Below are 57,671 nucleotides of genomic sequence, written 5' to 3'. Positions count from 1 at the left end.
AGGGCTGGCGGACGAACTCGACTACCCGATCCTCTTCTCCCAGCGCGGTGTGCTGAACCTCGCCCACAGCCTGCAGGACGTCCGCGACAGCGTGCGCCGTGTCGAGGCCAACCGGCTCAACGGCGTCGACGCCGAATGGCTGGACCCGCAGCAGGTCAAGGACGTCTGCCCCATCGTCAACATCTCGCCCGACGTGCGGTATCCGGTGATGGGCGGCACCTACCAGCCGCGGGCCGGCATCGCCAAGCACGATCACGTCGCCTGGGGGCTGGCGCGGTCCGCCGATACAGCCGGCGTCGACATCATCCAGAACTGCGAAGTCACCGGCATCGACATCGTCGGCGGTCGGGTCGTCGGCGTGCAGACCACGCTCGGCCCCATCGCCGCCGGCAAGGTGGCGCTCTGCTCGGCCGGTCACACCTCGGTGCTGGCCACGATGGCCGGCTTCGAAGTGCCGGTGCAGAGCCACCCGCTGCAAGCCCTGGTCTCCGAGCTCCTTGAGCCGGTGCACCCCACGGTCGTGATGTCCAACGCGGTGCATGTGTACGTCAGCCAGGCCCACAAGGGCGAACTGGTGATGGGTGCGGGCATCGACGCGTACAACGCCTACACCCAGCGCGGCGCCTTCCACATCATCGAGCACCAGATGTCGGCCGCCCTGGAACTCTTCCCGATCTTCGCCCGCGCCCATGTGCTGCGTACCTGGGGCGGCATCGTCGACGTCAGCCCCGACGCCTCGCCGATCATCGGGCTCACCCCGGTCGACAACCTCTACCTCAACTGCGGCTGGGGGACCGGCGGTTTCAAGGCCACCCCGGGCGTCGGCTCGGTCTACGCCCACACCATCGCCCACGACACCCCCCACCCGCTCAACGCCCCCTTCTCGCTCGACCGATTCACCACCGGCGCGCTCGTCGACGAGCACGGCGCGGCCGCGGTGGCCCACTGAGGAGCTTGAATCGATGCTGCTCATCCCATGCCCCTGGTGCGGGCCCCGTGACGAGGCCGAATTCCACTACGGCGGTCAGGCACACGTGCCCTATCCCGAGGACCCCGCCGCCCTGACCGACAAGGAGTGGGCGCGCTACCTCTTCTTCCGCGACAACCCCAAGGGCCCGTTCGCGGAGCGCTGGAGCCACGCGGCCGGATGTCGTCGCTGGTTCAACGCTGTGCGCAATACGGCGACGAACGAGATCCTGGCGGTGTACCGAGCGGGCGAGCCGAAGCCGGACCCGGCGGCCTCCCCTTCAGCCGGCAGGGTCGGCGGACAGGCTGCGCCGCACAATCCAGCCCCTGAGGCGTTTGAGGAGCGGGGTCCAGGGGCGGAGCCTCTGGTTACGGGAAAGGGCGGGGTGGGGGAGTCAACCTCCGCCCCCGCCATCGGCACCGGCACTCAGCCGTTCCGCCTCACCACGGGCGGTCGCGTGGCCCGGGCCGAACGGCTCACGTTCACCTTTGACGGCACCACATACGAAGGCTTCCGCGGCGACACCCTTGCCTCCGCCCTCCTCGCCAACGGCATCATTCAGGCCGGCACCAGCATCAAGCTCGGCCGCCCGCGCGGCATCTTCTCCGCCGGAGTCGAGGAGCCCAACGCGGTCGTCCAGATCGAGGAACCGTTCCCCGAGCCGATGCTGCCCGCGACGGCCGTGGAGCTGTACGACGGGCTCGTCGCGAGCAGCCTCCCCGGTCAGGGACGGCTCGCGACCGAGCCCGACCCCGCCCGCTACGACGCCGTCCACGCCCACTGCGACCTGCTCGTCGTCGGCGCGGGACCGGCCGGACTCGCGGCCGCGTCCGCCGCCGCCCGCAGCGGGGCGCGCGTCATCCTCGCCGACGACCAGCCCGAGTTGGGCGGCAGCCTCCTCGGCACAGGCCAACTCCTGGACTGGGCGGCCGGGACCGAGGCGCTGCTCGAAGCCGCACCGGAAACCCGCATCCTCCGCCGCACCACCGTCTTCGGCTACTACGACGACAACCACGTACTCGCCGTCGAGCGCCGCACCAACCACCTCGGCGGCGATGCCCCCGAGCATGTCTCCCGCGAGCGGGTCTGGCGCATCCGTGCCCGCCGTGTCGTCCTGGCCACCGGGGCCCATGAGCGCTCGCTGGCCTTCGCCGACAACGACCGTCCCGGCGTCATGCTGGCGGCGTCGGCCCGTACGTACGCCAACCGTTACGGCGTTCTGCCCGGCCGCCACGCCGTCGTCTTCACCACCAACGACAGCGCCTACGCGGCCGCGCTCGACCTGGCGGCGGCGGGCGTGCACATCGCGGCCGTCGTCGACACCCGCCCCGAACCGGGGGAATGGGCGCGCCGCGCCCAGGACGCCGGGATCGAGGTGCTGGCCGGGCATGCCGTGGTCGGAACCGAGGGCGAGCAGCGGCTGTCGGCGGTCACCGTCGCCCCGTACGGAGAGTCGGCGGGGCGCCGTGAGTTCGCCGCCGACCTGCTGCTGGTCTCCGGCGGCTGGAACCCCGTCGCGCATCTGTTCAGCCAGGCGGGCGGAAAGCTCCGCTACGACGACACGCTGGGCACGTTCGTCCCCGACGCCTGCGGTCAGGCGGTCGAGGTCGCCGGCTCCGCAGCCGGCGTCTTCGATCTGGCCGGAGTCCTCGCCGGGGGTGCCGACGCCGGTGCCCGCGCGATCGAGGCCGAAGGCTATGTGGCCGAGGCGCCCGGGCTCCCGGGCGCCGCCGAAGAATCACAGTCCCCGCCCATGCACGTCTTCCTCGTCCCCGGCACCGCCGACGCGCCCCGCTTCGTCGACCTCCAGCGTGATGTCACCGTCGACGATCTCGCCCGCGCGACCAGTGCCGGTATGCGCTCGGTCGAGCACACCAAGCGCTACACCACTGCCGGCACCGCCAACGACCAGGGCAAGACCTCCGGAGTCCTCGCCAGCGGCACCGTCGCCCACCTCCTGGGCGTGGACATCTCGGCCCTCGGCACGACGACGTTCCGCCCTCCCTACACGCCCGTCTCCTTCGCCACCCTTGCGGGCCGCGACCGAGGCGCGCTGCACGATCCGGTCCGCGTGACTGCCCTGCACGACTGGCATGTCGACCACGGCGCCCTCTTCGAGAACGTCGGCCAGTGGAAGCGGCCCTGGTACTACCCCCAGGACGGCGAGGACATGAAGGCCGCCGTGCTCCGTGAGTGCCGGGCCGCCCGCGAGGGCGTCGCCTTCATGGACGCCTCCACCCTCGGCAAGATCGACGTGCAGGGGCCGGACGCCGCCGTCTTCCTCGACCGGCTCTACACCAACATGATGAGCACGCTCAAAGTCGGCATGATCCGCTACGGCGTCATGTGCCGCCTCGACGGCATGATCTTCGACGACGGCACCGTCATCCGCCTCGCCCAGGACCGTTTCCTCGTCACCACCACGACCGGTAACGCGGCCACGGTTCTGGACTGGATGGAAGAGTGGCTGCAGACCGAGTGGCCCGAACTGCGTGTCCACTGCACTTCCGTGACCGAGCAGTGGGCCACCGTCGCCCTCGTCGGCCCCCGCTCCCGCGAGCTGCTGGCCGGCCTCGCCCCCGAACTGGCCGTCGCGAACGACGACTTCCCCTTCATGGCGTGGCGCGACACGACCGTCGCGGACATCCCGGCCCGGGTCTGCCGGATCAGCTTCTCCGGCGAACTGGCCTACGAGATCAACGTGTCGCCGTGGGACGCCCGCGCGTTGTGGGAGGCGCTGTACGCGGCAGGGAGCCCGTACGGCATCACCCCGTACGGCACCGAGACCATGCATGTCCTGCGCGCCGAGAAGGGCTATCCGATCATCGGGCAGGACTCCGACGGCACGGTCACCCCGCAGGACCTCGGCATGAGCTGGGTGGTGTCGAAGAAGAAGCCCGATTTCGTCGGCAAGCGCTCCTACGCACGCGCCGACACCACACGCCCCGACCGCAAGCACCTCGTCGGCCTGCTCCCGGAAGACCCGGAATCCTTCCTCCCCGAGGGCACCCATCTGGTCGCCGACAGCGTGCTCCCCGAGCCGCCGGTGCCCATGCTCGGCCATGTCACCTCCAGCTACCACAGCGCGGCGCTCGGCCGGACCTTCGCACTCGCCCTGATCAAGGGCGGCCGGGACCGCATCGGCGAGCGGCTGTATGCCCCGGTGGGCGACCGTCTGGTCCCGGTGACCGTCGCAAGTCCCGTCCTCTACGACCCCGAGGGAGCCCGCCGCGATGGCTGACACCGCAACCCGCCGGAGCCCCCTGGCGCATGTCGCCGGCCGCTTCGCCGCCGCCACCCGCGCCTCGGGCGGCGCCCTGCGCCTGGCCGAACTGCCCTTCCTCGCCCAGGTGAACGTCCGGCTCGACCCCAAGGGGCCGGGTGCCGACGCCGTCGGGCTCGCGCTGGGTCTCCAACTGCCCCTCGAACCCGACAGCGTCGTACATGCCGGTGACCGTTACGCCCTCTGGCTCGGCCCCGACGAATGGCTCGTTGTCGGCCCGCCCGGCACCAGTGCGGATCTGGAGAAGGAGATCCGGGAGGCTGCCGGCGACGAACCGGCAGCGGTCACGGACGTCTCCGCCCACCGCACGACCCTGCTCGTCGCGGGCCCGCGCGCCCGCGACCTGTTGGCCCACGGCTGCGCGCTGGACCTGCACCCGCGTGCCTTCGGGCCGGGGCGCTGCGCCCAGACCACCCTGGCCCGCGCGCAGGTCGTGCTGGTGGCACGGGACGAGCTCAGGTCGGGGTTCTGGGTGCTGGTCCGTTCGTCCTTCGCCGAGTATCTGGCGGACTGGCTGCTGGACGCCGCGTCGGAGTACGTCTGAGTGAGTGCTTCCGGGGGGTCACCCGCGCAGAAACGTCAGGACAGCCATTACCCGGCGGTGGGTCTCGTCCGTGGGCGCGAGTAAGCGCCGCGAACCTCCCCACGGCCGCGCGAATCAGCCCCCGATCGATCTCGGATCAACCGCCGAGCGCACCCACCGTGGTGGTCGGGACGTGCGGACGGACGAGATTGCTCGGGAGCAGGATGCTCTGAAGCTCGGCCTGGGTCAGCAGGCCCTTGTCGAGGACGAGTTCATGGACGCTCCGGCCGGTCTGCAGGGCTTCCTGGGCGACGGCGGTGGCCTGCTCGTAGCCGATGTGCGGGTTCAGCGCCGTCGCCAGGCCGATGGAGTGGGCGACCAGGTGGGCAAGGTGCTCCCGGTTGGCCGTGATGCCGGTGACACAGCGCTCGGCAAGAGTCAGACAGCCGGCCCGCAGGTGAGTCAGGCTCTTCAGCAGGCTGTGGGCGATGACCGGTTCGAAGGCGTTGAGCTGGAGCTGGCCCGCCTCGGCGGCCATGGTCACCGCCATGTCGTTGCCGATCACCTCGAACGCGATCTGGTTGACCACCTCGGGCACGACAGGGTTCACCTTGCCGGGCATGATGCTGGAACCGGCCTGCACCGGCGGCAGGTTGATCTCGGCGAAGCCGGCGCGCGGTCCGCAGGAGAGCAGCCGCAGGTCGTTGCAGGTCTTGGAGAGCTTGACGGCGATCCGCTTCAGCACTCCCGAGAGCTGGACGAACGCGCCGGCGTCCTGGGTGGCCTCGACGAGGTCGTGGGCGGTCGTCAGCGGAAGTCCGGTGATGGTGCGCAGATGCCGGGAGGCCCGCGCCGCGTACTCGGGATGGGCGTTGAGTCCGGTGCCGATGGCGGTGCCGCCGAGGTTGATCTCGCGGATCAACTCGCATGCCTCGGTGAGGCGTTTGTGGTCCTCCTCCAGCATCACGGCGTACGTGGCGAACTCCTGGCCCAGGGTCATGGGCACCGCGTCCTGCAACTGGGTGCGGCCCATCTTCAGGACGTCCGCGAACTCCTCCGCCTTCGCGGCGAAGGCGGAACGGAGCACCTCCATGGCGTCTAGCAGACGCTGGGCGGTGAAGTCGAGGGCGATCTTGACGGCGGTCGGGTAGACGTCGTTGGTGCTCTGCCCCGCGTTGACGTCCTCCAGCGGGTGCAGGTGTGCGTACTCGCCCTTGTGGTGACCGAGGAGCTCCAGGGCGCGGTTGGCGACGACCTCGTTGGCGTTCATGTTCGTCGAGGTGCCCGCGCCGCCCTGGATCACGTCGACCACGAACTCGCCGTGGAGCTCCCCGGCACGGATCTCCTCGCAGGCGCTCACGATCGCCTCCGCCTTACGGCCGTCCAGCAGGCCGAGGTCCCGGTTGGCGAGGGCCGCTGCCTGCTTGACACAGGCGAGGGCGGCGATGAGGTCCGGGTAGGCCGAGATGGGGGTGCCGGTGATGGGGAAGTTCTCCACCGCCCGCAGGGTGTGGATGCCGAAGTAGGCGTCGGCGGGGACGTCCCGGTCACCGAGCAGATCGTGCTCGGCGCGGACCTCGGGGTCGTGGTCGTGCGTGGCCATGGAGGTGCGGACTCTCCTGTCGGGTGTGATACGGGGCGGAGCGCGATGAGCCGGCCCGAAGTGGTGGGGGCCGCTGGATCCGGGGGGAGAAGTGAGACCCAGCGGCCCCGGTCTATGCGGAGACGAGTTCCGCCGACGGGTCGGCGTCGGCGGAGACCGCCTCGCCGAGCACGTGGCGCAGGACCTGGTCCCGCTCCTGCTGGTCGGTGGTGGCGAGCAGTGCGGTGAGCACGGCGATCCGGGCCTGGCCGGCCCGCAGTGTGCCGGTCGGCACGGCGCCCGCGGCCACGAGGTCGACCCCGCCGCCGTGGGTGTAGATCTCGGCGACCGGTCCGGCCTGGACACGGGTGGTCAGGGCGACGAGCACGCCGCGCGAGGTCGCGGCGGCGACGGCCTCGACGATCTCGGGGGTGGCGTTGCCGGCGCCGGTGGCCACCAGGACGATCCCCTGGGCTCCTGCGTTCACGGCCGCGTTGAGGAGCAGCGGGTCGGCGTCGCAGTGGTGCATCACCATGTCGACGCGGGGCAGGGCGTCCGGGATGGCGGGCAGGGCCAGCGCGGCCGGGCGCTGGGGGTGACGCAGTACGGAGATCCGGCCGAAGCCGACGTTGCCGATGCGGGGGCCGGACGGATCGCCGAAGGCGTCAGCGGCCATTGTCTGTGTCTTGACGGTGCCGCGGGCGGAGTGCACCTTGCCGTCGAAGGCGACCAGTACGCCGAGACCACGCGTCGTCGCGGCGGTCAGCAGCGCGTCGTGGAGGTTGCCCGGTCCGTCGCCGTCGGCCGTGTCGAGCGTACGCTGGGCGCCGGTGAAGACGACGGGTCGCGGGTCGTCGTGGTGGAGGTCGACCAGGAACGCCGACTCCTCCATGGTGTCGGTGCCATGGGTGACGACGATGCCGTCCACGCCGGGGTCGGCGAGCACCTCGTGCACCGTGCGGAGCAGGGTGATCTGGTGGGTGGTGGTGAGACGCGGGCTGTTCACGCTGAACAGATCGACGACCTCGATGGTGACGCCCTCCGGCACCGCGGCGGTCGCCATGATCTCCTCGCCATGCGCGTCGGCGGCGAAGCCCGAACCTTGCCAGCGGCTGGCTATCGTCCCGCCGGTGCTGATGACGACGACCCGTCCCACAGTGCCCACTCCTTGTTCGTGCCGCAGGTGAGCGGCGAATTCGACGGGGCACGCGGCCCGGCCTCGCTCGTGGCTCCGGCTGGGCTGCGCCCCATGGCTGATCCGGGGGTGCCGGAGCAGTTGACGCAATGATAGGAGGATTGGCCCGCAATTTGATCGCAAATTTTGGCCTGTACGTAACATTGGGTGGTGGATAATCGCGTCATGGATGAGATCGACCGCGATATCTTGCGTGAGCTTCAGAATGATGGGCGGCTGAGCAACCAGGAGCTGGCGCAGCGGGTGGGGCTGACGCCCTCACCGTGCATGCGCCGCGTGCGGCAACTGGAGCAGGACGGGGTGATCCAGGGCTACCGCGCGGTGATCGACCCGGAGGCGGTCGGCCGGAGCTTCGAAGTCCTCGTCTCCATCGAGGTGAAGCGCGACCGTGAGGTGGTCGAGGCTTTCGAGGCCGGCCTCCAGGACATCCCCGACGTCATCGAGGCATACCGGCTCTTCGGCAGCCCCGGATGCGTGCTGCGTATCGCCGTCGCGGACCTGCGCGCGTACGAGCGGCTGTGGATCGAGAAGCTGACCGCTCTGTCCGGCGTCACCGAGGTCAATTCGCAGATCATCATGAAGCGGATCAAGGAGCCTCGCGGTCTGCCGGTGAACGGCTGACGCACTCAGGCGTCACAGCCGGACGACGACCAGGGCGATGTCGTCGCGGGCGCCACCGCTGACGCCGAGGCGCGCCAGCAGGGCGTCGGCCAGGTGTTCCGGGCTGAGCCGGCTGAACTGGGCGAGGGCGCCGGTCAGGCGGGCGAGACTGGTGTCGATGTCCTCACCGCGGCGTTCGATCAGCCCGTCGGTGTAGAGGACGAGGGTGTCGCCCGGGGTGCAGTGAAGTTCCCGCTGCGGGCGGGCAACGTGTTCGGGGCGGGCGCCCAGGGGCGGGTCGGTGGCCTGGTCCAGCAGCTCGTGGGTCCCGTCGGCGTGCAGCAGGACGGGCGGCGGGTGGCCGGCGCTGCTGTAGGTGACCCGGGCGTTGCTGGCGTCGATCATGACATTGACCGCGGTGGTGGCCAGCGCTCCTTCGACGGAGCGCGCGTACAGACCCAGCACCTCCAGCGCCTGCGCGGGCCCGTTCACGGCGCGGGTGGCGGCGCTCAGGGCGCTGCGGAGCATGCCCATGACGGTGGCGGCCTCCAGGCCGTGGCCGACGACGTCGCCCACCGCGACGGCGAAGCCGTCTCCGGGCAGGTCGGCGACGTCGTACCAGTCGCCGCACACGTTCAGTGATCCGGTCGCAGGCAGGTAGCGCACCGCCACGTCCTGGTGCCGGGCCAGGTCCGGTGAGTGCAGCATGGCTTCCTGCAGGGTGAGGGCGACCTGGCGTTCACGGGCGTGGGCTTTGCGGAGCTCCTCGTTCAGCAGCTGCAGCTCACGCGCCCGGGCGTACAGTTCGGCCTCCATCGCCTCCGCACGCTCGCTCAGCTCTCCGCCCTGCCCCTGGTGACGGGAGCGACGGGAGTGGACGAACGCGGTCACGTCCTCCACCCGGTGGATGATCAACATCACCTTTCCGTCCGGTCCGAGGACGGGTGAGTTGATCGGGGACCACCACCGCTCCTCGAACTCTCCGGGTCTGTGCGGGATGGGGATGTCGTACTTCTGAAGCGCCATCGTGTCCCGCTTCCGGCTGCTCAGCACCCGGTGCAGTGAGGCGCTGAGGTTCTCCACCCCGTCGGCGTCGGGGTCCGCCGGATTGTCCGGGAAGGCGTCGAAGAGGTACTGCCCGATCAGATCGTCCCGGGTCTGCCCGGTCGCCTCGAGGTAGGGCTGGTTGACGTCGACGATCACGAGGTCTGTGCCCAGCACCAGATAGGGGCTGGGCGTGGCGGCGAACAGCGCCGCGTAGTCGATCTGCTCCGATGCCACAGGCTGCCTGCCAGTTCTCTTCCGGCGACAAACCACCCATGGTGTCAATCTACGAGGTCTCAGGCCCCGGCGCCCGACATGACCTCGCGAGCGCGCGGCGCCCCGTGCCACCCGGCGCCGAGCCCGCCGGCTCGGGCAGGTCCTTGTCAGGACGAGCCCGAGCCGCCGAGGGGCGAGCTACAGCCTGGTGGCCGCGCGCAGCCGGTCCCGGACCACCGAGACGGCCACGACCAGCGCCGCCACCAGTACCGAAAGGATCACCTGGTCACGTCCCGCGTCGTCCGTGAGCATGTAGACCAGGACGAACGAGATCATCGCGATGGTCGCCCACGTCAGGTACGGGAAGAGCCACATCCGTACGACCAGTTTGTCCGGCGACTCGCGCAGCAGGATTGGGCGCATCTTCAGCTGGGTGAAGCAGATGACCAGCCAGACGAACAGCGCGACCGCACCCGAGGAGTTCAGCAGGAACAGGAACACCGTGTCGGGCCACTGGTAGTTGAAGAAGACCGCGACGAAGCCGAAGACGACCGATCCCAAAATGGCGGCCTGCGGCACACCGCGGCTGTTCGTGCGGGCGAAAGCCCTGGGTGCGTCGCCGCGCTCGCCGAGCGAGAAGGCCATGCGCGAGGCTGTGTACAGGCCGGAGTTCAGACAGGACAGCACAGCGGTGAGCACGATCACGTTCATGATCTGGCCGGCGTGCGGGATGCCGATTGTGTCGAGCGCCGCGACGTACGAGCCCTTCTCGGTGATCGCCGGGTCGTCCCAGCTGAGCAGGGACACCACGATCAGGATCGAGCCGAGGTAGAAGATGCCGATCCGCCAGATCACGCTGTTGGTGGCCTTAGTGACGGCACGGCGCGGGTCCTCGGACTCACCGGCGGCGAGGGTGACGATTTCGCTGCCCATGAACGAGAAGACGACCATCAGGATGCCGGTGAGGATCGCCCCGGGCCCATGGGGCAGGAAGCCGCCGTGGCCGGTCAGATGGGCCAGGCCCGCGGCTTCGTGGCCGGAGCCGGGCAGTACGCCGAAGACCGCCAGGCCGCCGATGACGATGAAGCCGGCGATGGCGACGACCTTGATGCCGGCGAACCAGAACTCGAACTCGCCGTAGGAGCTGACGGAGGCCAGGTTGGTCGCTGTGAGGACCACCATGACGATGAGCGCCCAGCCCCACTGGGGGACCGCCGGTACCCAGCCCTCGAGGATCTTCGCGCCGGCGGTGGCCTCGACGGCCAGGACCACGACCCAGAAGAACCAGTACAGCCAGCCGATGGAGAAACCGGCCCAGCGGCCGAGTGCCCGGTCGGCGTAGGCGGAGAACGAGCCGGACGTGGGGCGGGCCGCGGCCATCTCGCCGAGCATCCGCATGACGAAGACGACCATCGCGCCGACCAGGGCGTACGACAGCAGGATGCCGGGGCCGGCGGCCGCGATGCCGGAGCCGGAACCGACGAACAGGCCGGCGCCGATCACTCCGCCGATCGCGATCATCGACAGATGACGGTTCTTGAGCCCGGCACGGAGGCCGTCCGCGGGAGGCGTCTCCCCGGTCTCACGGGGTGGCGACGCCACGTCGGTGTTCGTGGGTTGCGCGCTCATGCTCAGTCCTTACGGAGGGAAAGAGGGGGCAAAACCGGCCTGAGGGGTCGCACACGTGCCGAGCACGGGTGGGACGACGGTGTGTGCGACCACCAAAGAGGCCGACCCCGCTGCAGCAGGTCGTGCCTGTTCGCAGCCCTGCTCGCCGTTGCCGGCGCCCGCGTGCCGAGTGATGACGGTCGCCGCCAATCGGGCTCGCGTACTACGAGCCGCCGGGGGGCGAGGACACGGGGCGGGTATGGCACGCCGGGGGTGACCCGGCGCGCGGAATCGGGGTATGCAGACGGTAGGAGTGATCGCGACCGCGCCACCATGGACAGATGTCACGCGCGGCGGAGCCCTCTTCAGACAAATGCTCAAATGCTGTCGTGCATGTGCGGCGCAATCCGTTCCACGAGCACGCGGGATACGGCGAAGGTCCCGGCAGCCTGTGGCTGTCGGGACCTTTTACGGACGGCTGGTGGGATGCCCCTCAGCCCGGCCGTTACGCGCCGGCGGTGATCTCCTGCCGGGCGTCGCTTTCCTGCGGGTGATCGCAGCGGTCCGCGAGCCGCCACGGCACGAAGTCCCCGTCCGCGCGCTGCACCAGCAGCCGCTTGCCGTGTGTCACCACGCCGCGCGGCCGCAGCCCGCTCAGGCTCGCCGTCGTATATGCGGCGGTCAGGCTGTTGAGGTCGTGCACGTCGCCGATCCTGAACAGGGAGCGGGTCTCCGCTATGGCCTCGTGCTCACCCGCGCGCATGACCACACGCAACTCGGGCGCGACGGCCAGTGCCGCCACCGAGACGGCGATGTTGTCCAGGTCGTCGGAGGCGACGGCGGCCAGCGCCTGCGCCTGCTGCAGGCCGAGCGTGCGCAGCACGAACCGGTCCGTCGCGTCGGCGATGACCACGGGCACGCCCAGTGCCCTGGCCAGTCGCAGATTCGGCGCTGCCGGGTCCCGCTCGACCGCGATCACGCCGATGCCCAGGGCCTGCAGCTGGGTGCACAGACGCAGGCCGACCTGCCCGAGCCCCACGACGACCACATGGCCGGACCGGGGCAGGGCACGCGAGCCCACGATGCCGACCGCACGCGGTCCCAGCAGGCGATCGACCATGCCCGCGGTGAAGACCGCGGTGAAGACGATGGTGACGAGCATCGCGACAGCGGAGAACAACAGATAGGCGTCAGAGCCGTGCGCGGCCGCCGGGCCGACGGCCGATACGACCCGCGCTGCCTCGAACAGCGCCTCGACGGGCGAGCGGTGGTGGAAGGCCATGGCCCAGGCCCAGTCGGCCAGCAGCACCGTGAGCAGCCCGGCCAGGCCCATCAGCATGATCCGCGAGCTGCCGTCGTGCGGTCGCAGCTGCCCTTGGATCCTGCCAAGACGGGCCCGGTATCGCAGCGAGCGCGGTGGCTGCCACGGCTCCTGGCGCACGGCGTCGTCCTGCCAGCGGGCGCCGACGTGGCCCGCGGGTGTCCGGGTCAGGCTCAGCAGACCGGGCTGGAGGCAGGCGGCCAGGAGTACGGGCGCGGCGATATCGGCAGGCGAAGTGACCTGGCAATTCGGGAGTACCCGCAGCAGCTGCTCGCTGACCGTACGGTCGAAGACCGTCACGACCAGCTTGACGTGGGGGCGGATGTGCTCGACGGCGAGCGCGTAGCGCAGGGACTCGACGTCGTCGTCGAGGAGGACCGCGACGCCTGCCACCTCCCGCCGCAGCGCCCGGCGCAGGTCCTCATCCGTGGGGCGGTCGAAGTGGCGCACGAGGTGCCCTGCCGCTTGGAGAAGCCCGCACACCCTGCGCGCCATGTCGCTGCCGATCACCACGAAGTACTGCTGTGGCGCTTCGTTCTCGGGCATCGCGTACGTGCTCCCTCGCCTCTCGGGTGGTGAGAACGCTAAGGGCGCGGACCGCCCGTGTGCTTGTTCGCGCGGCTAACATCGATGGCCATTGGTTGTACGGAGTGCACAAGGCCGAAGAGGTAGGGGCATGGCGCATCAGGACGGTCTCCCGATCCCGCCCGCGCAGCTGCCGCCCGCCGCGGAGGCCGGGGTCAGCCTGCGGCAGCTGCTCACGTCGCTGGGCGAGCCGGTGGTGGAGCTTCAGGCTGCCCCGAAGGGACTGGACGTCGAGGTGCGCGAGGTCGGCATCCTCGACCTGGAGGACCCCGAGGACCCGGCGCAGGCACGGACCGGCGAACTGCTGCTCGCCGTCGGCGCGCGTGGCCGCGCCGCACTGCCCTCGCTGCGCGCCGCCGGCGCTGCCGGGGCGGCTGCCGTCGCTGTCAGAGCCGCCGGTCCGGAGCAGACGGCGATGCTGGCCGAGGCCGCCGCGGACGCCGGCGTGGCATTGCTGTCGGTGCGTCAGGAGACCCGCTGGGAGCGCCTGGACTCGCTGGTCCGTGCCGTGCTCGGCAGCGGGCAGAGCGCCGCACCCGCCGAACACGAGACCGGCGGGGACCTGTTCTCGCTGGCGCAGACCACGGCGGTACTGACCGGCGGCATCGTCAGCATCGAGGACACCGCGCACCGGGTCCTGGCCTATTCGCGCTCTTCGGACGAGGTGGACGCCCTGCGACGGCTGTCCATCCTCGGCTGGCAGGGGCCGGAGGCGTACCTGTCCAAGCTGCGCGAGTGGGGAGTCTTCGAGCATCTGCGTACGTCCGGCACGGTGATCGCCGTCGACGAGCATCCGGAGCTGGGTATCCGGCGACGGCTGGCGGTCGGTATCAGGGCGGGGACACGGCCGCTTGGGACCATCTGGGTGCAGGAAGGCTCGCGCCCGCTCACCCCGCGCTCGCAGGACGTGCTGCTCGGCGCCGCCCGGGTCGCCGCACCGCATCTGATACGACTCCGACGCGAGCTCTCACCCGACATGCAGCTGACCCGGACTCTGCTGGCCGGGCTGCTGGACGGGTCCAGCGGCCCGCAGTTGCCGGCCGTCCATCTGGGGCTGGACCCGCGCCTGCCGGCGGCCGTGGTCGGCTTCGCGCTCGAGCCCCGCTCGGAAGCACAGGGCGGCGGAGGAGCGAGCGAGGAAGGGGAAGGCCTGGCGGAGCTGACCCGGACCGAGATCACCGGCGTGATCGCGGTGCACGCGGCGGCCCGGCACCACAATGCTCTGGTGGTGCCGGTCGGCACCCGCATCTATGTGCTGCTGCCCGAGCTGCCCGCCGGGATCACGGCCTCGGTGCTGCGCGGCTGGTCGCGCGAGATCCTGCAGGCGGCCGAGAGCCACGTGGGGGTCTCGCTCCGGGCGGCCATCGGACCGGTGGTTGCCGAGCTGTTGGACACCGCGGTCTCCCGGCGGGAGGCGGACCGGGTACTCGACGCGATGGCCTGCGGCGCAGTGACCGCGGATGTCGCGTCGCTGGACGAGGTGCGCGCGGAGGTATTGGTCGGAGAGATTCTGGCGACGCTCGCACAGCGCCCGGACCTGCGGGATCCGCGGCTGACCGAACTCGCCGAGCGGGACGAGCGCAGCGGCACCCGCTACACGCAGTCGCTGCTGGCCTATCTCGACGCGTTCGGGGACATCCCGACCGCCGCCGCCCGGCTGCACATCCACCGCAACACCCTGCGGTACCGGATCCGCCGCGCACAGGAGCTGACGGGGCTCGACCTCTCCCACCCCCAGCAACGCCTTCTGGCGATGCTGCAGTTGCGGATGCCCTGACTCGACTGCCCAGCCTGCTTCTGCCGCACAACCTGCCGGTGTCAGTGCCGGTCGGTGCTCAGTCCGTCCAGGGTGAGGTCGAGGCGCGCGGGATGAGCATGTACGGCGGCGCGAAGGCCGCGGTCCGCAATTTCATCCGCACCTGGATCCAGGACATCAAGGGATCAGGCATCCGGATGAACGTCCTCAGTCCCGGAGCGGTCGACACCGAATCCCTCAGACGTGCGCTGGGAATGGCGCAGGGCCCCGATCAGGTCGGGGGGCAATCCGACCGGGCGGATCGCCGACCCCCGCGACATGGGCCGGGCTGCCGTGTTCCTCTCCAGCGACGCCTCGAGCTTCATCACCGGCCTGGAGCTCTTTGCGGACGGCGGCATGGCGCAGGTGTGAGGGACGACCCTGGCTCGTTCCGTCGAGGTGCGAGGGCCCGGCGGCGGCAAGGGCCGGGTTTGCGCCGCCGGGCTGTCGGGGTGGGGGAGTTGGGCCACTGAAGTGCGCAACGCACCCTGGGCCGGATCGAAGCGGGTGACGCCGAGATTAAGAGGACTAGACCATCTGGTCAATAGGTATGGACCATTTCTGATGTGCTCGAGAACGCGAAGGCTCGTGAGCCCTGCTGGCCGAAGCAACGCACAGCGAACTCAGCCGGCCGTAGGGGTACTTGTGCGCCGGTCGGCGGACTCCCGCGTCATCGGGGGCCCGGCAGGCGTCTCGGGAACGGGGCCGAACAGCACCGCCCGGGCCACCTTCGGTGCGAAAAGCGCGGTGAGCGGCGAGGTCAGGGTCAGTACGGAGCGGAAGACCGGGCCCACGACGGGGTCACCCGGGTACCTCTGCTGGACGCGGTTCAGGTACCAGCCGGCGGGCCGGTCGGCGACCCGGTTGGTGGCCGCGTTGCCCACCGCGCCCGGCATGCTCTTGTCCGCGCCTGCCGAGATGTCCCAGGCCTGGCGCGAGGCCTCGAACAGCGCTCGCTGGGCCCGCCGTGTCGACGATGTACGTCGCGGATCGGTCAGCACGTCGCGCAGCGCCACCGCGCTCATCGCCGCGACCGCCATGCCCTGCCCGTAGATCGGGTTGAACGTGCACAGCGCGTCGCCCGTCGCGAGGAAACCGGCGGGGCGGCGGCCCGGGCGGTCGTACCGGCGGCGCAGGTTCGATGTCTGGCGGAAGCCGAAGGGCGGTGTGTCCGGTACGGCCTCACGCAGCCAGTCATGGATGAAGGGATGCGGGAAGCGAGCCGCGAAGGCGGTGAACCCGTCCTCGTCCGTGGGCGGTTCGTCGCCCCGCAGGCCCGAGAGAATCACCAGATAGCGGCCGTCCTCCAGCGGCAGCACCCCGCCCCCGTACACCTGCGAGGGGTTGGGGAACACGTAGTAACCGAGGGAGTCGGAGCCGAGGTTGTCGCTCTTGTTGTGATAAATGCGGGAGGCGTACGCCAGCCCCGTGTCGATGGTCTCCTCCTGTGGGGGCTCGGCGCCGATCTCCGACAGCCACCGCGAGGCGCGCGAACCGCGCCCCGACGCGTCCACCACCAGGTCCGCTTCGACGGCCTCCGGCTCCGGGCCGGCGGCCGCTGCGCCCTCGCCGCGTCGGCGCAGCAGCACACCCCGCACCCGCGAAGCGTCCCCGAGAAGCCCGACGGCCTCCGTCGACGTGAGTGTATTGATCAACGGGTTGGCCAGCACGCGCTCGCGCACCAGATGCTCGACCTGTCCGCGTGAGCCGGTGTAGACGTACGAAGTCGCCGCCGTGCGCCTGAACCAATGCCCGCTCTGCCACTGCACCATGTCCGACGGCATGCCGAGCCGGGGCGCGCCCGAGGCCTTCAACTGGTCCATGAAGCCCGGCAGCAGAGCATCCAGCGCGTGCTGTCCGCCCTCGAGCAGCACATGGGCGTGCCGCCCGTGCGGTACGCCGGGACGCGGCTCGGGTCCCTCGGGGAAGCGGTCGCGTTCGACGATCGTCACCTTGTCGGCGTGCTCGGCGAGTACGTGTGCCGTCAGCATTCCCGCGAGGCTGCCCCCGATGACAACAGCGTGGCGCCCGCCTGCGCCCCGCCGCCAACTGCCCTTGTCCTGCGCATGGTCCGTCATGTGTCCGCCTCTCGTGGTCAGCGAGCCGATCCAGGAATGATCAGTATCCCGGTCCGGGTGGGCGGATCACGAGCTGCGGATGATTTCCAACCGCTGTACCGGGCCCTGCACTCCCGTCCACTCCTCCCATACCGTCCGTGGCCCTTCGTCCGTGAGGTACACGGTGAGAAGGCGACCGTCGGAGGTCTGGGTGAGGCTCACCCTGAGGGCGGGGCCCGGTATCTGCCAGGGGGCGGAGTCGTGGGCGGAAGTGGTCACGGTGAGGCCGTCAAAGGTGGCGTCGGCCTGCGCGCTCAGGCGGCGGTTGCCGAACAGGGCGACGTCGGCGGTGTCCGCCGAGGCCCCGGCTGGTTCCTCCATGCGGAGCCAGCCGTCGGCGAAGTGGTCGCACCAGGTTTCCCGGCGACCGTCGGGGCGCAGCAGGGCGGCTTCCAGTTCGCCCCAGGTGTTGAGGGCGAGGGCGGCGCGGCGGGCGGGGGCATCGCTGACCGGGCGGCGGTGGGGGCCGCCGGAGCCGGACCCGGGCCAGGTCCACAGTTCCACGGAATCGGGGAGCCCGACCAGGACGCAGGGGCGGCCCTTGTGGTCGCGGCCGGCCGCCAGCGCGGTGCCGGCCGACGCGGCCGGGGCCGACACCGCCTGCGGCTCGGTGCCGGCGGACCAGCGGTACATCAGGACGCCCGAGGCGTGGCCCGTCCAGAGCAGCGGCGGTGCCCCGGGAGAGGCGAGGGCGACAACACCCCTGGCGCCTCCGGCGAGCTCACGCCACCGGGCCGCCGTTCCCAGCCACAGCACGCCCTGGCTGTCGGTCGCGGCAATGGCGGGCCGGCCGTTGGGGTCGAGGAGGCATGCGATGTCGCGGATGGAGCGAGGAGCGCCGGTCGCGACGGGTGGATGGTGCGGTTGCAGGCCGGGCAGGCCGTGGTAGCGGATGCCGGACGGCCCGCCGGTGACCACCAGGGGGTGGCCGACGCCGCCCGGCAGAACGTCGACGCAGCCATGGGGGGCGTCCCGCGCGGTGGCCAGCGCCGTACGCAACTCCTCGGCCCAAGCCGACAGCGGGGAGGGGCGGAGTGCCGGATTCGGGTCGAGAGCGCGGACCAGGCAGTCGGCGGCCTCCACCGGATACCCCTCCGCAAGGAGTTGACGATGGGTCACCCGCACCGCGTCGTCGTGCTTTCCGAGCCGGGCCAGGGCGGGCAGCAGCAGTGTGCGGGCCAAGGCACCGACGGAGTAACGGTCCCGCGCGGGATCCGGCCGCAGACTCATGCGTTCCTCGCCGGCCGGGGCGTAACCAGGGGTGTACGGGGCTCGGGTCAGCCCCCGCTCCACCGGGGCGAGGAAGGTGATGTCGATCAGCCGGACCTGCCCGTCCTCGGTGACCAGAACATTGCCCCCGGAAATGTCCCGGTGCACATAGCCGCGGTCGTGCAGCCGGTCCACGATCACGCACAGCGCGCGCAGTACGTCGGCCCGGGCGACCGCGTCGGCCGTGGAGGAGGCGGCCCAGACGTCGGCGGGGGTGCCGTCGAGCCAGGGTGAGATCAGGTAGGGGATCTGTTCGCCGGACGGGCGTCGGTGCGCGGGGTGCGGCAGATGGCCGACGAAGTAGTGGATCGGCGTGGCCAGACCGGGGATCTCCAGCGCGGCGCCCCGATGGACGCTGTCGGCCCAGCGCTCACGCCAGGCCGAGTGTCCCTGCGGGTGGTCGTCGGTCGCGTGTGGTTGCAGGATCTTGATGGCGCAGAAGCCTTCGTCCCCGTCGCGGTGCCGACGCGACGCCCGCCAGACCTCGCCCTCGCCTCCCGTGTGCAGATAGCTGACCAGGGTGTACTCATCAGGGCGTTCGGGTGGACCGCACTGCCAGCCGGGCTCCCAACGGGACTGGTCGCTCACTCCTCGCCCCGGTATCTCAGCACGGACGATGTGCCGGCGGGCGGCTGCGCGGCGGGGTCCGGGGCCGTTGGCGTGTACCCGGCCGTGGCGGGGGCGACCGGGGGATACGGGCCGCTGTACGTGGGGTCGTAGCCGTTCTGCGGCCCGACGTCACCGGCCGGTGCACCGTCCGGACGGGTGGCGTGGCCGCCGGGTACATCCTGTGCGTACCCGCTCGGCTCGGGCGCACCAGACACGGAGGCAGCTGCGGACCCGCTTCCCTCCGGGGCGCCGGAAGGGCCCGGTGCGTCCGGCAAGGTCGCCAGTGCGGCCGCCAACTCTTCCAGAGCGCCGGTGAGTTCACCGACCCATTCGATGCGGCGTCCGGCGTCCCTCGGCCCGTTCTGCGTGGCGCGCAGCTGATCCAGAAGCGTGCCGATGGCCGCCAGGGCGGAGTTGAGTGCCAAGGGAGTAGAGGCCAGCCGGGCGGGGGTGAACGAGGAGGCCATGTCGCGGTCGAAGGTCGGACTCGGCCGCGTCTCCAGAGTGAAGACGGCCTTGTGCACCGCGAACTGCGCGGCCTTGTGACGGAACAGCGGAGTGCCCAGGGCACGCCGGGACTCGCGGATGGCGTTTCCGGCGGACTCCAGCAGCCGGAAGCCGAGTTGCTGCACGTCGGGCCCGCTGTCGCGGGCCGTGCCGCGCGCCGCGCTCTCGCGCAGCTGCTCGGCGAGCCGGTGCAGCGCCTCGGCGAGGTGCGGCGGCAGTTGCGCGTCCGGACGTGCGTGCCGGGCCGCGCCGAGGACGACACGTCGCGTCATGCCCGCGCCGAGCCCGGAGAAGTACCGCGTGAGGACGTCGAAACCGCCGATCGCCGCCTCGTCGCCACCGCCCACCCTGACGAGCTGCTGCAGCAGTTCGTGGTTGGGCTCGAACACCTCGCCGCCCCGGTTGCCGTCGGCGATCCAGCGCCGGTACATCGCCGGCGTGCTGATCCCGACCGCATGCAGCCGCACCTTTGTGTTGCGGTGCAGATGCTCCATCAGGCTCACCGGCTCCTTGGCCGCGTACACCACCTCACCGACCCCGTCGTTGCCGCGGCGGGTCCAGTGCGCGCCGTCGCTGACGAGGACGATCAGCCGCTCGTTGCCCGGCTTGCCGTGCAGGTACAGGAGGTTGGCCGCCTCGTGGAGGGCGTTTCCGATGTCGGTGCCGGCGTCCTCGGGGCGCAGTAGCGCCACGGCATTGCGGAACTCCTCGACCGCCGGCCCGGTCGAGCCCGCGTCGAGCTCGGCCATGCCGCCCGCCCGCGGGAAGACGTGCGCCGTGGTGTGGGTGAACTTCAGCATCGCGAACCGCGAGACCCGCCCGCTGATGCCCAGCCGCATCGCCAGCAGATCGCTGAGCGCGTTGCGCAGCACGTCCATGCGCGGACGCCGCGCGGCGCCGTAGTGGCCGCCGTAGGAACTGCCCTCGCTGATCTCGGGGATGTCCGGGACACTCATCGAGCCGGAGCAGTCGGCGAGGATCACGATGTCCACGCCATTGCGGGCGCTGGACACGAACAGTTCCACGTCGGTGCGCTCGCCGATCTCGACGAGGACGCCGTGCCGGCCGCCCGCCTCCAGTGCCTTGACCCGGTACGAGGCCGATCCCTGGACGTCGAGCCACAGCTCGGCGCTCTCCTGGGGAGGAATCCACAGCAGCATCCCCGGCAGCCCCGCCTCGGACAGCTCGCGGGCCAGTACGTCGAACGGCGCCTCGACGGACGACTCCAGCGTCAGCGACTTCACCGGCTCCACGGGCACGGCGTCCAGCCGCCAGGCGGGTTGCTCGGTGCCCTCGCCGAGACCGAGTTGGCGGGCGAGGTCCTCGTTGACGGCGATGACGCCCTCGGGGACGGCCGCGAGCGGTACCAGGCGTACGGCGGCGGGGACTTGGGCGGTTGCGGAGCCCACCGTGAGCAGGGCGGGCACCCCCATGGGTCCCGCTCCCGGCAGGGCGACCGGACAGACACCGATCCGCTGGCCGGTCAGCGGGCCTCCGGTGGGCACGGAGTACAGCCGGTGACGGTCGGGACTGGGCATCGGTGAATTCATCGCGACGTCCTCCTGCGGCCGTCCTCCAGCTTGATCTCCATCCCGAGGCGTGCCTTGTACTCCTTGATACGGGATCCCTGCGGGCCGATGAACTTTCCCGTCAGATGCTCGGGAACGCGGATCCACAGGTCGCCTCCGGAGGCCGGCGGGCGTGCGGGTTTGTACTCGGCGAGGGTCAGGCCGTCAGCGATTTCGGCGCCGAAGCGGTAGTCCAGCTCGCGGACGATGGCACGCAGCCGGGCCACCAGCACCTCGCCCTGCTCGACCGTACCGATCCGCTCCTTGACCTGACGGTCCCAGTCGCCCGCCGCACGTTCCACCGCCCGCAGCGCGGGCGAGGTCCCTGAGGAGCGCATCCTGGCGTGCAGGGCGGTGAGGCGAGCGCGGATGGAGTGGTGGTCCAGGGCGAGTTCGCGGTGTCCGGCGTTGCGGAGGTTGTGACCGAACGCGGCGAGGGACGGCATCCGCTGCCCCTGCCGGCGCCCCGCGGTGCCGCAGATCTGCCAGAGGATCTCGTCGGCGGACAGGGAGCGCACCTGACTGTGCGCGCGGCACAGACCGATGCCGACGCGTTCGTATCCGAAGACCTGCCAGCGGCGCGCGTGCCGGGTGCAGGCCGGGCGGCCGCAGGTGTGCCCGGCGGTGTCCAGCCAGTCGCACTCCGCGGTGCCCACCGCGGAGCAGCCGGGTTCCTCGCACACGGGGAAGGCCCGCCGATAGCAGTCCGGACAGTAGTCGGTGTCGGGGTCCTGGGGGTGGCGCTTGCGGTGCTGCTCGCACCAGGCCACCGAGGTTCGGCAGTCACGGCCCGCACACCAGAACACGGCCGTCCGGGAGCAGCCCCGGCACGATGGCCGGTGGTCCGGGCACGACGGGAGCAGTGAACCGTCCAGCACCACGGCGTGATCCACGCACATCCGGTCGGGGCGCCCCGCGTCGCCGCAGCTGCGGCAGCGGAAGGAACCGTAGCCCGAGCGGCCCGCGCGATCGCATGTCGCGCACCGGTACACCAGCGCGGACTGCTGTCGTACGGCGGCGATCGCGAAGCGGGTGTCCTCGGCGGCCCACCTCGACTGCGCATCGACGCGCACGATCTCCACCGTGATCCGTCCGGCGTCGGACTCCCACACATGCAGTGCGCCGGCGGCAAGCGGCTTGGCGTACAGCCCGGGTTCCAACTGCTGCCAGAGCGTCACCAGGGCTTCCTGGCCGTCCGTGGGTGTCGGCCACTGGCGCAGGTCGAGGACGACGTCCACCTGGCTGTCGGGGAAGTGAGCAGATGCGGACTGCGCTGTGGTCACGACTCGCTTCCTCCGGTGCGCGGTGTACGGCCTTCCCGGGCGGCCGCGCCGCCGGAGCCCTGGCCTCGTTGGGGGTCGGGGCGCGCGGTGGTGCCGCCCCGGTCACCGGAGCCGCCGCGCGCACCGTGTTCCCCTTGGCGGCCGGAACCTGCGCCTTCCTGGCGCGGACGGGAACGTTCGCGGTCCTGCCCGGTGCGCTCCCGGCGGGAGGAGCCGCGTCGGTCCTGGCCCGCCCTGCCGGACGCGCCGCCGTCCCGGCTCTTGCCGCTGCCGCCCTGGCCCTTGCCGCTCCCGCCCGAACCCGCGCCGCGGTCGGCGCCTCCGCGCGGGCGCTTTGCGCCGCGGTCCTCACTGCCCTGTCTGCGCCGTCCGCCGGAGCCGGACTGCCGGGGCAGCTCGGCCCGCGCCAGGCGTTGTGTCCAGGACCCGAGCAGCAGTTCGACCCGGCCCGGCGCCTCCTGGCGCAGCGACTCCAGAAGTAGTCCGCCCGGGCGGGAGTCGTGCAGCAACAGGTCGGCCGTGGCGGCGAGTTCATGCGGGCCTCGGCCCGCGGCGGCAGCGAGAAGGTCCTGGCTCCGGGTCGGCGGCAGCCCTGTCGAGGGGCCCTCGACGGGCACCAGCAGCGGGACGAGTTCTTCGGCCGTGGCCTCCAGCCGGCCCAGAGGCAGCAGCAGTTCGTCGAGGAGCCGCCGTACGCTCTCACGGGCCGGCACCGGATCGGTCGGCTTGGCCCCGCGGCCGCTCTCCTGCAGGAACTGGGCCCGCAGACCCTGAGTGACGGCGCGGGCCCGGTTCTTCTCCAGTGTGGCCTGCGGGATGGGGCCTTCCCGGTTGCCGGAGCGCACCTTGCGGCGGGCGTACAGCGCAAGGGCGGACAGCAGCAGGGCCTGCGCCCGAAGGTCGGTCAAGGACAACTGGGAGTCCAGGCAGCGCACCAGTACGGCGGCCGGACGGTCCGCGCCCTCCGCGAGCGGGGCTATGTCCATCCGGGTCAGATCGGCGATCCCGTCCCGGCGGCGGATGTCGGCCCGTACGTGGTCGAGGTGACGGGGGTCGGCGGAGGCGAGGTAGCGCGTGGTGAGGTGCTCGCGGGAGTCGGCGAGCCAGCGCGAGCCGACCCGGTCGGGCAGCGTACCGATTGCGCCGCGCCCGCAGAGCGCGATGAGCGCGGGACTGTGCCGCCGTAACAGGTTGACCAGTACTTCCTGTTCGGCCCGGTCGGTGACGTACAGGGTGTGCGGGTCGCCGGCGGCGGGCGGTGACGAGCCGCCCAGCCGCACGCCCGGGGCGTGCAGGGCTCCGCCGGCACGGTGCGCGGCGTCGGCGAGCGCCCGCACCAGCGCACCCAGATAGTGGAACGCCTCGTCGCGGGCGGCCGGGGTGCCGAGCCACAGGCCCTCAAGGGTCACGTGCACCAGGCCGGGGCGGCGCGGGTCGGCGGAAATCTCGGCCGTGGGAAGGCCCGGCGGCGCGGCCGGCACCCATGCGGAGGCCACCACCGTTGCGGCATCCGTGTCCGTCACGGCCAGCGTCTTGGTGAAGGACTGACGTGTCGCCCCCACCACAGTCAGGCTTACCAGCACGTTGTCATGCTATCGGAGTCCGATCAGACGAGGGGTGTTTTCGCATGTCAAATGCCTTCAATTCAACAGATCATGATGACCCGTCACCCACGTACTCGGTCGTGGCCGCGACCGGCCCGGACGGCGACGGCAGGACCCGTTCCCCGGGAAAGTGCTCACGTCCGGAGAGCCTGAGCCTTACCGCGTCCGCGAGCACCAGCGTGTCGGCGGGCCCGAGGACCGTCTCCTCGCCCGGCACCAGCGCCCGGGTCCGACCGTGTCCGCCCGCGGGCCGCAGCACCGTCCCATTGGTGGAGCCGAGTTCGGTGACCACGAGGCGGGCGCCCTGCCCCCGGCCACCGTGGCCGGACAGCCGCAGCAGCAGATGGCTGCGGCTGACCCGCCGGGTGGCCTCGGGATGAGGCAGACCGTCGGCGGCGAGGTTCACACCGTGCGGCAACGAGCCCCGACCGATGAGTACGGACTCGTCCGTCGCCAGCGGAAACCGCAGGATCTGCCCGTCCGTGCTTTCCTCCGACACCACCACCACTCGGACCGGCGGCCGGAGCCCGACCGGTTCCAGCCGTGAGCCGCAGGTCGGGCAGAGCGCGGTACCGTCACGGCGGGCGATGTCCGGCCACAGCAGCAGGCGTTCGGGCCAGAGCATGGCATGCAGGCAAGAGGCAGCTGTGCAGCGCCAGTCCTGCTCAAGCACGTTGACATGCGCCTTCTGCCGTACGTTGATGCCGCTGCCGCGAATGAGCTCCTTCTCCTCCTCCGCGCGCGACTTGCGCTGCTCGGGCACCTCTCGTACGCCACTGTGCACGAACTCAAGGCCGTTTCGGCCTTGCCGCCAGGCCAGGAAGCGTGCGGCGGCGGAGGGGATCCACGGGTGGGCGCGCCTCAGGTCGAGGAACTGGTCCCGGCTGATCACGTGCAGCCCCGAGTCCCGGGCGAGAGAAAGCAGTTCGGGATCGGCGGTCGGTGCGAGACGGATCTCTTCGGCGCGCACCATGGCGTCCAGCCGCGGTCGTTCCTCGCGCGGGATCTGGTAGCGCAGCGAATCGTCCGCGATCAGCGTCAGCGGTGCCTGCGCACCCCGGCTTCGCCGCCACGCCTCGCAGAGCACGTCGAGGCGCCCCAACCGAGGAGCGCGTTCACCGAGCGGGGCGATCTGTTCCGACCAGCAGACATTGGACACATCGACGACAGCGCCGGGCGCGTTCACGGGCATGGGACTCCTCGCCTACGGGCCGTGGCTCCCGCCGGGACACGGCAACATTCGGCACCGGGGCCCGACGCGACGGTGCCTGTGGGCAAGGTCGTAGCCGAAACGCGGATGGTTTCACAACGCGCTTGCCGAAAAGCTGAGTTGGGAAGTCTAGCCGAAGGCTGGGCTCGGGCTGGGCTTCTTGGCCGGTCTCTGGAAGGTGCGGCCCCGTCGCCGGTGGTTATAGGGACGTGAGCACGTCATGCAACGCCAGAGCCGGCCTGGTCGCCGTAGCCCCGCGTAGCCATCACGGAAGCGTGCCCAGAACCGACTACGCTCAGTCACAGGCTGTCGGCAGCCGTGGTGGGCGCATGGACGCGCTCCGTGCTACGTGGCCGGTTACGATGCAAGAAGGCCGATGACTTCAGCGCGCCGAGCAGGCCCCATGGGCGACCTGCCCAAGCCTCGTCAGGGAGGCATGCCAGATGGCACACGAACAGATCCCAGGTATCGATCCGACTGCGACTCCGAGCGGCGAGGGTTGCGTGGAGTGCCTGGCGGGCGACGGGCCGGGCTGGTGGTTGCATCTGCGGCGTTGTGCCGAGTGCGGTCACATCGGATGCTGCGACTCCTCCCCCTCGCAGCACGGTACGAGGCATGCACGCGAGGCGGCACATCCCTTCCTGACCAGCTTCGAGCCGGGAGAGGGCTGGTTCTGGAACGTTGAGACCGAGCAGTACTACGAGGGGCTGGAGCTGCCCGCGCCCACATCGCATCCGACCTCCCAGCCGACCCCGGGCCCGCGAGGCAAGGTCCCCGCGGACTGGCAGCGGCACCTCCACTGACATATGTCGTTTGCGCACGTGCCCGGTGCCCGCGGAGTACGATCCAGTCTCGCTGATCGGACATTGAACTTGTACAACACGGCGGGGGCGCACGTGTCCACTCAGGTTGTGGCCTATTCGCTTGATGACTCGACAACGGTCGAGTTCGAGATTGACCCCGGTGACGACTTCCGGCAAGTCAGCTCCGGTGACGTGGTAGGCCGAGTTCGCGAGGCAGTAGGCCCGGCTGTGGAAGCCGCTCGGGAGATGCTGGATCGAGTAGCAGCGGTCAAACCGGCAGAGGTCCAGCTCAAGTTCGGTATCAAGGTCAACGGAACAGCCAACTGGCTGGTGGCGAAAGCGGCGTCCGAGGCCAATTTTGAAGTGACACTGACGTGGCGGCCGGGTACCCGGCTCTCGGACGGGAGCGAGTCCTCCGAGTGAGTGGCATCGCGGGAGGCGGCATCGTAGAACCCGAATCACGGCTGTGGATCGCGGCGGTACACGAGAGCGTCGGCGATCGAACCCCGCGGGGCAGCGGCTTCGTGGTTGATACGGACCGCGTCTTGACCTGCGCCCATGTTGTGGCCAGAAGCCTGGCCGAGGGCGGAGCCCTCTGGGTCGCGTTCCCCCATGCGTGGGAGCTCGTTGACAGGCGCATCAAAGTCCGGGACGTCGTGCAGCCGCCGACCATGGCGGAAGACGTCACCGTACTCAGGCTCGAGGAGCAGGTTCCTGAAGAGCTTGTGGTGCAGCTGCGCTGCCCGTCTCCCGGAAACCTGTTGGGTGGACGCTGGTGGTCTTTCGGGTTCCCCCAGCGACTCGCGTGGGAGGGAAACGCGTCGGCCGGCACTGTCGGCGCAGAACTCGGTTATGGGGCACTTCGCCTGGACACGGAGTCGGCCTTTGCTGTCGAGCCCGGATACAGCGGTGCCGGCCTCTGGTCTCCGGACTACAAGGCTGTCGTGGGCATGGTGGGCAAGGCGAGTGCAGGCAGCAAGACGGCTACCGCCCTGTCGATGTCGTGGATCGACCGTTGCTTACCGGAACAGAAGATCCGTTCACTTGCCGAGCGCTGGCGTGTGCAGGACGCCGGTGAAGCCGCTCTCGCGGCGTGGGGCTGGAGCCTGCAGCACGACCCGGAGGCAGGTCGGCACTGGAGACCCAGAGCGCGCGGAGTGGGCGTCGACTCCGAGCGCGGGTTCAGATTCCGTGGCAGGGAAACGGCACTCAGGACGGTGATCGACTGGATCAGTGCGGCTCCGACGCGCAGAGCCCTGCTGGTGACCGGCTCCCCGGGCGTCGGGAAATCCGCTGTTCTCGGAAGAGTTGTCACGACGGCGGACGCGGGTGTCGTGGCATCGCTGCCGCCGGAAGACGATGCGGTGCGCGCGGGCATCGGCTCCATTGCTTGCGCGATCCACGCGAAAGGCAAGACCGCACTGGAGGTCGCGACAGAGATTGCACGTGCCGCCTCCGCCTCGCTTCCCGAAATCGTGGAGGACCTTGCGCCGGAGTTACGGTTGGCGCTGTCGGCCGGAGCGTCTCGCCCGTTCACGATCGTGATCGACGCGTTGGATGAAGCTGCTACTCCAACGCAGTCCCGCACGATCGTCACTCAGGTCGTCCTGCCGCTGGTTGAGACGTGCGCTGATGTCGGAGTGAAGGTCGTCGTGGGCAGCAGACGGCGTGACGACGACGGAGACCTCCTGGCGGCTTTCGGGCTTTCGGCCGAGCTGATCGACCTGGATGAGGCTCGGTTTTTCGCGCAGGAGGACCTGCAAGCGTACGCCCTGGCGACCCTGCAGCTCGTCGGTGACGAACGCCCCGGCAACCCGTATGCCGACCCTGAAGTGGCTCGTGCCGTGGCTGAACGCATCGCCGCCCTCGCGGATCAGAACTTCCTTGTCGCGGGCTTGGTTGCGCGCGGGCACGGCCTCTACGACAGCCAGGCCGTCGACCCCGGCGAGATCTCGTTCACGCCTACGGTCGACGCGACTCTGGCCAGTTACTTGGACCGTCTTCCCGGCATCAGCGGGGTGCCCGCCCGTACAGTGCTGGCGGCGCTTGCCTACGCCGAAGCGCCGGGATTCACAACGGGGCTGTGGAGCACGGCAGTCGAGGCGCTCAATGGCAGGCGTCTGAGCGAGCGGGAGCTGCAGTCCTTCGCGCAGTCATCCGTCGCCAACTTCCTCATTGAATCGAGCAGCGATACTCGGAGCTGCGCATTCCGGCTCTTTCACCAGGCACTCAACGACTCTCTCGTCGCGACGCGTGAGCGTTGCGGGTCCCGAGTCGCTGACGATCGTGCGCTGGCTGAGGCGTTTCAGCAGGCGGGGCAGTGTCAAGGCTGGGCCAGTGCCTCGCCCTACCTCTTGCGTTCCTTGGCCGGACATGCGTCACGGGGACATGTGCTGGACGCCTTGCTGGGCGACGCCACCTTCCTGCTCTACGCCGACCTTCGCCGGCTGATCCCCCTCGAGCATCTTGCGACCACGGACGACGGTCGGCGGCGAGCCAGGCTGCTTCGCTTGACTCCGGGGGCCATCGACGCAGGTCCCGCAGACCGCGCTGCTCTCTTCAGCATTACCGAGGCTGTGGAGGACCTGGGAAAGACCTACCAGGGAACTCGGGAGTGCGCCCCGTACCGGGCGCGTTGGGCTGCGGCGGATCCGGACGCCGCAGTAGCGACGTTGATCGGTCACACCGCCGGAGTGCAGGTTGTGTGCGCGGTACGCAAAGGGCGGCAGCATCTACTGGCCACTGCGGCCGAGAACGGCACCGTTCGAGTCTGGGACCCCGCCACCGCCCAGGAAGTATTCGCGTTTCAGACTGGATCCTCCGACATCGCCACAGCTTGCGCAGTCCCGGCAGGAAAAGACGTGCTCCTGGCCATCGCTGCTGGTCTTGGACGGAGCGATGTGAAGGTATGGGACCCCGGCAGTGGGCAGATGACGTCCGGAATTTCGCAGCACACCGGTGAGGTTCGGACCATGTGCTCGGTTCAGCGGGGAAAGAACGCAGTGCTGGTCACGGCGACTCGCGGTTATGAGGGCGAGGTGCGCCTGTGGGAACTCTCCTCCGGCAGTGAGATCGGTGCCCTGCGGGGACATGCGGGCGGTGTCAGTTCCCTGTGTACTGTGCAGGGCGAGGGTGTGACTCTCATCGCTACCGGCGGTGGCTATGACGGCGTTGTGCATCTCTGGGATCCGGAGAACAGTGTCATATTGCATTCGCTTGCAGGCCACAAGGTCGGAGTGAGCGCGATATGTGCTCTGTGGGTGGATGGAAGAAATCTTTTGGCGACAGGCGGTCACGACGGAGTCATTTGCCTGTGGGACGTTGAAAGACTGCAGCTCTTGGTCTCATGGAGAGCGCACGCCGGAGAGATTCGAACTCTGAATCCCATCCGCGTAAGGGATCGGGAGCTTCTCGGATCCTGCGGAACAAACGATCGTGCGCTTCGGCTGTGGGAACCGCACACGGGTCGCCTGGAGACGGAGCGTATCGACCCCGGATGGATCCGCTCGCTGTGTGCTCTGCGGGTCCCGCAGAGGGATTTGTGCGCCATTGCCGCAGATCACAGCGGTGACAATCGCACAGTCCGGCTTATCGATCCGGGCGCGACGGAGCCGAAGGCGCGGTCGCTCAGTCCCGGTGCTGTCGACGCGATCGTTGCGTTCCCCGGCGGCAACGGCGATCGGGTCGTCACTCGGGGACGTGACGGGATCATCAGAGTTTGGGACCTCGATACTGGTGCGCATATAGCCCATCGCTCTGAAAAGCTGGACTCTGGCGCGGCGCTCCTTCCCGTCACTGCCTGGAATGAGCATATGCTGGCCATTAATCATGGAGCGGGATTGGAGTTCTGGACACCAGAGACCGGAATGCGCCGTTCTGTCGGAGAGAATCGTCGATTTGGTATTCCGTTCGCGCACCAAACGGCTTGTTTGCTTGAGGGTGGTTCAAAATCCAGCATCGCACTGTCGACCGAAAGGGGTGTTGACGTATGGGATGCTCGAGAGCCCGCTGTCTTGCGACCCGTCTTCAGCGTTCACTCGAGACTGCTGGTAGCAGTGAAGGGCCCGGCCGGGCAGCGACTGATGTGCATCATGGATGGGCAGTCGGGACGCAGGGAAATGCGCCTCTGTGATCCCGACGCAGCCGTAGTCCTGGAGACATGGAATATTCCCCTGCCGTACTCTAATTTCTTGGGGGCGGTCGAACGGGCGGGGCGTACCTTGCTGACTTATTCGACTCGCGCCCCTGGATTGCACCTCTGGGATCCTCTGACCGGTGAATGGGAACCGTGGCCCACAGTTGATCACACCAGCGAAGTCACGGCCGTCGCCACAGTGAGAATGGGCGGGACCGAATGGTTCTGCACCGCCGGTGGTCACGATCGAACCGTACGGGTGTGGGACCCCGCCCGTCTCTGCTGTGTGCTGACCATCCCCACGGCTCAACCCGTGTGGGCGGTGAAGCAGGCGGGCGACCGGTTGATCATCGGAACACGTTCCGGCGTCATGGCACTGGAACTCGACGGGGCCGGCTTGGGTCAGACCTGAGCTCACCAACGCGGTGGTACCTGCGGTCCTTTGTACAGCCGCCGCGGTTCGGGCGGGGGCGGGGTATTGGCCCGCAACGGAAGCGCCAGCAACGCCCCGGCCACGAAACCCGCCACATGGGCGAGATAGGCCACGGTGCCGACCTCCGCGACGCCGTAACCGGCCGAGTAGAACGCCTGCAGGACGAACCACAGTCCCAGCACCGCCCAGGCGGGGAGCCGCAGAGGAAAGAAGAACAGGAAGGGCACCACGCCCCAGATCCGGGCCCGCGGGTAGAGCACCAGGTAGGCACCCAGCACGCCCGCGATTGCTCCGGACGCCCCGATCAGCGGGTCGGCGGAATCGGGGTTGGCCAGCGCGAAGCCGTACCCGGCCACGTACCCGCAGAACAGGTAGAACAACAGGTACCGCACCCGGCCCAACCGGTCCTCGATGTTGTCGCCGAAGATCCACAAGAAGAGCATGTTGCCCAGTAGGTGCACCCAGCTGCCGTGCAGGAACATCGAGGTCAGCACGGACAGCGGAGGCGACTTGTCGTAACGGGGCGGGCCAAGCAGGCACCCCGGCCCCTGGGGACCAACCGCGGAGCTCCCGGTCGGGACCAGCTCCGGCACCCGGTTGTGGATCAGCTCCCGTGGGACGGCGCCCCAGTGCTCGAGGAAAGCCTGCAGATGGCACAGCTGCGCGAGGCTGCTGTCGCCCACGATTGAGGACACGGCCGCGGGCGTGCGCAGGAACACCACCACGTTGGCCACGATCAGCGCGTAGGTGACCCAGGGGGTGCGTCGCACCGGATTCGAGTCGTAGACGGGAATGACCACGTACGGAACCTGCCCCGATCGGCACGGAGAAAGGGGCCCGGCCTCTGCGAAGTCAGCCGCCCGGCCGTACCAGCTGCGGGTCCGTGATCCCGCCGGGACTGGCCAGTCGTGCGATGTCCCAGCCTGCCCGTCCGGCTCCGGCCTGGTACGCGCTCTCGTAGAAGGCGAGCACGGCGGCACGAGGATCGCTCTCGGCGCGGGCCGCGGCATAGGGCAGCACGGCCAGGTGGCCGGCATTGCGCGCAACCCAGTGTGCCGACGTCGGCGTGAGTGGCTCCCTGGTCAGTTCCGCCGGCTCCGGGGCGGTGTAGGAGTAGAAAGCCGGCTCGCCCAACGTGTCGTCGCCGAACCAGAATCCGAAGCTGACGAGCTCTCGGGAGTAAGCCTCCCGGGTTACCGGGTCGACCTGCGGCGGTTGGTCGATGTGACGCTCGGAGAACCGGCTGTGGGCGATGTCCAAGGAATGCCAGAAGTGGTGTACCGGGCTGGCCTTACCCGAATAGCCGGCTGCGAATTCCTCCAGTACCAACGCCACCTGGCTGAGGACCTGCCAGTAGCGGTTGGCCTGTACGGGATCGTAGGTCGCATGCTCGGTGTCCTCGGCGAACGGCCGGGCGGTATCGGGCAGGTCGTAGGGCCTGGGAACGCGGATCTCCGCCCGTACGCCCAGTGAGGCCAGCGCGGCCAGGGTTTTGTCGTGGAAGGACGCCACGGACTGGCCCAACAGCGGGAAGGATGTCGAACTGCCGTCCAGCGTGGCGAGCACCAGTTGATGGTCGACGAAGTCGAAGTCGATCGTGAAGACCGGATTACCGTCGATCTGCCCCATCGGACGTGTGGTGATGCCGCGTCCGGTCAGATGGAACGGAACGTTCCACCAGTGATTGCGCCGGGCAGTCGCGGCGAGGCGGATTTTGCCGACGACTTGCCCGAAGCGGTGCAGCGTTTCCTTGGTGTCCCGCCACTCGGCGAGCGGTATCGGCGGGAACAGCTCCATCGCGTTCCCCTTTTCTGTCGGGCGTTCCTGCCGGCCGGGCAATTCCATGATGACCTTGGCTCGCAGATCCGGCACCTCGCCGGACCCGGGAGCCGCTCGTCTCGATTCGGTGATCACCAACACTGACGACCCGGTCATCCCTGATCAAGGTCGACGCCGCCCCCGCCGGACAGCCCTCCCGGTCAGTGTGACGGCAGATGCCGGTCGAAGAACGACACCACGTGATTGCGCACCGCGGGCACCGATGCGCCCGGAGCGATCGCGCCGACCAGCTCGTTCCGGTTGGCGGCGGTCATCAGCCCGGCGGTCTGCAACTGGGGCGCCATTGCGGCGTAGTCGGTGAACACCCAGTGTGCGGCGTCGTTGAGCTGCCGCCTTCGGGTGTATCCCTGCGGGTGGGCGAGCATGGCCGACCAGGAGCGCTCCAACGCCTTCTTGTGGGGGAAACCATCGGTTCCCAGCAGGAGCAGCGGCCGGTCCACCCCGTACCGGGCGACCGGGAACAGCTTCCCTTCCTGGCCGGGGCTGTCCGGCGGGTAGTCAAGATAGCCTTCCAGGTTGATCGCCGCCGCGATGCGGCGGTCCTCGTACATCGTCTCGGCCGCCGTGGTGCCGCCGGCCGAGTGACCGTAGATGCCCACTCGTCGCAGATCCAGCGCACGACCGAGGTGCTCCGGCAGTGGGCGTCCCTCCGCGTCCGGGTTGCGCCCGGCTGCCAGGACTGCCAGCTGATCCAGCACAAACCGGGTGTCCGCGATCCGGGTGTCGATCGCGGTACGGAAGAGCTCCGGATCCGCCCGGGGGTCGCTCCTGAAAACGGTCTCGCGGAGGACCTCGTCCCGGTATGCCGTCTTGCCGGGAAACTCCACCTCGCCGGCGTCCCCGGGGTGATCGACGGTCACCACGACGAAGCCGCGGCTGGCGAGCTCTTCGGCGAGCCCGGTGCCCATCGTGCGCGGGTCGCCGCCGCCCGGGCTGTACAACAGCACCGGTCGCCGTACGGCCTGCGCCGGCGCGCCCATGCGCGAATGGGTCCTGGTGGCTGCCCAGTTCACACCCGACGCCGGCAAGTGGTGCACGGGGACGTCGATCTGCTTGAACAACTCGGCGGCGCCTTCGGTCATTTGTGGTGCGGCCGGGTAGCCGCGGACGGTGCGGGCCGGATAGAACACCGTGACCATCACTTCCCGAACGGGGATCGTGGGCTTCCACGGGTCGCGCCTGGAGCGATCCACCAGATACAGGGTGGTGACCCCGATCCGGTGCGGGCCGGTCGGCCTCGGCAACCGCAGGGCGACGTCCTCCGCGGCCTGTGCCTGCGCGAGGTGCCCGCCGCCCGCGAGCAGCAACGCGGCCGCCAGTACGGCTGACTTGGTGACGGTCCGCCGGTCCACTCCGGCGACATCCTCACCGCGGGGAGCGACATCAAGTCTTCGCTCGAGCCCCCCGGTTCGGCCTGCCCGCTCACCGTCGCCGAACGTTTTACGAAACATGACTCCCCTTATTGCGCTGTGACTTCAGTCCTTGTGCCTTTCGGCGGCCCCCTGAATGAATGACCGGGGCATGACTGAAATGCTGGCGCCCGGCAGGGAGTGCAGGCGAGGGTTTAGGCACTGCCCTAAACGATGGCGCAGTGCCACCAGGGGGAGTAGTGATCCGGATCCATTTCACGGCCGCCGACTTCGCGCGGGTCCGGTTCGCGTCCCGGCCGGCGCCGTTGCTGGAGCTGAACGTGGCCCTCATGAGGATGTGCCGCCCCGACGACGAGTTGCTCCTCGGTCGCTGGAGGCGGCGGTTGCTGCATTCCTTGCCGGCCGCCGTCGAGCCGCTGGGGGACCTGGTTCCGGCGGGCGAAGCCCCCAAATTCATCGACGTGTTCAGCGACACGCTGAAGGAGGGACTGGACACCGTCCGTGCCTCACGCCCGGAGCTGGTCCGCTCCGAAATCGAGCGGGTGTACGCCAAGCGCCCGTCCCCGGCTCCGCTGTGGATCCGCGATCTGCACCGGGGCGATGCCGATGCCTGGCAACTCCTGCGCCGGGCACAGCATGCGGCCTTCGAGACAGTACTGCGCCCCGTGTGGCCCTTGGTGCAGGACCTGCATCAGACGGAGTTCACCCGCCATGCCCTGGCCGTGGCTGAGCACGGCGTCGGCGCCGCACTCGCCGACCTTGTCCCTGGCACGCGGCTGCACGAGGGCGTCTGGGAGGTGGAGGGGTCCGATGAACGGGACATCAAGCTGCGCGGTCGCGGCGTGGTGCTCCAGCCCACCTTCCACTGGACCGGCCATCCCCTCATCGCCGACCTGCCCGACCGCCCCCTGTTCCTCACCTACCCGGCCGGCACGGGCCTGCCGCTCGCGCCGAGCGGGGCGGGTGGCACGGACGACGCGCTGGCCGCGGTGCTCGGGCGAACCCGCGTCGACATACTGCTCCTGCTCGCGGACGAGCGCACCACCAGCGAGCTCGCGCGACGGCTGCGCGTCAGCAATGCCACCGCATCCACCCACACCGCCGCACTGCGCGGCGCGGGCCTGATCACCACGGTCCGCGCGGGACGGGCGGTCCTGCACCGGCGCACTGCTCTGGGGAGCCTGCTCGTTCAGCGACGCAGTGGAACGCGGAGCGTGAACGGCTGACTTTCCGGCGGGCCTTGGGCGGCGAGCCCGGCGCCCCGGGGCCGGTCAGAGCGTGGTGATGAGCCCGCCGTCGATGACGAAGTCGGCGCCGGTGACATTCCCCGTGCGGCTGCTCGCCAGCGTCACGACGAGGTCGGCGACCTCCTCGGGCCGGGTGAAGCGCCCGGTCACCGACTGGGCGGCCGCGCCCCGGGCGACCTCCTCCGGTCGGCTGCCGGCTGCCTTAGCCACGGTGGCGGCGACACCGTCGTCGCCGAGCCAGAGCGCCGTGGCCACCGGCCCCGGGCTGACCGTGTTGACCCGCACGCCCTGAGGGCCGACCTCCTTGGAGAGTGACTTGCAGAAGTTGCTCAGCGCCGCCTTGGCCGCGCTGTAGTCGATGACGGCCGGGTCCGGCAGGAACGCGTTGACCGAGCTGACCGTCACGATCGAGCCCGCACCGCGCTCGACCAGATGCGGCAGCGCCGCCCTGGTGGTGCGGACCGCCGCCAGGAAGTTGACCGTCAGCGCCCAGGTCCAGTCCTCGTCGGTGACGGAGCCGAAGCCGCCCAGCCGCGGCCGGACCGCGCCGACGTTGTTCACCAGGACGTCCAGCCCGCCGAACCGGGAGACGGCCTCCTCGACCAGCCGGGCGGGACCGTCCGCGGTGCTGAGGTCCACCGCCACCGGATGCACCTGAGCGTGCTCGGCGAGTTCCGCCACAGCGTCCGTGGTGCTGCGGGCGGCAGCGACCACGCTCGCCCCCTCGGCGGCCAGCGCCTGGGTCACGGCGAGGCCGATCCCCCTGCTCGCCCCCGTCACGACGGCCACCTTGCCCGACAGGTGAAGGTCCATCAGGGACTCCTTCGGAAGCGGAAGTGCGCAATCCCCACTGGCACGATCGCAGCAAAGGCCGGGCGCTGCATCTTAGGATCGGCACATGTCCAAGCACGCAGGCTCACCGCTGTCTCTCTGGTCCCAGGACTCCGTGCTGTCGATCGGCTCGCAGGGCTCGGTGCTCTCCATCGGATCGGTCGGATCCGTTCTGTCCGTCGGCTCGGTCGGCTCCGTCCTGTCGGTCGGCTCGATCGGCTCCGCCCTTTCGCTGATCTCGGCCGGCTCCTGGCTGAGCACCGGCTCGGTGCTGTCCGCCCAATCGCGGTGGTCGGTACTGTCCTGGCGGTCCAGCCGGGGCTTCCTGGCCGCGGGGGTGGTCGCGGCGCTCGCCTGTGCGGCGCTGGCGGGCGGGCACCGGCGCCCGGCCTAGGTCCGAGCCGATACAGCAGGGTTCCGCCCGGACCTCGGGCCGCTGACGGCTGACCTACGAGAGGTCGCGTCCGGAGAGGCTTCGAAAGAGGGCGGTCACCCCCTGGACCGGGACGGAGATGGGGACGGCGACGGGGCCAGCTTGGGGCCGGGCTTCGGACCGTAGGCGGTCAGGAAGCGGTCGCGGAAGGTGTCCATCCGCCAGACCGGAGCCTTCGGACCGGGCTTCAGGCCCTCCTGCCAGCCCCAGCCGGAGATCCGGTCCAGCACCGCAGGGTCATGGGCGACGATCGCGATCGGTACGTCCCGGCTCGCGTTGTCGCCGGTGACGATCGGGGCTGGCTGGTGGTCGCCGAGGAAGACGAGCACCGTGTTGTCATTGCCGTACTTCGCCACGTAGGAGATGAGGCTGGTCACCGAGTATTCGATGGAACGCCGGTACTCGGTGCGGACTTGGTTGGGGTCCTTCCACACTTCCTTGGGGTCCTTGCCCTCCTTGCTGATGGCGTCGTAGACCGAGCCGTCACCGACCTTGTCCCAGCCGATCATCTTGGGGAGGGGCGCCCAGGGATTGTGGCTGGAGACGAGGATGATCTCGCTCATCAACGGCTTGGGCCCCCGCTTGCCGTGCTCGAGGCGTTCGAAGGTCAACAGGCTGTACTGGTCGGGTACGGGCGCCCAGCTGAACCTCGGGCCCTTGTACCCGAGCTGCCGGGAGTCGTAGATGTTGTCGAGGCCGTAGAACTGGCCCTCCGGCCAGGCCCGGGTGACGCCCGGCATGATGCCGACCGTTCGCCAGGCGTTGGCACGCTTGAACGCGCCGGTGAGCGTCAGACGGTCGCTCGAGGTGGCGGTGCGGTAGCGCTGCTGGTTCTTGATCCACAAGCCCGACATGAAGGTGGAGTGGGCCAGCCAGCTGCCGCCGCCGAACGTCGGTGAGGTGAGGAAGGCGCTCCGGGAGGAGAACCCGGCCGCGCGCAGCCGGCTGGTCCCGTCCGCGAGCACCGCGCCGACCTGCGGCGCCATCCTCGGATCCTGGACCGCGCTGCGGCCGTAGCTCTCAATGAAGGCGAAGATGACGTCCTTGCCGCGCAGCCCGGTGAGCAGTTGGTCGGGCGGGGTGTCGCTGAAGGCGTCGGTGGCGATCTCCTTCGGGAACGACTCCTTGTCCTGCAGGCTCGCACGCACCTGGTGCGCACGGTCCCGGACGAACTGGGCCGTGTTCCTGGAGGCGACCGGTGCGCCGGAGATCTGCACGCCCAGCGCCGCGAAGGTGATCCAGGCAGTCCCGAGCACCAGGGTGGTACGGGTCGTCACGGTGCGGTGCCGGACTATGAGGTGGCTCAGTCGGACGACCGCCAGCGTCATGAGGACGAGCAGGGCGACGACGAGGGCCACGACCCCGATCACGGCACCTATCGCGCCGGCCTGGCCGACCGAGTCCCTGAGGAACGCCTCGGCGTCGTCGAACAGGATCCAGTCGAGAATCAGGTCGAACGGCCGGTCGAGAACCGAGTAGAAGCCTATGTCGAGGACGTTCAGGATGGTCAGCAGGCCGAGGCCCACCCCGCCGAGCACCGCCGCCAACCGCCTCGGCTTCGGCGGCAGGACGAGCAGCACGGCGGCGCCGAGTATCCCCTCCACCGGGATGCGCGCGAAGGCGCCGGGCGTGAGGCGGGAGAGCTGGTTCGGCAGGAGGAGGGCGAGGAGCACGAGTACGGCAGCCAGACCAGTAGTCAGCCGCGCCGCGGCCAACGCCGCGGCCGGGTGCTTATTCCGCCAGCCGCCGCCCGGGGCTCTCTCGTCCGGGGCCTCACCGGCGGCATCACCTGCGGTGGCTTCCTCGTGGACGGCCGTGCCGTCACTTGCGGCGGCGTCCTGATCCGCGGCGGTGTCACCCGGTATGCGCTCCGGGGAGCCGTCCGGAGTCAGACCCTCCTCCGTAGTTGCCTTGTCCTTGTCCGGCAGCTGACGCGAGCGCGTGAAGAGCACAACCCGAAGGTCCTTCCGTGCGAAGCCCGTTGGTGACACGGCGGACCAGGCTCGGGAGGCCGGGGCCGCCCTCATCTGTACGGCCTGCCGGCGGCTTCCGTTCAATCACCAGGGTCGTCCGCGCGGGAAGCGTACGCCTGTGCGGGTGAACTGGTTGGGTGTGGGGTCGGACCGGTGGGCGGGGCACTCGCTCGGGCGGTGCGACGGCTCACCGTCAAAGATCGGTGGCCCGTTCATGGCGGGGTTCGTACATCCCGATTTCTCCGCCGCCCGGCAGCCGGAACCTGGTCAGCAGTCCCCAGCCCGCATCGGTGATCGGCTGCGTGAACTCCACCCCTCGCGCGGTCAACTCCTCAAGGGTTGCCTCCACGTTGTCGCACATCAGGTAGAACTCGTGCGACTCCGGGCCGTCCGTGGGGTGCATGGCGATCTCGGCCGGCGGAAGTCTGAAGATGAGCCAGCCGCCACCCGCGTCCACGTGCGGGTACCCCAGCACGTCCCGGAAGAAGGCTCGGTCGGCTTCAGCGTCGCGGCTGTAGATGATGACGTGGCCACCGTTGATCATGCGGCGAGCATAGGTGCTGCCCACCCGGGCACCGCGTCACTAGGGAGACACGGCGGTGCCGAGGGAGTCGGCGCCCATCGGCTTCGGGGCGCCCTTCTCGTAGAAGACGTCGACGTCAGCAATCGTGAATCCCGCGTTCTTGAGCATGTCGACGATCGGCCGGGTGAGGTGGCACCCGCCGAAGAGGCGTTTCTCCATCGGTTCGAGGCGTCGTTGCCAGCGGCGTACGTTTTCGTCCTCTTCCGGGGCCAGGCCGTGCTCGATGAAATGCAGGGTCCCGCCGGGCTTGAGGACGCGCCGTATCTCGCGCAGGGCGGTATCGGCGTCGGGGATGGTGCAGAGCGTCCAGGTGGACAGGGCGGCGTCGAAACTGTCGTCCGCGAAGGGCAGCGCCTGGCCGTCCAGACCGGCGCGCTCCACGGGGATGCTGGTCGCCCTGATGCGTTCCCCGGCCAGGTTCCATCCGACATCGGACGGTTCGACCGCGGCGACGCGGGTGACGGCGGGCGGATAGAAGGGAACGTTGTGTCCCGTTCCGAAGCCGATCTCGACGACGTCGCCCCTCAGACCCGCGCAGACTCGGCGTCGTAGCGGTTGGGCTGTCTTGACGCCGCAGGCGACATTGATGACCCGCGGCAACATTCGCTCGGCATAGAACCCCATCGCGGCCTCCATGTCTCCTCTGCAGCATGACACCGGCGCGGCCCGGCTGCACGGTCCCCGCCGGTGGCGCCCGGTCCTCACGCCGCCAGGGGCCGGTCCTTTGCGGTGACGGGGGCCGGGAGCACGGTGGACCCGGTCAGATAGCGGTCCGTCGCCGACGCGGCGGCCCGTCCCTCCGCGATGGCCCACACCACAAGGGACTGTCCGCGCCCCGCGTCGCCCGCGACGAAGACCCCGTCCGTCCTGCTGCGGCCACTCCGCCCGGCCTGCCCCGCCGTTTCGGCCGCGAAGGCCTCGTCCCGCGCGAAGTTTCCCCGGTCGTCCAGCCTGAGCCCGAGCTGCTTCATCAGACCGGTGCCCCGTTCGGGACCGGAGAAGCCGAGAGCGAGCAGGACCAGCTCCGCCGGTATCACCCGCTCGGTGTCCGGCCGCGGCTTTCTGGCCCGGGGTTCCACTTCCGTCAGGTGCAGCGCGCGCACATGGCCGGCCGGGCCGCCTTCGAAGCGGAGGGTGGCGGACGAGAAGAGCCTCGGATCCGTGCCCTCCCGCCCACGAGCCTCTTCATGGGCATGGGAGATCCGGTAGACCTTCGGATAAATGGGCCAGGGCTCAGTGTCCGGCCGGGCGTCGCCCGGCTCCGGGTTGATGTCCAGCTGCACCACGGAGACCGCGCCCTGGCGCAGGGCGGTGCCCAGACAGTCGGAGCCGGTGTCCCCGCCTCCGACGATCACCACATGCTTGCCCTCGGCGGTGACGGGGGACGAGGCGTAGTCGCCCTCTCTGACCCGGTTGGCAAGAGTCAGGTAGTCCATGGCCTGGTGGATGCCGTACAGCTCACGGCCGGGGACGGGGAGCTCCCGCTGCTCCGTGGCTCCGACGGCGACGACGATCGCGTCGTGCCGCCTGCTGAGCTCGGTGGCGTCGAGATCGCCGCCGACGTCCACGCCCGTGCGGAACTTGGTGCCTTCCGCCTGCATCTGCTCGATGCGGCGGTCCAGGTGCCGCTTCTCCATCTTGAACGCGGGGATGCCGTAGCGCAGCAGCCCGCCGATGCGGTCCGCGCGCTCGTACACCGCGACCGTGTGGCCCGCCCGGGTCAGCTGCTGGGCCGCCGCCAGTCCCGCGGGTCCGGAGCCGACGACGGCGACGGTCTTCCCGCTGAGCCGCTCCGGCGGCTGCGGTGGCGCGTACCCGCGCTCCCAGATCTGGTCGGCGATGGCCTGCTCGACGTTCTTGATCGTCACTGGATCGGCATTGATGGTCAGTACGCAGGCGTCCTCGCACGGCGCCGGGCACAGCCGCCCGGTGAACTCGGGGAAGTTGTTCGTCGCGTGCAGCCGCTCGGCCGCGGCCTGCCAGTCGCCCCGTGCCGCGTACGCGTTCCACTCGGGAATGAGATTCCCCAGCGGGCAGCCGTGGTGGCAGAACGGTATGCCGCAGTCCATGCAGCGCCCCGCCTGCTCGGACACGAGAGGCAGCAGCGCCTGCCCCGCGTAGACCTCGTTCCAGTCGCTCAGCCGTTCCTCGACGGGGCGCGCCGGGACGGGCCGACGGGGGATCTTGAGGAAGCCGAAGGGGTCGGTCATGCGCCGCGCCTCCATCGCTCATTCGCGGTGCAATAGGGCGTTCTGGCCAGCCTACGCCTGCTTTGTTCCGCTTTCACCGGTCGATGGAGCGGAGCCCGGCAGTCTGCGGTGTCCGGCGCGGCCGATCATCAGGCGAGCCAGCTGTAAGGCAGGCGGAGGATCGCGGCGACACGTGCCGCGATGACAGGGGCGTGCGGCGGAACGCCTCCGTCGGCGAGGCCGCGGGTCAGGTGGAGATGGAGCGACTGAAGCGTGGCGAAGGTGTTGAAGGCCCAGGGTGGTACGGGGCCGGGGCCGCCACCGTCGAGGGCGTCCGCCACTACCCCCAGCCAGTCGGTGGCCTGCTCGGCCGTGAGGTCCCCGGTGAGCAGGATGAGGCTGAGTGCGCGGGCAAGGCGCGCATCCTCCAGCTGCGCATAGCGGTAGTCCGCGTGCGCGGCCGTCATCCGGTGAGCGCACAGTTCCAGCAGTTCGGTGCGGTGGGCAGGCAGGGCCTGCGCGAACGCCGCAGCCGCGTCGGCGCCGTGGGCGACAGCGTGCAGCCAACCGAGGGAGTCGTCCCAGCCACGGGTGTCGCGCTCGGACGGGTACCAGGAAGAGAAACCGGAATACCAGCGCTCCGCGGCCGCCTCCGGCACGGTGCCGGGTACGGCGTGTCCGCGCGTCAGAACGCACCGGAGAACGAGCGGAGCGAAGGTCCGGGCCTGAATCTCGGGATGGGTGAAACGGTCCGCGGCAGTGTCACCGAGGTCTGCCAGGACCTCATCGAGGTGCCCTTCCCGTATCCAGCGCGCGGCGGCGGTGTAGGCATGCTCGTCACGGACCTCGGGGTCAGCAGACACGAGCATGGCCGACAGTTCGTCGCGGACCCGGAAAGCCGATACGGCGTCGGGGAAGGGAAAGCCCTCGGCGGCGATCGACGGCCAGTGGACAAGATCCGTACTCACCGCAGCAGCTTTCCACGCGCTGCGGAGACCGGCAAGGAAGGTCGGCGGCGAACTCGCGCAGCAGCCCCACCAGTTGCGGGAAGGTGTGGAGCAGCGGGGTACGCGGTGCTGCGCAACAGGCCCAGGCCCAGGCCGACTGGGTAGACCTCCGCGATCACCGGTCGTGACTGCGGCTTCGGGTGCGCCGGTCGCGCGAGGCCTCGCTGAAGAGCTGTTCGAGGATGACCGCCACCCCGTCGTCCTCGTTGGAGGCCGTGTGCCGCGGTACTGCGGACAGGACCGTCGGGTGGGCGTTGGCCATGGCATAGCCGGTACCCGCCCATTGCAGGATGGTCAGATCGTTCGGCATGTCACCGAAGGCGACGACTTCCGTGGAGTCGATTCCGCGCGCCGCGCACAGGGCGGAGAGAGTGCCCGCCTTGCTGACGCCCGGCGCGCTGATCTCCAGCAGACCCTGGCCGCCCGAGTGGGTGAACTGCGCCACGCCGCCGACCGATGCTTCCGCGAGGGCCAGCAGGTAGTCCGCATCGAGCTGCGCCGACCAGGCAAGGAGCTTGGTGATGGGGACGTCGGTGAGCCACAGGTCCAGCAGGGACGCGACCGCCACCTCGGTGTCGGCGCCTCCGGGGAAGCGCAGCCCGAACCCGGGCTCGTACAGGACCTGGTGGCCGGTCTCCACAGCGAAGCCGAGCCCCGGGGTCGCATCCGACAGCGCGGTGGCCACCTGGCGGGCTGCGGGTACCGGGAGGGTGCGGGTCTCGATGACGGTGCGCGACGCGATGTCGTAGACAAGGGCACCGTTGCTGCACACCGCGGTGCCGACCATGCCGGTTGCGGCGGCGAGCATGTCGACGAACCGGGGTGGGCGGGCGGTGACAAGGACGACCTCGGCGCCGGCGTCGACTGCGCCGTGCAGGGCGCGCAAGGTGCGGTCCGAGAGGATGCCGCCGCGGCGCAAGAGCGTGCCGTCGAGATCGGTGGCGATCAGTCGAGGATGGTTCATCGCCCGATGTTACCGATGCTCTGGGCGTCCCCGTCCACATACTTTGCGGCTGCCGTCAGCATCGGCCGACTGGCCTCCGACGACGACTTACCCGCGGAAACACCTTTCCCTGCGGAACCGGCTGCTCCACTATGGGCACTTGTTTCTGCTGGTAAAACCGGCGTGTTTCTGTCTGGACAGGCGGGTCGGTCGCGCCGTAGTGAGGAGTCAAGAGGGTGCCAGAGCTCCACCAGGTCGGTCCGGATTCCGCGGACGAGACAACGGTGTACACCGCCCTGTCGGACGCGGAGCTCACCGAACGCATCCGGTCCGGTGCCCCGCGCGCCCATCCCGCCGTCCAGGAGCTCAAGCGCCGCCATCTGCCCGCTGTGCTCACCTACGCCCGGCTCTGCGGACGCAACCAGGTAGCCGGGAACCAGTTGGTCCTCCAGACCTTCGATCTCGCTGCCCAGGAGGCGTGCCGGGGCATCGAGCCCCGGGGGAACTGGCGTCACCATTTGCTGATGCTTGTTCAGCGGGTGGGCCTCACCTGGGCCGACAGCAGCCGCGTGGACCGGCTCGAACGCGATTTCGTCGCCTGGATCGATGACACCGCCGACGTCACCGCACCGGGGCTGCCGGAGCCCCGGCGCCTTCGGTTCGAGGAGTCGTCCGCCATGCTCACCAGCTTCTACCAGCTGCCGGAGCTGACGCGGGGCGTCCTCTGGTACGCGCTGGTGGAGGAGGAGGCTGACGCCACGGTGGCCGGCTTCCTCGGCGTCGAACCGAACTTCGTTCCCGAGCTGCGGGAAAAGGCGCAGAACGCCATGCGACAGGCCTACGTCCGGGCGTATCTGGAGCGTTGCGGGGACCGGAAGTGTCTGGGATTCCGCCGCATCATCGAGGTGTCGGCGCGGCCGGGGGACGGGCGCCGCAGCGAGGATCTGACGCTCCATCTGACGGAATGCCCCAGCTGCACCCGGCTGGTCGCGGAGCTGACGCGGATGGCGGACAACCCGCGGGCCGTGTTTGCCGAGGGCCTGCTCGGGTGGGGCGGCGCGGCCTACGTGGCCCGCGGCCCCGTGCGTGGCCTTCTCGACGCCGTACCGGCTCAGCCCGACCGGTCGAAACCGACGGCCGGCATGTCGGCGTTCACTGCATCCGCGAAGTCGCCGCAGAGCGACGGGATGCCGCGGAAGAGTGCACGGCGGCTGTCCACGCCCGTCGTCCTTGTCGCTGTGGCGGTCGCGCTCGCGGGCGTGGTCGTCGCCGGCACTCTGCTGGCGGCCGCCTCCGAGGACTCCGGCCCGGCCCGCGAGCGGGCGAAGGAGCCCCCGCTCCGCGCCACTTGGCCCACCGTGGCCGCGCCCACTCCCTCGCCCACCCCATCGGCGAGCCCCACCCGGGAGCCGTCCAAGAAGCCCTCACCCTCGCCGACCGCCACCACTTCAGCGCCGGCCCCCAAGCCGCCGGCGCCCGCTCCCTCGAAGAGCGTCCCGCGCCGGCCGGCGGCGATCGTCCCGGGGGGCGGCTTCACCCAGGTCGTCAACGCGGATTCCGGACTGTGCCTGGACATCGTGGACGGTGTGATGGCGAACCGTACGGACGTCTTCACCACCCGCTGCAGCGGTGCCCCTACCCAGCTGTGGAGTCTGGACTCCATCGGCCTCCTGCGCAGCAACGCGGATCCCGACTACTGCCTGGACTCGCGCGGGGACACCGACCGCGGCGTCGGCATCTGGTCCTGCGCCTCCGTCAACGGCCAGAACGGCGTCAATCTGCTCTTCTTCGTCGATGGATCAGGAGCCATACGCCCACGGATCGCGCCGGACTTCGCCCTTGAACCGCTGGGAAGTTCCGAGGGCAGTCCGCTCGACTTCGACCCCGCCGACGGAGACAGTGACCAGCGCTGGACCGCCGGGGCATAGGGCGCGTCGGCGCGTGTCGTCCAGCTGCCGCCCGATCCGCTTCCGGGCCTCTGACCGGGGTCTTACACCGGTCAGCGGTGGGATCGGGCGACGCCGGCCTCAGTGGTGAACGTTGCCTGTACCGGTACTGGTTTGACGAGTGCCAGATAGACCGGGCAGCGTTCCTGCCAGATCTCGAAGAGCCGCCGCAACCTGTCCGCGGGCTCGGGCGAGACAACATGGATCTCGACCGCGACGTCACCCAGATCCGGGAGGGCACCAGCCATCCCCAGCAGTCCTCGCGCATCCGCGGTGCAACGGGCAACGGCGCTCACCTCGTCGAGTCGGAGACCGAGTTCGGGCGCGAGCGTGTCGTGTACGAAGACGACGGCGCAGCCTGCGAGCGCGCCGAGCAGGTAGGCGGTGGGGCTGGGTGACACGTTCTGCCCGCCGACCGCGGGCGGCAGATCGGCGTCCCAGTTGAAGGGCCCGGCTGAGAGTCGCGCATGCCCGTTGACCAGTGACGCCGTCACGGCCGGAGCAGATCGCGCCGCGCTCGGCTCGGCCAGGAAGCGCACTTTGCTGGCCTCGATCACATTCGCTGACATGATCCACCTTCTCTCGGTTCCCTTGGCTGGAAGGCCCCTTGGCTGGAAGCTTTCGGCTTCTCACGGTAGAAGCAAGGCAGTTCAGGGGCATCCGTGCCAGCACGCACCGTCGCTGTTGCTCGCACCAGCAGGGGGCCGGCATGCACGCAGGATCAGCCCGGCAACTCCGGTGCCGGGTGGCAGCGTTTACGCCAGGCCGCGGCGAACCAGATCGGCGACGGCAGCCGCCCTTCCCGCCCTGCCGCTGACGCCGAGCTTGAGGTAGGCGTTGGACAGGTGCCGCTCGACCGTACGTACGCTCAGCGCCAGGGACCCGGCGATCCCGGAGTTGTCCAGCCCAGCCGCGGCCAGCCGGAGGACCTCGAACTCGCGCTCGGTCAGATCGGCCAACGGAGCCTGATGCGCGGTGGGTTGCGCAGCCGCTCGATCGGGTTCGGCGAAGGCGGCTACCTCATGTAAGAAGACGCGCCAGGCCGGCTCGTCAGCCAGGAGAATATGATTGCGGCTCTCCAGCGGTACCAGACTGGCGCCGCGAATCGACGATGCGACTCGCCGGGCCTCGTCGAAGCCGGCCATCGCGTCGTCACGCGAATGAAGAACCAGCGTGGGAACGGCGATCGCGGGTAGCAGATCGTTGACGTCGACCTTTTGACGCTCGGCGCACAGCGCGGCCGCGTTCTCCGTCGAGGTGGACATCCGTTGTAGCGCGTCGACCCAGCGCATCTGCTCCTCGGACGCCCCGGGGATCAGCATGGTGGTGAACACGCGGCGGAACAGAGAATCCGGCCTGGCCCAGCCCACTCGGATCATGCTCGCCAACGTCTCGAGAAGCTCCACGTCCTCCGGTGTCCGCGCGGCGGACGCCCAGGTGCCCGACAGGATCAGGCGAGTCACCCGGTCGGGATGCGCGGCGGTGTACTTGATCGCCACGGGGCCGCCCTGCGACATCCCAACCAGCGCGAAGCGGCCAAGGCCGGCCGCCTCGACCACAGCCTCCAGGTCGGCGACGCGTGCCTCGAGCGAATAGTCCTCGATCTCCCAGTCAGACAGGCCGTAACCGCGTTCGTCGTACCGGATGACCGTGAAGCGCGCGCCAAGGTCCTCGAGAAAGTGGCGCCAGACCGGACTCTGCCAGTCGAACTGGAGGTGACTCAGCCAGCACGAGTCGATCACCAGCGGCGGGCCCTGCCCGTGGATCGCGTAGGCGAGCCGGACCCCGTCCGGCGCGCGACAGAACCGGATCTCCTGCCCGCCTCCGCCGCCGGGAGGCGCCCCCGCATTGCCCACTTGGCGTGGCATGGGCGAATCGTACTCCGACCCGGTGCCGGTCCGACCGGCTTGCCGGCTGCCCCGCCGCGACGCCGGCGCAGAAGGGCCGAACGGTCCGCCGGGCAAGCCGACGGGCCGTCAGAGAAGGCCGAGGTCTGCGCCCCGCGGCCCTACTCCCGGGTCCAGTTCTGGCTCTCGGAGCCGTTGCAGTCCCACACGACGATCTTTGTCCGGTTCCCTCCGTTGCGGCGGGTGTCCAGGCACTTGCTCTTGACCTGATTGGCCACGATCACGGCTTCAGGGTCGGTAGGCGAGGCGATCACCTGCCACCGCTCGGAGCCGATGGAGTCGGGGAAACAGAAATACTGCTGGATCGTCGTGCCGTTCACCACCTGGTCATCGCTGCCGGCCCGCAGGTCCAGGCAGAGATTGCTGTTGAGGTTGCGCAGCGAGTACCAGCCCGGCGCCGACGGGACCTGCTCCATGAGCCAGTTCTGGTTGGCATCGTTGGAGTCGCAGTCCCACTGCCACACCATGCCAGGTTCCTTTGACTGCCTCGCATCCAGACAATTTTCGGTGACCGTGTTCTTGAGCGCGAAGGCGGCCCCGATGCTGCGGGGTTGTGCGGTTCCGGTATCGCGCTCGACCGCACTGGCGGCCTGAGCGGCTCCCCCCGGCACCAAACCGGCCGCGGCTGCCACCAGGCCGGCCAGAACAAGGCCGGCCGCTCTGTACTTCCTCATGTCCCCTCCTGTGTGCTGCTACAGCCCTCACTGGGAGCTGCCTGCTTCTCACAGTAGGAACCGGGCTGTTCGGAGGGATCCGTGCTCGCACCCAGCCCCGGCTGCCGCCGACGGCAGCCGGGTGTCGGGGTACACGCAGATACGCTCTCCGTCAGCAGAGCACCTTGAGTGCCCCCGGCTGCACCCTTGCCGTCACCGGCAGCGTCGCCTCGATCTCGCCGTCCGCGCCGTAGGGGATGTCGCGATCGGCCTCGATGTGAATCTCCTTGCCCCGCAGGATCTCCACTTCCGGGCGCTGCACATGCGCCCCTGTTTTGAGCTCATTCATGATCGCGAAAAACAGCCGTTTCGGTGCATGCCGGATGACGACCACGTCCAGCAGCCCGTCGTCGAGCCGCGCGTCGGGGGCGATCTGGCGGCCGAACCCGTAGAAGCGGGAGTTGGCGGCCACGACCGTGTAGCCGCGCCGTTCGTGCAGTACGCCGTCCACGGTGATGCGATAGGAGACGGGGCGCCAGGTCAGCACGGCGCGCATGCCGCCCGCGTAGTAGGAGGCGGCGCCCCGCAGCAGTCGGGCGGTGTTGGCGTACTGGTTGGCCACCGCGTCGACTCCCGCGTACACACTGCCCAGCACGCATGTTCCGGGGTGCACCGCTGATTCGACCTGGATGGTGTCGATCGCCCGCGGCGAGGCGTTGAGCAGCAGTTCGGCCAGGGCGGGTGCGTCGGACGGAAGGCCGAGCGCGCGGGCAAAGTCATTGCCCCGGCCGGCCGGGACGATGCTGAACACGGTGTCGGTGCCACTCAGCGACCCGCCGACACAGCCGGCAATCCCGTCGCCGCCCACGGCGAGCACCACGTGCCCGCGTTCGCCGGCCTGCTGTGCCAACTCCCGCGCGTGCTCCAGGCTGCGGCTGTACTGGGTGTCGAGCTGCGCCCCGGCCTCCCGCAGCAGGCGGGCCAGCGGGAGCAGGGCCGCCGTACCGCTGGAACCGCCTGCGGTGGGGTTGACGATGGCGGTGAAATGTCGCATGAATGCGCCTCCGGTCGGCACGGGGCAAGTCAGCGGACGGGGATGAGGACGCCGGGGTTGAGGACTCCGGCCGGGTCGATCTCGTTCTTGACGGCCTGAAGGATGTTGACTCCGACAGGGCCGATCTCCCGCGTGTACCAGTCGCGGTGGTCGGTACCGACTCCGTGATGGTGGCTGATGGTGCCGCCGGCGAGAAGGATCGCGTCGTTGGCGGCCCGCTTCACGGGGGCCCAGTGGGCGATCGGATCGTCCCCCTGCGCCGAGACCACGGTGAAGTACAGGGACGCGCCGTTCTCGTACACATGGGAGATGTGGCACATGACCAGGGGCGCAGTGCCCGCGTCGGTCAGGGCCGTGGTGAGCGCCTGGCGCACCGCGTCGTACAGAGCGGGCAGGCCGGACCAGAACGTCGCCGTCTCCAGGGTCTCGGCGAACGCGCCGGCGTCCAGCAACGCGTCGCGCAGATACGGGGCGTTGTAGCGGCCGTGGGCCCACCGGTCGCCCGGTTCCTCGCCGAGGAGTTCACCGCCGCAGGCGAGCAGCACCTCCCGGGCCCGCGCACGCCGGTCCGCAGTGTCCTCGGCTGTGCCCTCGTAACCGGCGATCGCCGTGCAGCCGGCTGCCTGCGGGGCGTCGGACCCGCCGATGGCGTCCGGCTGCGCGAGGCCGATGAACGTCTCCGTTTCGTCCGACAGCCGTAGCACGGTCGGCAGCGGTCCGTCCTGGGCGAGCTTGCGCAGTGCCAGCGCGCCCGCCTCGAAGGACGAGAAGCGCCAGCCCTCGTAGATCCTGGTCTGCGGTACGGGCCGGATCCGAACGGTCACCGATGTGATGACACCCAGTGCGCCCTCGGAGCCGAGGATCAGCTGGCGCAGATCCGGTCCTGCCGCCGAGCGGGGCGCGCGCCCCAGTTCCAGGGTGCCCTCCGGGGTGGCCACGGTGAGGCCGAGCACCATGTCGTCGAACCGGCCGTAACCGGCCGAGGCCTGGCCACTGGACCGCGCCGCGGCGAACCCGCCGATCGAGGCCCACTCGTACGACTGCGGGAAGTGGCCCAGGGTGAAGCCCTGTTCGTTGAGGAGCGCCTCGCAGTCGGGTGCGCGCAGCCCGGGCTGCAGAACGGCGGTGCGGGAGACCTCGTCGAGGACGAGCAGACTGTCCAGTCGGCGCAGGTCCAGCGCGATGAAGCCGCGTTGCGCCTCGGGGGCCAGTCCGCCGACGACGGAGGTCCCGCCTCCGAACGGCACGGCGGACACGCCGTGTTCGGCGCAGACTCGCAGCAGGGCGAGTACCTCGTCGTGGCTGCCGGGCAGTGCGACGGCTGCCGGGATGTCGTCGACCTCGCCGGCCCGGATGCGCAGCAGGTCGGGGGTGGACTTGCCCCGGGTGTGCCGGATGCGTGTCTCCGCATCGGTGCGCAGATGTGTGGCGTCCCCCAGGCAGTCGACGAGCGCCTGCCGGGTCTTGTCGGTGAGGGGGGAGTCGGGAGCGGGGATGCTGCCGATGTGCGCGGGTCCGCTCTCCCTGGGCGTGACGCCGAGCAGGTCGCGCAGCAGGCCGATCACCGTGTCGGGCAGCGGGGCCGCCTTGGCCGGGTCTCCCCAGCCGCTCCACAACATGTCCACTTGGATCCTCACCCTCGGTTTTGCGGGTCGCCGTGCCGTACGGCCTGCACTGCGATTACACTGTGACAGATGACGCCCATTCGTCACAACCGTTCGGACGGAGATGCCGTTCTCGACGCGGCACGCGACTGTGTCCTGGCTGTCGGCGTACGCCGCACCACCCTGACCGACGTGGCCCGGCGCGCCGGAGTGTCCCGTATGACGCTCTACCGCCGCTGGCCGGACGTACGGACCCTCGTCGGCGACGTGATGACCCGGGAGTGGATCGCACTCGCCGTCGGCACGATGACCGGCCCGGAGCCCGACGTCCCCACCCGGACCCGGCTCATCGACGGAATGGTCGCCGGAGTCGCCGCCTTTCGCGCCCATCCGCTCTTCCGCAAGATCATCGACGTGGATCCCGAGCTGCTGCTGCCCTACGTGCTCGACCACCGGGGCACCAGCCAGGACGCACTGCTGGGGCTCATCACCGGTGCCCTGCGGGAGGGCCACACCGACGGGTCCGTCCGCCGGATGAACCCCGACCTTCAGGCCCGTTCGCTGCTGCTCGTCGCGCAGTCCTTCACGCTCTCGCTGCGCACGATGACCGACGAAACCGACCCCGAACTCACCGAAGCGGCCTTCCTCGAAGAGCTGCGGACCCTCCTGGAGAGGACCCTTACGCCATGAGCCGCTCACGTGGCCGTGCTTCCGCCCCCTCCTCGCTCGGCGCGGCACGCCGACGCCGCGAACTCGCCGAACTCGCCGACGGCGCCCGCGTCGACGTCCTTGTCGTCGGTCTCGGCGCGACGGGCGCCGGAGCCGCACTCGACGCCGCCGCACGCGGGCTGACCGTCGCCGCCATCGACGCCCATGACCTCGCCTTCGGGACCTCACGGTGGAGCTCGAAGCTCATCCACGGCGGACTGCGCTACCTCGCCACCGGCCAGCTCGACGTCGCCCACGAAAGCGCCGTCGAACGCGGTGTCCTCATGGAACGCACCGCCCCCCACCTCGTACGCGCCCAGCCCTTCGTCCTGCCGCTCACCCCCATGGTCTCCCGCGGCCAGGCGGCGCTTGCCTGGGCCGGCTTCAAGGCCGGCGACCTGCTGCGTGCCTCCGCCCACACCTCACGCACCACGCTGCCCGCCCCCCGTACGCTCTCCGCGGTGGAGACGCGGCACATGGTCCCCGCGCTGCGGCCGACAGGCCTGCGCGGGGGACTGCTGTCATGGGACGGCCAACTCACCGACGACGCACGTCTGGTGACCGCGATAGCCCGCACAGCCGCCGCGCACGGCGCCCGCATCCTCACCCGCACCCGCGCGCTCTCGCTCACCGGCTCCGGCGCCATGGCCCGCGACGAACTCACCGGAGCGGAACTGGAGATCCGTGCCCGCACGGTCATCAACGCCACCGGGGTCTGGGCAGGCAGCCTCGTCGATGATGTACGGCTGCGCCCCTCTCGCGGCACCCATCTGGTCCTGCGCTCCGAGGAGATCGGCGGCCTCGCCGCCGGGATGCACATCCCGATCCCCGGCGAGTCCAACCGGTTCGTACTCGTCCTGCCGCAGGGCGACGGCCGGGTGTACGTGGGGCTGACCGACGAGCCGATCGAGGGCGCCGTCCCCGACGTACCGGAGGTGCCCGAGACGGACATCGGCTTTCTCCTCGACGTGCTGGGCTCGGCCCTCGACGTGTCCGTCAGCCGCGATTCGGTGGTGGGAGCATTCGCCGGGCTGCGGCCGCTCCTGGACACCACGACGCCGGACACCACGCGGCCGGACACCGCCACGCCGGGCACCGGCCGCACCGCCGACATCTCCCGCAAGCACGCCGTTGTGACGTCGACCCAGGGTGTGGTCACGGTCGTCGGTGGCAAGCTCACCACCTACCGGCGGATGGCCCAGGACGCCGTCGACGCCGCCGTCACCGGGAACGGTCTGACCGCCGACCGGTGCCGTACGACCTCGATCCCCCTTGTCGGCGCCGCCCGGCCCGCCACGCTTGCGACGCTTGCCGCGCCCCGGCGCCTGGTCCGCCGCTACGGATCCGAGGCTCCGGCCGTCCACGCACTCGGCCTCGCCGACCCGTCTCTGGCGCTGCCCGTGGTTCCCGGACACCCCGTCACCGGCGCCGAACTGCTGTGGGCGGTGCGCCACGAGGGCGCCCTCGACGAGTCCGACATTCTCGACCGGCGCACCCGTATCGGCCTCGTCCCGCACGACCGCGAGGCGGCGCGCGAAGCCGCCCGCGAGGCACTGGCCCGCTGAGCTCTCCGGCCGCGTTGTTGCGGCGGAACGGCTCGGACGACGGCCGAGGCAGGGGGGAGGGGAAGGGCGGGCGGCCACTTGTTGCGCCGTCCACCTCACGCCCGAGGTCGTCGAGGCCCGGTCCGCGGATACGCGAATCAGAGAAGGCCGGCCTTGCGATAAAGTGCCGAGGCTCGCCAGGCCTGATGAATTGCGTAATAAGGGATGCTCGATGGACCCCATGAAGGACCCTCGGATCAAGAGATGGGCGAAAGGTGCGCGTGCTGACCTCGATTACCTGGACTTCCTCTCCGCGCATACAGGGTTGACCGAATGGATCGCCCTGTCGCGCGTGTTCCTGCCGCAGTTCGTCGAGGTGGAGGGGTGTGTGCTGTGGGATCGTTCATACGATCCCGACAATTTTCGGACGTGGCACAGCGCATTGAAGGGGGATGCCGTCTCGATCGAAGCGACCCTGAACCAATTCAGGCTGTGGCAGTACATCGGGATCGAGGAAGACGCCGAATCCGAGGCCAACGCTTTTGCGCTGGCCCAGGAGATCGCGACCTCTTGGCGCCTCTCTCTCGGGCGGGCATTTCCGCGGCGGAGCTTTGATGTACAGGCGATCGACACGGTGGACGGCCCGATCGTGTCCTTCACGAGCCTCCCGTAGGACTCGCGTCCAGATCTGGCCGTCACCCGTGGGGCCCGTGCGCCCGTGCGCCCGTGCTGCCCCCCCATCCGGGTGCCCCCGCCCCCGTACCAGGGGCATCCTGGGTTCGGGCACAGCTCCAAGCCCCCTGGCCGTGAGCAGGCAATGCGGCCGGAGCGGAGAGGAGAGCGACGATGGCGCAGCCGATCCCCGCGACGACGTCCGCCTGGGTGGTCGAGCGCCCGGGTCCGATCACGTCAGGCCCGCTGCGGCTGGTGGAGCGCCCGCTGTCGGCGCCCGGCCCGGGCGAGCTGCTGCTGTGCGTGCGGACCTGCGGGGTGTGCCGGACCGACCTGCATCTGGCCGAGGGCGACCTGGCACCCCGCAAGGCGCGCTGCTCGCCGGGCCACGAGGTCGTGGGCGAGGTGATCGCCACCGGGCCCGCTGTCGAGCAATTCCGCGTCGGTGACCGGGCGGGGGCCGCCTGGCTGGCGGGAACCTGCGGGCAGTGCCGCTACTGCCGTACCGGCCGGGAGAACCTGTGCCCCGACTCCCGCTACACCGGTTGGGACATCCACGGCGGATTCGCCGACCATGTCGTCGTGGACGCCCGATTCGCCTACCGCCTGCCGGAAGGATGGAACGACGAGGAGGCCGCACCTCTGCTCTGCGCGGGAATCATCGGCTACCGGGCACTGCAGCGGGCCGAACTCCCGTCCGGCGGGCGGCTCGGCATTTACGGGTTCGGGGCTTCCGCGCATCTGACCGCTCAAGTCGCCATCGCCCGCGGTGCCGACGTCCATGTCGTGACCCGGTCGCCGCAGGCGCAGCAGTTGGCGCTGGACCTGGGGGCGGCGTCCGCCGGAGCCGGTGAGCCCCCGCAGCCGCTGGATGCTGCGATCTTGTTCGCACCGGTCGGCACGCTGGTGCCGGTGGCACTGGCCGCGCTGGACCGCGGCGGGACACTCGCGATCGCCGGGATTTACCTGAGCGACATACCGCCGCTCGACTACGCGCGCCATCTGTTCCAGGAGCGGACCGTACGCAGCGTCACCGCCAACACCCGCGACGACGGCCGTGCCTTCCTCACCGAAGTGGCCCGGATACGGCCCACGGTGCGGGTCACGCGTTACCCGATGAGGCAGGCCGACCGAGCCCTCGGCGATCTGGCGGCCGGACGGATCACCGGGGTGGCCGTGCTCGTCACCGAGTGACCGCACGGCCGTCAGCAGCGTGACCTGGTGAGCCGGCTGTCTGGGCAGGGACGGTCCGGTCGGCGAACCAGCGCCTCGGTGGTCGGTCCTGCCTCACACGGTGATGACCACCTTGCCGCGTGCGTGGCCGTTGCGCAGATACCGGATCGCCTCGGGGACCTCGCTCAGCGGGTACGTTCTGTCGATGACCGGCGTGATCTTGCCCGCCTCGATGAGCTCCTTCAGGAGCTGTAGATCCTCCTGTCGCTCCGCCGAGATCAGCCCGAGCAGCTTCTGGCGTGTGAACGGTGACAGCAGAAACGCTCGGATCAGGCGCTCGGTGCCCCCGAGCCACCGTCCTCCCTCCTCACCGCCGACGATGACGAGCGTTCCCGCCGGGGCGAGTGCACGCCTCAGGTGTGACAACGACCGGTTGCCCGCGATGTCGAGGATGACGTCATAGCGGCGCGTCCCGTCCGCGAAGTCCTCGCGGGTGTAGTCGATGATGTCGTCCGCACCGATCGATCGGACCAGATCCGCCTTCGTCGTACTGCACACGCCCGTGACGTCCGCTCCGAACATCTTGGCCAGCTGCACCGCGAACGTCCCCACACCTCCCGCCGCACCGATGACGAGGACCTTCTGCCTTGCCTGAACCCGCCCCTTGTCGCGAACCGCCTGGAGGGCGGTGAAAGCGGAGATGGAGACGGCCGCCGCCTGTTCAAAGGTGAGGTTCTCCGGCTTCGGAGCAAGCCTGTCCTCCCGGGCGCACGCGTACTCGGCGAAGGAGCCGTCGCAAGCGCCGAAGACCTCATCACCCACCTGAAAGCGGGTCACCTTTCTGCCGACCGCCTCAACGCGTCCGGCCACGTCCATGCCCCGCACACCGTTCTTCGGTGCGCGGAGCCCGAAGCCCCCGAGACGAAGCAGGTAGGGCAGGCCCGTCATCAGGTGCCACACGCCCGCATCGAGGCCGGCCGCGTGTACCCGTACGAGCACGTCGCCGTCCCCGACCGTCGGCGGGTCGATGTCCCTGAGTTGCAGCACATCGGTTGAGCCGTACACGTCCTGGACGATGGCCTTCATGGTGCCTCTCCTTCAATTTCCGTGTACTGGAACACGGTGTCGAGCGGGACGTTGAACACCCGGGCGATCTGAAAGGCCATCTCGAGGGAGGGCGAGTAGCGGCCTTTCTCGATGGCGATGACGGTCTGGCGGGTCACACCGATGAGATCCGCCAGCTGCGCCTGCGTCATCTCTTTGTTCGCGAATCGGAGGGCTCGGATCGAGTTCGTGACTCTGGTCGGCCTCACCACGGCTGAAAACCTCGGCGGTAGGCGACGAGCTTTGCCACGCAGCCAAGGACCGACGACAGGGCGAACGCCAGGTAGATCGCGTTGGCGATCCAGAAGTAGTTCAGCTCTGCCATCGACATGCCGAGTGCCGCAACGGCGCCGATGACGACGAAGGAGTGGCCGATGTACTCACCGAACCGGCCGATCTCCCTGTCGCGCTGGTCCTTCTTGTCGGCGTCCTTGGGCGAGGCGATGGCCATCACGATGTGGAGCACGATCGACACCGCGATCGCGGCGCCGATCGTCCACAGCAGTGTCGAGACGTACGGCACCTCGGTCAGAGGGGTGCTCTCCGCCCGCCCGAGGATGATGCCGAGGTAGGTCGCATAGGCCCCCACCGTGACCACCGCCATCATCCACGTGCGCTTCTCTTCGAATGACACGCCTGCTCCTATGTAAAAGAAACTTGACATGGATGAATGTAAGAAGTCCTAGACCTCATGTCAAGGATTCTTAACTTCAGCTGTACGGCGATGTGCCCGTCCTGCCGGGCACCGGAGGCCGGGAAGGCTTGTCGTCTTACTCGTGTGAACGTGCGCAGGTGGCCTGAAGTGGACCCGCCTCAGGGGCACTTGGCGCTGTCCAGGGCCAGGGCGGCCGGTCTGGCCTTGGAGGTTTGGCCAGGTGGAGCGCCCGTAGGCGGCTCCTTCTTTGGAGGAGTCTACGATGTTCGCCGAGTTACCGTCTGGCGTTGGATATGCGTTCAACAGGACGAAGGGCCGGCGGAGACACCGCGAAGCTTCGACCCCCATGCGACTGGCTGAAACCAGGGTGCGCCATCGTCGTCGCGCCAGGGATAACCAGAGCTTCCTCTCAGTACCTACCTCTTGAAGGGCAAGGCGGAGATGGCACGAGTCGCTTGGCTTTCCGCTGCCGGAAAGCAGAGCGAGCACCCGGTCGACGAGGTGCTCCCCCTCCCGAAACTGGCACTCTACGGTTTCCAGCACGTCCTGGCGTTCTACGCCGGTGCCGTGATCGTCCCGATCATCGTTGGCGGGGCCCTCGGGCTCAGCCGAGAACAGCTCGTCTACCTGATCAACGCGGACCTGTTCACCTGCGGTATCGCCTCGATCATCCAGGCCTTCGGCATCGGCCGGATCGGCTCGCGGCTGCCGCTGATCCAGGGAGTCACCTTCACCGCGGTGTCCCCGATGATCGCCATCGGTCTCGGCGCCGGCGGCGGCACGGCCGCACTGCTGGTCATCTACGGCGCGGTGATCACTGCGGGTCTCGCCACCTTCGCCTTCGCCTGGCTTCCCGCTCCCGCCTTCAGGGCGGTGCTGAGGCTCTTCCCGCCGGTGGTCACCGGCACGGTGATCACCGTCCTCGGGCTGGTCCTCATCCCGGTGGGGCTGAACGACGCGGCGGGTGGAGTCGGCAGCCCGCACTTCGGCGATCCAAAGAACTTCGCCTACGCGGGCGGCACCATGGTCTTCATTCTGGTGCTGATGAAGCTCGGCCGGCCGTTCCTGTCCAGCATCGCCATCCTGCTCGGGCTGGTGGCCGGCACCGCGGTCGCCTTCCTGCTGGGCGACGCGAGCTTCGCGGACGTCGGCAAGGCGAACTGGCTGGGTGTCATAACGCCGTTCCACTTCGGCGCCCCGCAGTTCCAGTGGTTCCCGATCCTGCTGATGCTGATCGTCATGCTGATCACCATGGTCGAGACCACCGGTGACACGTACGCCATCGGCGACATCGTCGGCAAGAAGATCGACGGCGAGACCGTGGCCCGTGCGCTGCGCGCCGATGGCGCCGCGACCGCCCTGGGCGGTGTGCTCAACTCCTTCCCGTACGTGGCCTTCGCCGAGAACGTCGGCCTGGTGCGGATGACGAAGGTGAAGAGCCGCTTCGTGGTCGTCGCGGCCGGTGCCTTCATGATCGTGCTGGGCATGCTGCCGAAGGCCGCCGCCGCAGTCGCCTCGGTCCCGCACCCGGTGCTCGGTGGCGCCGCGACCGTGATGTTCGCGATGGTCGCGCTGGCCGGTATCCAGACCCTGGCCAAGGTGGATCTCAAGGAGGAGAAGAACGCCCTGGTGGTGGGCGTCTCGCTGGCCGTGGCCCTGCTGCCCTCCACCGTCCCGGTGCTGTTCAAGGACCACATGAACGCGGACCTGTCGTCGCTGCTGAACAGCGGCGTCACGCTCGGTGCGAGCACCGCGATCCTGCTGAACCTGCTCCTCAACGGGCTCGGCCGAAAGGAACCGGAGATCGAGCCGGGCGTGGCCGACAGCGTGGTGGCGGGTGTGGACCCGGCGGACGCCGCAGCGGCTGACCCCGCTCCCGCCGGGGTAGCGGCTCAGAGTGCCGCAGTCGCCTCGGTCCCGCACCCGGTGCTCGGTGGCGCCGCGACCGTGATGTTCGCGATGGTCGCGCTGGCCGGTAT

46 protein-coding genes and 1 pseudogene (1 of these 47 running past the window's edge) are annotated in these 57,671 nt (G+C 69.7%); 18 read left to right on the top strand and 29 right to left on the bottom strand.

Annotated elements, in window-relative coordinates:
- The 3 genes in view from ACI2LP_RS22425 to ACI2LP_RS22415 are tightly spaced (at most 13 nt apart) and all read left to right on the top strand, a layout consistent with a single transcriptional unit that may run on beyond the window.
- Positions 1-949, top strand: partial view of a sarcosine oxidase subunit beta family protein gene (locus ACI2LP_RS22425; protein WP_404726271.1) — the 3' portion only. Its footprint begins 284 nt before the window's first position; the window shows 949 of its 1,233 coding nt (coding positions 285-1,233); the start codon falls outside the window, past its left edge; its stop codon occupies positions 947-949.
- A 13-nt stretch (positions 950-962) separates the two neighbouring features.
- Positions 963-4,208, top strand: coding sequence for a sarcosine oxidase subunit alpha family protein (locus ACI2LP_RS22420; protein ID WP_404726270.1), 3,246 nt, complete (start codon positions 963-965; stop codon positions 4,206-4,208).
- Positions 4,201-4,794, top strand: coding sequence for a sarcosine oxidase subunit gamma (locus ACI2LP_RS22415; RefSeq protein ID WP_404726269.1), 594 nt, complete (start codon positions 4,201-4,203; stop codon positions 4,792-4,794). Before ACI2LP_RS22420 ends, ACI2LP_RS22415 begins: the two co-directional genes overlap by 8 nt.
- 136 nt (positions 4,795-4,930) lie before the next feature.
- Here the strand turns inward: ACI2LP_RS22415 and aspA are convergent, their stop codons facing one another.
- Together aspA and ACI2LP_RS22405 are read right to left on the bottom strand one after the other, a co-directional pair.
- The gene (aspA, locus tag ACI2LP_RS22410) at positions 4,931-6,376 is read right to left on the bottom strand and encodes an aspartate ammonia-lyase (protein ID WP_404726268.1); all 1,446 of its coding nucleotides are present in this window, start codon (positions 6,374-6,376) and stop codon (positions 4,931-4,933) included.
- A gap of 112 nt (positions 6,377-6,488) precedes the next feature.
- Complete coding sequence (locus tag ACI2LP_RS22405; protein ID WP_404726267.1) at positions 6,489-7,511, bottom strand: asparaginase; 1,023 nt, start codon at positions 7,509-7,511, stop codon at positions 6,489-6,491.
- Between the two features lie 204 nt (positions 7,512-7,715).
- Here ACI2LP_RS22405 and ACI2LP_RS22400 point away from each other — a divergent pair, with 204 nt between their 5' ends.
- On the top strand, positions 7,716-8,171 hold the full coding sequence (locus ACI2LP_RS22400) for an Lrp/AsnC family transcriptional regulator (RefSeq protein WP_404726266.1): 456 nt from the start codon (positions 7,716-7,718) through the stop codon (positions 8,169-8,171).
- A gap of 12 nt (positions 8,172-8,183) precedes the next feature.
- Here ACI2LP_RS22400 and ACI2LP_RS22395 read toward each other — a convergent pair whose 3' ends face one another.
- The 3 genes from ACI2LP_RS22395 to ACI2LP_RS22385 form a co-directional block, all read right to left on the bottom strand.
- On the bottom strand, positions 8,184-9,431 hold the full coding sequence (locus ACI2LP_RS22395) for a PP2C family protein-serine/threonine phosphatase (protein WP_404726265.1): 1,248 nt from the start codon (positions 9,429-9,431) through the stop codon (positions 8,184-8,186).
- Positions 9,432-9,608: 177 nt separating this feature from the next.
- On the bottom strand, positions 9,609-11,039 hold the full coding sequence (locus tag ACI2LP_RS22390; protein WP_404726264.1) for an amino acid permease: 1,431 nt from the start codon (positions 11,037-11,039) through the stop codon (positions 9,609-9,611).
- Positions 11,040-11,523: 484 nt separating this feature from the next.
- Positions 11,524-12,885 (bottom strand): NAD-binding protein, encoded by a 1,362-nt coding sequence (locus tag ACI2LP_RS22385; protein ID WP_404726263.1) that lies wholly within the window; start codon positions 12,883-12,885, stop codon positions 11,524-11,526.
- 130 nt (positions 12,886-13,015) lie between these two features.
- Between ACI2LP_RS22385 and ACI2LP_RS22380 the strand changes: the two genes are divergently transcribed.
- The 3 genes and pseudogenes from ACI2LP_RS22380 to ACI2LP_RS22370 all read left to right on the top strand — a co-directional run bounded on the left by ACI2LP_RS22380 (position 13,016) and on the right by ACI2LP_RS22370 (position 15,091).
- Positions 13,016-14,701, top strand: coding sequence for a PucR family transcriptional regulator (locus ACI2LP_RS22380; RefSeq protein WP_404726262.1), 1,686 nt, complete (start codon positions 13,016-13,018; stop codon positions 14,699-14,701).
- A 92-nt stretch (positions 14,702-14,793) separates the two neighbouring features.
- Positions 14,794-14,874 (top strand): annotated as a pseudogene (locus ACI2LP_RS22375) (hypothetical protein); the annotation flags it as partial.
- A 49-nt stretch (positions 14,875-14,923) separates the two neighbouring features.
- Positions 14,924-15,091, top strand: coding sequence for an SDR family oxidoreductase (locus ACI2LP_RS22370; protein WP_404726261.1), 168 nt, complete (start codon positions 14,924-14,926; stop codon positions 15,089-15,091).
- Between the two features lie 251 nt (positions 15,092-15,342).
- On the opposite strand, the gene ACI2LP_RS22365 is transcribed toward ACI2LP_RS22370, so the two are convergent.
- The 6 genes from ACI2LP_RS22365 to ACI2LP_RS22340 form a co-directional block, all read right to left on the bottom strand.
- Positions 15,343-16,797 carry an FAD-dependent oxidoreductase gene (locus tag ACI2LP_RS22365; protein WP_404726260.1) on the bottom strand — a complete coding sequence of 485 codons (1,455 nt, stop codon included), beginning with the start codon at positions 16,795-16,797 and terminating at the stop codon, positions 15,343-15,345.
- Between the two features lie 66 nt (positions 16,798-16,863).
- Positions 16,864-18,693, bottom strand: coding sequence for a serine/threonine protein kinase (locus tag ACI2LP_RS22360; protein ID WP_404726259.1), 1,830 nt, complete (start codon positions 18,691-18,693; stop codon positions 16,864-16,866).
- Positions 18,690-20,771 (bottom strand): vWA domain-containing protein, encoded by a 2,082-nt coding sequence (locus ACI2LP_RS22355; RefSeq protein ID WP_404726258.1) that lies wholly within the window; start codon positions 20,769-20,771, stop codon positions 18,690-18,692. Before ACI2LP_RS22355 ends, ACI2LP_RS22360 begins: the two co-directional genes overlap by 4 nt.
- Positions 20,768-22,072 carry a hypothetical protein gene (locus ACI2LP_RS22350; RefSeq protein WP_404726257.1) on the bottom strand — a complete coding sequence of 435 codons (1,305 nt, stop codon included), beginning with the start codon at positions 22,070-22,072 and terminating at the stop codon, positions 20,768-20,770. The genes ACI2LP_RS22355 and ACI2LP_RS22350 overlap by 4 nt, the downstream gene beginning before the upstream one ends.
- Positions 22,069-23,655, bottom strand: a complete 1,587-nt coding sequence (locus ACI2LP_RS22345; protein ID WP_404726256.1) for a hypothetical protein — start codon at positions 23,653-23,655, stop codon at positions 22,069-22,071. The genes ACI2LP_RS22350 and ACI2LP_RS22345 overlap by 4 nt, the downstream gene beginning before the upstream one ends.
- 70 nt (positions 23,656-23,725) lie before the next feature.
- Entirely contained in the window at positions 23,726-24,868 is a 1,143-nt protein-coding gene (locus ACI2LP_RS22340; RefSeq protein ID WP_404726255.1) for a hypothetical protein, read from the bottom strand.
- A gap of 461 nt (positions 24,869-25,329) precedes the next feature.
- Between ACI2LP_RS22340 and ACI2LP_RS22335 the strand changes: the two genes are divergently transcribed.
- The 3 genes from ACI2LP_RS22335 to ACI2LP_RS22325 all read left to right on the top strand — a co-directional run bounded on the left by ACI2LP_RS22335 (position 25,330) and on the right by ACI2LP_RS22325 (position 30,236).
- Positions 25,330-25,689, top strand: coding sequence for a UBP-type zinc finger domain-containing protein (locus tag ACI2LP_RS22335; protein WP_404726254.1), 360 nt, complete (start codon positions 25,330-25,332; stop codon positions 25,687-25,689).
- Between the two features lie 93 nt (positions 25,690-25,782).
- Positions 25,783-26,112 carry a CU044_2847 family protein gene (locus ACI2LP_RS22330; RefSeq protein ID WP_404726253.1) on the top strand — a complete coding sequence of 110 codons (330 nt, stop codon included), beginning with the start codon at positions 25,783-25,785 and terminating at the stop codon, positions 26,110-26,112.
- Positions 26,109-30,236 (top strand): trypsin-like peptidase domain-containing protein, encoded by a 4,128-nt coding sequence (locus ACI2LP_RS22325; protein ID WP_404726252.1) that lies wholly within the window; start codon positions 26,109-26,111, stop codon positions 30,234-30,236. The genes ACI2LP_RS22330 and ACI2LP_RS22325 overlap by 4 nt, the downstream gene beginning before the upstream one ends.
- A 2-nt stretch (positions 30,237-30,238) precedes the next feature.
- Here ACI2LP_RS22325 and ACI2LP_RS22320 read toward each other — a convergent pair whose 3' ends face one another.
- From ACI2LP_RS22320 to ACI2LP_RS22310, 3 genes are all read right to left on the bottom strand, one after another.
- Positions 30,239-31,057 (bottom strand): rhomboid family intramembrane serine protease, encoded by an 819-nt coding sequence (locus ACI2LP_RS22320; RefSeq protein WP_404726251.1) that lies wholly within the window; start codon positions 31,055-31,057, stop codon positions 30,239-30,241.
- 52 nt (positions 31,058-31,109) lie between these two features.
- Positions 31,110-32,054 carry a DUF5996 family protein gene (locus ACI2LP_RS22315; RefSeq protein ID WP_404726250.1) on the bottom strand — a complete coding sequence of 315 codons (945 nt, stop codon included), beginning with the start codon at positions 32,052-32,054 and terminating at the stop codon, positions 31,110-31,112.
- 182 nt (positions 32,055-32,236) lie between these two features.
- The gene (locus ACI2LP_RS22310) at positions 32,237-33,448 is read right to left on the bottom strand and encodes an alpha/beta hydrolase family protein (RefSeq protein ID WP_404726249.1); all 1,212 of its coding nucleotides are present in this window, start codon (positions 33,446-33,448) and stop codon (positions 32,237-32,239) included.
- 257 nt (positions 33,449-33,705) lie between these two features.
- Between ACI2LP_RS22310 and ACI2LP_RS22305 the strand changes: the two genes are divergently transcribed.
- Positions 33,706-34,692 carry an ArsR/SmtB family transcription factor gene (locus tag ACI2LP_RS22305; protein ID WP_404726248.1) on the top strand — a complete coding sequence of 329 codons (987 nt, stop codon included), beginning with the start codon at positions 33,706-33,708 and terminating at the stop codon, positions 34,690-34,692.
- Positions 34,693-34,737: 45 nt separating this feature from the next.
- Here ACI2LP_RS22305 and ACI2LP_RS22300 read toward each other — a convergent pair whose 3' ends face one another.
- Entirely contained in the window at positions 34,738-35,526 is a 789-nt protein-coding gene (locus tag ACI2LP_RS22300) for an SDR family NAD(P)-dependent oxidoreductase (protein ID WP_404726247.1), read from the bottom strand.
- Positions 35,527-35,611: 85 nt separating this feature from the next.
- On the opposite strand from ACI2LP_RS22300, the gene ACI2LP_RS22295 reads away from it, so the two are divergent.
- The gene (locus ACI2LP_RS22295) at positions 35,612-35,938 is read left to right on the top strand and encodes a hypothetical protein (protein ID WP_404726246.1); all 327 of its coding nucleotides are present in this window, start codon (positions 35,612-35,614) and stop codon (positions 35,936-35,938) included.
- Positions 35,939-36,033: 95 nt separating this feature from the next.
- Here ACI2LP_RS22295 and ACI2LP_RS22290 read toward each other — a convergent pair whose 3' ends face one another.
- From ACI2LP_RS22290 to ACI2LP_RS22265, 6 genes are all read right to left on the bottom strand, one after another.
- Positions 36,034-37,929 (bottom strand): sulfatase, encoded by a 1,896-nt coding sequence (locus ACI2LP_RS22290; RefSeq protein ID WP_404726245.1) that lies wholly within the window; start codon positions 37,927-37,929, stop codon positions 36,034-36,036.
- Positions 37,930-38,143: 214 nt separating this feature from the next.
- Entirely contained in the window at positions 38,144-38,494 is a 351-nt protein-coding gene (locus ACI2LP_RS22285) for a VOC family protein (RefSeq protein WP_404726244.1), read from the bottom strand.
- 39 nt (positions 38,495-38,533) lie between these two features.
- A complete protein-coding gene (locus ACI2LP_RS22280) occupies positions 38,534-39,169 on the bottom strand; it encodes a class I SAM-dependent methyltransferase (RefSeq protein ID WP_404726243.1) in 636 nt (211 codons plus the stop codon).
- Between the two features lie 65 nt (positions 39,170-39,234).
- Positions 39,235-40,743, bottom strand: coding sequence for a glutamate synthase subunit beta (locus ACI2LP_RS22275; RefSeq protein WP_404726242.1), 1,509 nt, complete (start codon positions 40,741-40,743; stop codon positions 39,235-39,237).
- 128 nt (positions 40,744-40,871) lie between these two features.
- Positions 40,872-41,690 (bottom strand): DUF2785 domain-containing protein, encoded by an 819-nt coding sequence (locus tag ACI2LP_RS22270; protein ID WP_404726241.1) that lies wholly within the window; start codon positions 41,688-41,690, stop codon positions 40,872-40,874.
- 154 nt (positions 41,691-41,844) lie between these two features.
- Positions 41,845-42,693 (bottom strand): HAD hydrolase family protein, encoded by an 849-nt coding sequence (locus ACI2LP_RS22265; protein WP_404726240.1) that lies wholly within the window; start codon positions 42,691-42,693, stop codon positions 41,845-41,847.
- A gap of 215 nt (positions 42,694-42,908) precedes the next feature.
- Between ACI2LP_RS22265 and ACI2LP_RS22260 the strand changes: the two genes are divergently transcribed.
- The gene (locus ACI2LP_RS22260; protein WP_404726239.1) at positions 42,909-44,600 is read left to right on the top strand and encodes a ricin-type beta-trefoil lectin domain protein; all 1,692 of its coding nucleotides are present in this window, start codon (positions 42,909-42,911) and stop codon (positions 44,598-44,600) included.
- A 71-nt stretch (positions 44,601-44,671) separates the two neighbouring features.
- Here the strand turns inward: ACI2LP_RS22260 and ACI2LP_RS22255 are convergent, their stop codons facing one another.
- The 5 genes from ACI2LP_RS22255 to ACI2LP_RS22235 form a co-directional block, all read right to left on the bottom strand.
- The gene (locus ACI2LP_RS22255) at positions 44,672-45,187 is read right to left on the bottom strand and encodes an OsmC family protein (protein WP_404726238.1); all 516 of its coding nucleotides are present in this window, start codon (positions 45,185-45,187) and stop codon (positions 44,672-44,674) included.
- Positions 45,188-45,373: 186 nt separating this feature from the next.
- Positions 45,374-46,486 carry an alpha/beta fold hydrolase gene (locus ACI2LP_RS22250; protein ID WP_404726237.1) on the bottom strand — a complete coding sequence of 371 codons (1,113 nt, stop codon included), beginning with the start codon at positions 46,484-46,486 and terminating at the stop codon, positions 45,374-45,376.
- Between the two features lie 140 nt (positions 46,487-46,626).
- A complete protein-coding gene (locus tag ACI2LP_RS22245) occupies positions 46,627-47,199 on the bottom strand; it encodes an RICIN domain-containing protein (protein ID WP_404726236.1) in 573 nt (190 codons plus the stop codon).
- Positions 47,200-47,350: 151 nt separating this feature from the next.
- Positions 47,351-48,232: a diacylglycerol/lipid kinase family protein gene (locus tag ACI2LP_RS22240; RefSeq protein ID WP_404726235.1), complete on the bottom strand. Its 882-nt coding sequence runs from the start codon at positions 48,230-48,232 to the stop codon at positions 47,351-47,353.
- A gap of 29 nt (positions 48,233-48,261) precedes the next feature.
- Positions 48,262-49,857, bottom strand: coding sequence for an FAD-binding oxidoreductase (locus ACI2LP_RS22235; RefSeq protein ID WP_404726234.1), 1,596 nt, complete (start codon positions 49,855-49,857; stop codon positions 48,262-48,264).
- Between the two features lie 69 nt (positions 49,858-49,926).
- Between ACI2LP_RS22235 and ACI2LP_RS22230 the strand changes: the two genes are divergently transcribed.
- The 4 genes from ACI2LP_RS22230 to ACI2LP_RS22215 all read left to right on the top strand — a co-directional run bounded on the left by ACI2LP_RS22230 (position 49,927) and on the right by ACI2LP_RS22215 (position 53,954).
- Positions 49,927-50,526 (top strand): TetR/AcrR family transcriptional regulator, encoded by a 600-nt coding sequence (locus ACI2LP_RS22230; RefSeq protein WP_360864673.1) that lies wholly within the window; start codon positions 49,927-49,929, stop codon positions 50,524-50,526.
- A complete protein-coding gene (locus ACI2LP_RS22225; RefSeq protein WP_404726233.1) occupies positions 50,523-52,109 on the top strand; it encodes a glycerol-3-phosphate dehydrogenase/oxidase in 1,587 nt (528 codons plus the stop codon). The genes ACI2LP_RS22230 and ACI2LP_RS22225 overlap by 4 nt, the downstream gene beginning before the upstream one ends.
- A gap of 211 nt (positions 52,110-52,320) precedes the next feature.
- On the top strand, positions 52,321-52,761 hold the full coding sequence (locus ACI2LP_RS22220) for a hypothetical protein (RefSeq protein ID WP_404726232.1): 441 nt from the start codon (positions 52,321-52,323) through the stop codon (positions 52,759-52,761).
- 173 nt (positions 52,762-52,934) lie between these two features.
- On the top strand, positions 52,935-53,954 hold the full coding sequence (locus tag ACI2LP_RS22215; RefSeq protein WP_404726231.1) for a zinc-dependent alcohol dehydrogenase family protein: 1,020 nt from the start codon (positions 52,935-52,937) through the stop codon (positions 53,952-53,954).
- 93 nt (positions 53,955-54,047) lie between these two features.
- Here ACI2LP_RS22215 and ACI2LP_RS22210 read toward each other — a convergent pair whose 3' ends face one another.
- Genes ACI2LP_RS22210 through ACI2LP_RS22200 form a run of 3 tightly spaced genes read right to left on the bottom strand, consistent with a single transcriptional unit; the run spans position 54,048 to position 55,671 of the window.
- Positions 54,048-55,019 (bottom strand): NAD(P)-dependent alcohol dehydrogenase, encoded by a 972-nt coding sequence (locus tag ACI2LP_RS22210; RefSeq protein ID WP_404726230.1) that lies wholly within the window; start codon positions 55,017-55,019, stop codon positions 54,048-54,050.
- Positions 55,016-55,246: a helix-turn-helix transcriptional regulator gene (locus tag ACI2LP_RS22205; RefSeq protein WP_404726482.1), complete on the bottom strand. Its 231-nt coding sequence runs from the start codon at positions 55,244-55,246 to the stop codon at positions 55,016-55,018. The genes ACI2LP_RS22210 and ACI2LP_RS22205 overlap by 4 nt, the downstream gene beginning before the upstream one ends.
- On the bottom strand, positions 55,243-55,671 hold the full coding sequence (locus ACI2LP_RS22200; protein WP_404726229.1) for a hypothetical protein: 429 nt from the start codon (positions 55,669-55,671) through the stop codon (positions 55,243-55,245). The genes ACI2LP_RS22205 and ACI2LP_RS22200 overlap by 4 nt, the downstream gene beginning before the upstream one ends.
- A gap of 462 nt (positions 55,672-56,133) precedes the next feature.
- Here ACI2LP_RS22200 and ACI2LP_RS22195 point away from each other — a divergent pair.
- Positions 56,134-57,671 (top strand): nucleobase:cation symporter-2 family protein (locus ACI2LP_RS22195; protein ID WP_404726228.1); only part of this gene is annotated, 1,538 nt, incomplete at its 3' end.

The organism is Streptomyces sp. NPDC019890, assembly GCF_044903445.1.
Classification (GTDB): domain Bacteria; phylum Actinomycetota; class Actinomycetes; order Streptomycetales; family Streptomycetaceae; genus Streptomyces.
Note: the sequence above shows the minus strand (reverse complement) of the source record. Positions and strands in the feature narration are given on the sequence as shown.

Bases quoted from the DNA above. Each gene is read 5' to 3' on its own strand.
- ACI2LP_RS22420 (WP_404726270.1), top strand. From the start codon at position 963: ATGCTGCTCATCCCATGCCCCTGGTGCGGGCCCCGTGACGAGGCCGAA.
- ACI2LP_RS22315 (WP_404726250.1), bottom strand. From the start codon at position 32,054: ATGGAGCTGTTCCCGCCGATACCGCTCGCCGAGTGGCGGGACACCAAG.
- ACI2LP_RS22380 (WP_404726262.1), top strand. From the start codon at position 13,016: ATGGCGCATCAGGACGGTCTCCCGATCCCGCCCGCGCAGCTGCCGCCC.
- ACI2LP_RS22300 (WP_404726247.1), bottom strand. From the start codon at position 35,526: ATGGACCTTCACCTGTCGGGCAAGGTGGCCGTCGTGACGGGGGCGAGC.
- ACI2LP_RS22265 (WP_404726240.1), bottom strand. From the start codon at position 42,693: ATGAACCATCCTCGACTGATCGCCACCGATCTCGACGGCACGCTCTTG.
- ACI2LP_RS22385 (WP_404726263.1), bottom strand. From the start codon at position 12,885: ATGCCCGAGAACGAAGCGCCACAGCAGTACTTCGTGGTGATCGGCAGC.
- ACI2LP_RS22230 (WP_360864673.1), top strand. From the start codon at position 49,927: ATGACGCCCATTCGTCACAACCGTTCGGACGGAGATGCCGTTCTCGAC.
- ACI2LP_RS22400 (WP_404726266.1), top strand. From the start codon at position 7,716: ATGGATGAGATCGACCGCGATATCTTGCGTGAGCTTCAGAATGATGGG.
- ACI2LP_RS22240 (WP_404726235.1), bottom strand. From the start codon at position 48,232: ATGCGACATTTCACCGCCATCGTCAACCCCACCGCAGGCGGTTCCAGC.
- ACI2LP_RS22390 (WP_404726264.1), bottom strand. From the start codon at position 11,039: ATGAGCGCGCAACCCACGAACACCGACGTGGCGTCGCCACCCCGTGAG.
- ACI2LP_RS22225 (WP_404726233.1), top strand. From the start codon at position 50,523: ATGAGCCGCTCACGTGGCCGTGCTTCCGCCCCCTCCTCGCTCGGCGCG.
- ACI2LP_RS22295 (WP_404726246.1), top strand. From the start codon at position 35,612: ATGTCCAAGCACGCAGGCTCACCGCTGTCTCTCTGGTCCCAGGACTCC.
- ACI2LP_RS22355 (WP_404726258.1), bottom strand. From the start codon at position 20,771: ATGAATTCACCGATGCCCAGTCCCGACCGTCACCGGCTGTACTCCGTG.
- ACI2LP_RS22245 (WP_404726236.1), bottom strand. From the start codon at position 47,199: ATGAGGAAGTACAGAGCGGCCGGCCTTGTTCTGGCCGGCCTGGTGGCA.
- ACI2LP_RS22210 (WP_404726230.1), bottom strand. From the start codon at position 55,019: ATGAAGGCCATCGTCCAGGACGTGTACGGCTCAACCGATGTGCTGCAA.
- ACI2LP_RS22365 (WP_404726260.1), bottom strand. From the start codon at position 16,797: ATGACGGACCATGCGCAGGACAAGGGCAGTTGGCGGCGGGGCGCAGGC.
- aspA (WP_404726268.1), bottom strand. From the start codon at position 6,376: ATGGCCACGCACGACCACGACCCCGAGGTCCGCGCCGAGCACGATCTG.
- ACI2LP_RS22280 (WP_404726243.1), bottom strand. From the start codon at position 39,169: ATGGAGGCCGCGATGGGGTTCTATGCCGAGCGAATGTTGCCGCGGGTC.
- ACI2LP_RS22335 (WP_404726254.1), top strand. From the start codon at position 25,330: ATGGCACACGAACAGATCCCAGGTATCGATCCGACTGCGACTCCGAGC.
- ACI2LP_RS22220 (WP_404726232.1), top strand. From the start codon at position 52,321: ATGGACCCCATGAAGGACCCTCGGATCAAGAGATGGGCGAAAGGTGCG.
- ACI2LP_RS22255 (WP_404726238.1), bottom strand. From the start codon at position 45,187: ATGTCAGCGAATGTGATCGAGGCCAGCAAAGTGCGCTTCCTGGCCGAG.
- ACI2LP_RS22340 (WP_404726255.1), bottom strand. From the start codon at position 24,868: ATGCCCGTGAACGCGCCCGGCGCTGTCGTCGATGTGTCCAATGTCTGC.
- ACI2LP_RS22250 (WP_404726237.1), bottom strand. From the start codon at position 46,486: ATGCCACGCCAAGTGGGCAATGCGGGGGCGCCTCCCGGCGGCGGAGGC.
- ACI2LP_RS22275 (WP_404726242.1), bottom strand. From the start codon at position 40,743: ATGACCGACCCCTTCGGCTTCCTCAAGATCCCCCGTCGGCCCGTCCCG.
- ACI2LP_RS22415 (WP_404726269.1), top strand. From the start codon at position 4,201: ATGGCTGACACCGCAACCCGCCGGAGCCCCCTGGCGCATGTCGCCGGC.
- ACI2LP_RS22285 (WP_404726244.1), bottom strand. From the start codon at position 38,494: ATGATCAACGGTGGCCACGTCATCATCTACAGCCGCGACGCTGAAGCC.
- ACI2LP_RS22215 (WP_404726231.1), top strand. From the start codon at position 52,935: ATGGCGCAGCCGATCCCCGCGACGACGTCCGCCTGGGTGGTCGAGCGC.